This window comes from Streptomyces sp. H39-S7 (assembly GCF_027158205.1).
Classification (GTDB): domain Bacteria; phylum Actinomycetota; class Actinomycetes; order Streptomycetales; family Streptomycetaceae; genus Actinacidiphila.
Genome location: NZ_JAPVLU010000060.1, coordinates 1 through 44,874 on the forward strand (window position 1 = coordinate 1; position 44,874 = coordinate 44,874).

41 protein-coding genes and 3 pseudogenes are annotated in these 44,874 nt (G+C 68.7%); 20 read left to right on the forward strand and 24 right to left on the reverse strand.

The window, feature by feature from the left end; translation table 11 throughout:
• A pseudogene (locus O3X23_RS37475) lies at positions 1-181 on the reverse strand (Crp/Fnr family transcriptional regulator); the annotation flags it as partial.
• A gap of 403 nt (positions 182-584) precedes the next feature.
• Between O3X23_RS37475 and O3X23_RS37480 the strand changes: the two are divergent.
• Both O3X23_RS37480 and O3X23_RS37485 read left to right on the forward strand, forming a co-directional pair.
• Positions 585-1,796, forward strand: coding sequence for a family 2 encapsulin nanocompartment cargo protein terpene cyclase (locus O3X23_RS37480; protein ID WP_269277684.1), 1,212 nt, complete (start codon positions 585-587; stop codon positions 1,794-1,796).
• A gap of 85 nt (positions 1,797-1,881) precedes the next feature.
• Positions 1,882-2,745, forward strand: a complete 864-nt coding sequence (locus O3X23_RS37485; protein ID WP_269277686.1) for a geranyl diphosphate 2-C-methyltransferase — start codon at positions 1,882-1,884, stop codon at positions 2,743-2,745.
• Positions 2,746-2,794: 49 nt separating this feature from the next.
• Here O3X23_RS37485 and O3X23_RS37490 read toward each other — a convergent pair whose 3' ends face one another.
• The 3 genes from O3X23_RS37490 to O3X23_RS37500 form a co-directional block, all read right to left on the reverse strand.
• Positions 2,795-3,040, reverse strand: coding sequence for a hypothetical protein (locus tag O3X23_RS37490; protein WP_269277688.1), 246 nt, complete (start codon positions 3,038-3,040; stop codon positions 2,795-2,797).
• Positions 3,041-3,251: 211 nt separating this feature from the next.
• Positions 3,252-4,895: an amidohydrolase gene (locus tag O3X23_RS37495; RefSeq protein WP_269277690.1), complete on the reverse strand. Its 1,644-nt coding sequence runs from the start codon at positions 4,893-4,895 to the stop codon at positions 3,252-3,254.
• A 71-nt stretch (positions 4,896-4,966) separates the two neighbouring features.
• Complete coding sequence (locus O3X23_RS37500; RefSeq protein WP_269277692.1) at positions 4,967-6,463, reverse strand: APC family permease; 1,497 nt, start codon at positions 6,461-6,463, stop codon at positions 4,967-4,969.
• A 91-nt stretch (positions 6,464-6,554) separates the two neighbouring features.
• On the opposite strand from O3X23_RS37500, the gene O3X23_RS37505 reads away from it, so the two are divergent.
• Positions 6,555-7,277, forward strand: a complete 723-nt coding sequence (locus O3X23_RS37505; protein ID WP_269277695.1) for a TetR/AcrR family transcriptional regulator — start codon at positions 6,555-6,557, stop codon at positions 7,275-7,277.
• 109 nt (positions 7,278-7,386) lie between these two features.
• Positions 7,387-7,818 (forward strand): SRPBCC family protein, encoded by a 432-nt coding sequence (locus tag O3X23_RS37510; RefSeq protein WP_269277779.1) that lies wholly within the window; start codon positions 7,387-7,389, stop codon positions 7,816-7,818.
• A gap of 125 nt (positions 7,819-7,943) precedes the next feature.
• On the opposite strand, the gene O3X23_RS37515 is transcribed toward O3X23_RS37510, so the two are convergent.
• Positions 7,944-8,810 (reverse strand): SGNH/GDSL hydrolase family protein, encoded by an 867-nt coding sequence (locus tag O3X23_RS37515; protein WP_269277697.1) that lies wholly within the window; start codon positions 8,808-8,810, stop codon positions 7,944-7,946.
• A 154-nt stretch (positions 8,811-8,964) separates the two neighbouring features.
• Here O3X23_RS37515 and O3X23_RS37520 point away from each other — a divergent pair, with 154 nt between their 5' ends.
• Positions 8,965-10,206, forward strand: coding sequence for a PucR family transcriptional regulator (locus O3X23_RS37520; protein ID WP_269277699.1), 1,242 nt, complete (start codon positions 8,965-8,967; stop codon positions 10,204-10,206).
• Between the two features lie 16 nt (positions 10,207-10,222).
• On the opposite strand, the gene O3X23_RS37525 is transcribed toward O3X23_RS37520, so the two are convergent.
• From O3X23_RS37525 to O3X23_RS37560, 8 genes are all read right to left on the reverse strand, one after another.
• Positions 10,223-11,434, reverse strand: coding sequence for an MFS transporter (locus O3X23_RS37525; protein WP_269277702.1), 1,212 nt, complete (start codon positions 11,432-11,434; stop codon positions 10,223-10,225).
• 95 nt (positions 11,435-11,529) lie between these two features.
• A complete protein-coding gene (locus tag O3X23_RS37530) occupies positions 11,530-12,027 on the reverse strand; it encodes a GNAT family N-acetyltransferase (RefSeq protein WP_269277705.1) in 498 nt (165 codons plus the stop codon).
• Entirely contained in the window at positions 12,020-13,345 is a 1,326-nt protein-coding gene (locus tag O3X23_RS37535) for a DUF6271 family protein (RefSeq protein ID WP_269277781.1), read from the reverse strand. Before O3X23_RS37535 ends, O3X23_RS37530 begins: the two co-directional genes overlap by 8 nt.
• A gap of 23 nt (positions 13,346-13,368) precedes the next feature.
• Positions 13,369-14,400 (reverse strand): phytanoyl-CoA dioxygenase family protein, encoded by a 1,032-nt coding sequence (locus tag O3X23_RS37540; protein ID WP_269277708.1) that lies wholly within the window; start codon positions 14,398-14,400, stop codon positions 13,369-13,371.
• A 123-nt stretch (positions 14,401-14,523) separates the two neighbouring features.
• Positions 14,524-15,726: a type III PLP-dependent enzyme gene (locus O3X23_RS37545; RefSeq protein ID WP_269277784.1), complete on the reverse strand. Its 1,203-nt coding sequence runs from the start codon at positions 15,724-15,726 to the stop codon at positions 14,524-14,526.
• A 470-nt stretch (positions 15,727-16,196) separates the two neighbouring features.
• A complete protein-coding gene (locus O3X23_RS37550) occupies positions 16,197-17,207 on the reverse strand; it encodes an N-acetylglucosamine kinase (protein WP_269277711.1) in 1,011 nt (336 codons plus the stop codon).
• Positions 17,208-17,397: 190 nt separating this feature from the next.
• Complete coding sequence (locus O3X23_RS37555) at positions 17,398-18,240, reverse strand: endo alpha-1,4 polygalactosaminidase (protein WP_269277714.1); 843 nt, start codon at positions 18,238-18,240, stop codon at positions 17,398-17,400.
• Positions 18,241-18,316: 76 nt separating this feature from the next.
• Positions 18,317-19,180: a LysR family transcriptional regulator gene (locus tag O3X23_RS37560; RefSeq protein ID WP_269277718.1), complete on the reverse strand. Its 864-nt coding sequence runs from the start codon at positions 19,178-19,180 to the stop codon at positions 18,317-18,319.
• 93 nt (positions 19,181-19,273) lie between these two features.
• Here O3X23_RS37560 and O3X23_RS37565 point away from each other — a divergent pair, with 93 nt between their 5' ends.
• Entirely contained in the window at positions 19,274-20,011 is a 738-nt protein-coding gene (locus O3X23_RS37565) for an SDR family oxidoreductase (protein WP_269277721.1), read from the forward strand.
• Positions 20,012-20,123: 112 nt separating this feature from the next.
• On the forward strand, positions 20,124-20,534 hold the full coding sequence (locus O3X23_RS37570) for an ACT domain-containing protein (RefSeq protein ID WP_269277787.1): 411 nt from the start codon (positions 20,124-20,126) through the stop codon (positions 20,532-20,534).
• Between the two features lie 67 nt (positions 20,535-20,601).
• Here the strand turns inward: O3X23_RS37570 and O3X23_RS37575 are convergent, their stop codons facing one another.
• Entirely contained in the window at positions 20,602-21,654 is a 1,053-nt protein-coding gene (locus tag O3X23_RS37575; RefSeq protein WP_331283999.1) for an ATP-binding SpoIIE family protein phosphatase, read from the reverse strand.
• Between the two features lie 1,191 nt (positions 21,655-22,845).
• Here O3X23_RS37575 and O3X23_RS37580 point away from each other — a divergent pair.
• Positions 22,846-23,124, forward strand: a complete 279-nt coding sequence (locus O3X23_RS37580) for a GlsB/YeaQ/YmgE family stress response membrane protein (protein WP_269277727.1) — start codon at positions 22,846-22,848, stop codon at positions 23,122-23,124.
• 286 nt (positions 23,125-23,410) lie between these two features.
• On the opposite strand, the gene O3X23_RS37585 is transcribed toward O3X23_RS37580, so the two are convergent.
• The 3 genes from O3X23_RS37585 to O3X23_RS37595 all read right to left on the reverse strand — a co-directional run bounded on the left by O3X23_RS37585 (position 23,411) and on the right by O3X23_RS37595 (position 26,470).
• Complete coding sequence (locus tag O3X23_RS37585; RefSeq protein ID WP_269277730.1) at positions 23,411-24,445, reverse strand: hypothetical protein; 1,035 nt, start codon at positions 24,443-24,445, stop codon at positions 23,411-23,413.
• 76 nt (positions 24,446-24,521) lie between these two features.
• Positions 24,522-25,079 carry a DUF305 domain-containing protein gene (locus O3X23_RS37590; protein ID WP_269277734.1) on the reverse strand — a complete coding sequence of 186 codons (558 nt, stop codon included), beginning with the start codon at positions 25,077-25,079 and terminating at the stop codon, positions 24,522-24,524.
• A 20-nt stretch (positions 25,080-25,099) separates the two neighbouring features.
• Positions 25,100-26,470: a DUF1996 domain-containing protein gene (locus tag O3X23_RS37595; RefSeq protein ID WP_269277737.1), complete on the reverse strand. Its 1,371-nt coding sequence runs from the start codon at positions 26,468-26,470 to the stop codon at positions 25,100-25,102.
• 679 nt (positions 26,471-27,149) lie between these two features.
• Here O3X23_RS37595 and O3X23_RS37600 point away from each other — a divergent pair.
• Together O3X23_RS37600 and O3X23_RS37605 are read left to right on the forward strand one after the other, a co-directional pair.
• Positions 27,150-28,142 (forward strand): LacI family DNA-binding transcriptional regulator, encoded by a 993-nt coding sequence (locus O3X23_RS37600; protein ID WP_269277740.1) that lies wholly within the window; start codon positions 27,150-27,152, stop codon positions 28,140-28,142.
• 320 nt (positions 28,143-28,462) lie between these two features.
• Positions 28,463-29,017, forward strand: a complete 555-nt coding sequence (locus O3X23_RS37605; protein WP_269277744.1) for a hypothetical protein — start codon at positions 28,463-28,465, stop codon at positions 29,015-29,017.
• A 416-nt stretch (positions 29,018-29,433) separates the two neighbouring features.
• On the opposite strand, the gene O3X23_RS37610 is transcribed toward O3X23_RS37605, so the two are convergent.
• Positions 29,434-30,264, reverse strand: coding sequence for a glycoside hydrolase domain-containing protein (locus O3X23_RS37610; RefSeq protein WP_269277747.1), 831 nt, complete (start codon positions 30,262-30,264; stop codon positions 29,434-29,436).
• Positions 30,265-30,754: 490 nt separating this feature from the next.
• On the opposite strand from O3X23_RS37610, the pseudogene O3X23_RS37615 reads away from it, so the two are divergent.
• The 6 genes and pseudogenes from O3X23_RS37615 to O3X23_RS37645 all read left to right on the forward strand — a co-directional run.
• Positions 30,755-31,093, forward strand: a pseudogene (locus O3X23_RS37615) (phosphoglucomutase, alpha-D-glucose phosphate-specific); the annotation flags it as partial.
• Positions 31,094-31,280: 187 nt separating this feature from the next.
• A complete protein-coding gene (locus O3X23_RS37625; RefSeq protein WP_269277750.1) occupies positions 31,281-31,844 on the forward strand; it encodes a hypothetical protein in 564 nt (187 codons plus the stop codon).
• Positions 31,845-31,892: 48 nt separating this feature from the next.
• The gene (locus O3X23_RS37630; RefSeq protein ID WP_269277753.1) at positions 31,893-32,252 is read left to right on the forward strand and encodes an STAS domain-containing protein; all 360 of its coding nucleotides are present in this window, start codon (positions 31,893-31,895) and stop codon (positions 32,250-32,252) included.
• Positions 32,253-32,372: 120 nt separating this feature from the next.
• Positions 32,373-32,690: pseudogene (locus tag O3X23_RS37635) on the forward strand (STAS domain-containing protein); the annotation flags it as partial.
• Positions 32,691-32,795: 105 nt separating this feature from the next.
• Positions 32,796-33,176, forward strand: coding sequence for an STAS domain-containing protein (locus O3X23_RS37640; RefSeq protein ID WP_269277791.1), 381 nt, complete (start codon positions 32,796-32,798; stop codon positions 33,174-33,176).
• 88 nt (positions 33,177-33,264) lie between these two features.
• Positions 33,265-35,661, forward strand: coding sequence for a hypothetical protein (locus O3X23_RS37645; protein WP_269277755.1), 2,397 nt, complete (start codon positions 33,265-33,267; stop codon positions 35,659-35,661).
• Between the two features lie 24 nt (positions 35,662-35,685).
• On the opposite strand, the gene O3X23_RS37650 is transcribed toward O3X23_RS37645, so the two are convergent.
• Positions 35,686-36,015 (reverse strand): hypothetical protein, encoded by a 330-nt coding sequence (locus tag O3X23_RS37650; protein WP_269277758.1) that lies wholly within the window; start codon positions 36,013-36,015, stop codon positions 35,686-35,688.
• Positions 36,012-36,410: a hypothetical protein gene (locus O3X23_RS37655; RefSeq protein ID WP_269277761.1), complete on the reverse strand. Its 399-nt coding sequence runs from the start codon at positions 36,408-36,410 to the stop codon at positions 36,012-36,014. The genes O3X23_RS37650 and O3X23_RS37655 overlap by 4 nt, the downstream gene beginning before the upstream one ends.
• A gap of 87 nt (positions 36,411-36,497) precedes the next feature.
• Here O3X23_RS37655 and O3X23_RS37660 point away from each other — a divergent pair, with 87 nt between their 5' ends.
• Positions 36,498-36,641 carry a hypothetical protein gene (locus tag O3X23_RS37660; protein ID WP_443048097.1) on the forward strand — a complete coding sequence of 48 codons (144 nt, stop codon included), beginning with the start codon at positions 36,498-36,500 and terminating at the stop codon, positions 36,639-36,641.
• A gap of 518 nt (positions 36,642-37,159) precedes the next feature.
• Here O3X23_RS37660 and O3X23_RS37665 read toward each other — a convergent pair.
• Both O3X23_RS37665 and O3X23_RS37670 read right to left on the reverse strand, forming a co-directional pair.
• Positions 37,160-37,810, reverse strand: coding sequence for a DUF6185 family protein (locus tag O3X23_RS37665; RefSeq protein WP_443048098.1), 651 nt, complete (start codon positions 37,808-37,810; stop codon positions 37,160-37,162).
• The gene (locus tag O3X23_RS37670) at positions 37,765-39,834 is read right to left on the reverse strand and encodes a DUF6185 family protein (protein WP_331284000.1); all 2,070 of its coding nucleotides are present in this window, start codon (positions 39,832-39,834) and stop codon (positions 37,765-37,767) included. Before O3X23_RS37670 ends, O3X23_RS37665 begins: the two co-directional genes overlap by 46 nt.
• Positions 39,835-40,282: 448 nt before the next feature.
• On the opposite strand from O3X23_RS37670, the gene O3X23_RS37675 reads away from it, so the two are divergent.
• Positions 40,283-40,555: a transposase gene (locus O3X23_RS37675; RefSeq protein ID WP_443048099.1), complete on the forward strand. Its 273-nt coding sequence runs from the start codon at positions 40,283-40,285 to the stop codon at positions 40,553-40,555.
• Between the two features lie 996 nt (positions 40,556-41,551).
• Positions 41,552-42,025, forward strand: coding sequence for an ATP-binding protein (locus O3X23_RS37680; protein ID WP_269277768.1), 474 nt, complete (start codon positions 41,552-41,554; stop codon positions 42,023-42,025).
• 346 nt (positions 42,026-42,371) lie between these two features.
• Here the strand turns inward: O3X23_RS37680 and O3X23_RS37685 are convergent, their stop codons facing one another.
• On the reverse strand, positions 42,372-42,599 hold the full coding sequence (locus O3X23_RS37685; RefSeq protein ID WP_269277771.1) for a hypothetical protein: 228 nt from the start codon (positions 42,597-42,599) through the stop codon (positions 42,372-42,374).
• 151 nt (positions 42,600-42,750) lie between these two features.
• On the opposite strand from O3X23_RS37685, the gene O3X23_RS37690 reads away from it, so the two are divergent.
• Positions 42,751-44,010: a PP2C family protein-serine/threonine phosphatase gene (locus O3X23_RS37690; RefSeq protein WP_269277773.1), complete on the forward strand. Its 1,260-nt coding sequence runs from the start codon at positions 42,751-42,753 to the stop codon at positions 44,008-44,010.
• Positions 44,011-44,257: 247 nt separating this feature from the next.
• On the opposite strand, the gene O3X23_RS37695 is transcribed toward O3X23_RS37690, so the two are convergent.
• Complete coding sequence (locus tag O3X23_RS37695; RefSeq protein ID WP_269277777.1) at positions 44,258-44,560, reverse strand: hypothetical protein; 303 nt, start codon at positions 44,558-44,560, stop codon at positions 44,258-44,260.
• Between the last annotated feature and the right edge of the window lie 314 nt (positions 44,561-44,874).

A 44,874-nucleotide genomic window follows, 5' to 3' on the forward strand; every position in this document is an offset into this window, starting at 1 on the left:
TGCCGGCGCTGACCTCGACCCAGGGCAGCATGCGCAGCAGCCACCTCGAGGAGATCCCCGCCATCTGCGGTGCGGACTTGGTGGTGGTCGCCAGATTCCGGGCAGCAGCCGTATCAAGGCTTGTATGGGACGGGGTACCGGTCGGCACGGGCGCGGATTCCGGGCGTGCTTCGATGGACATGGCTGAATCCTTTGCCGTGGCGTTCGTGAAGGTCCGTGGATTGCTTTTCCCACACGCGTTTCGACGTCGGTCTCGCAACGGGTGAATAGGTGCGACGCGATCACGGGACCGTGAAATTACCCGGAAATTACCCGCGATCCCTGGCTTGATATGGCGTTCTCACCGCGGGCGGTGCAGTGCCGTGCGGGCGGCCCGCCGGTGCTGACTCCGGCCCAACGCCCCTGGTTGCAGGGGCGTTCGCCGGTTGAAGTATCGCCGATCCGCCTCGGTCGCGCTATCACTCGATCGAATGAGTATCAGGTGCGTCCCCCATGGCAATGCTTCTCTGCGGGCGCCGCGCCCGCAGGCTCCGCATCTCGATATGCGGGGGCCTGCCGTGACTGCGAGGGATTAGGGATTGTGGATGGGACGCGAGAACGGAATCGAACACCCGGCGAGTATCAGGCGGGAAAGCCACGCCACGCCGGCCACCGGCCGAGGTCAGCCGCTGACCGAGGCGCTGGAGCGAGTCCTCGCCGGCCCGGCCGGGCTGGGAAGCGCCGCCCTCCGCTTCACGACCCCGGCTTCGACCCCGACCCCGATCCACCCCCAGACCCCGATCCACCCCCAGACCCCGACTCACCCCCCGGGCCGGGCGACCCCGGCGCCCTCGCGCATCGAGGGCCTGCACTGCCCGCCGGCGGTACGCGACGACCGGGCGCTGGCCGACCTGATCAACGCGCAACTGGTGGCCTGGGGCGATGAGGTGGGGCTGTTCCGCTCCGCCGACCTGCGCGCGGGTCTGCTGTCGTTCGACCCGGGCCGTTCCGTCGTGCTGTGCCACCCCGACGCCCCCAGCACCGAACACCTGCTGACCGCCGCCAAACTCCTGACCGGTGAGAACGCGGTGGATGACTACTTCTGCGAACCCGAACTGGGCGGGCAGCCCGAGGGGCTCGGCGCCCGCCTCGCCGTGGCCCAGTCCGCGATCGATCCCACTCACATGCCCGCCCCCTACGACGCCCACTGGCGTGCGGCCCTGGCCGCGCACCCGGCGCTGCGCTCCATGCACGCGGCCATGGAGTCACTCACCCAACTCGCCACCCCCGCGCAGGCGCACCGGTTCCGCCACGAGGTCGCCAGCCTGTACCTGGGCTACGAGGCCGAAGCCGCCTGCGTCCAGGAGGAGCGCACCCCGCGCGTGTGGGAGTACCTGGTGCAGCGGCAGCTCAACTCCTTCCGCCCGTGCCTGGCGATCACGGATGCGATCGGCGGCTACGAACTGGCCGCCGAGCTGTTCGCGCTGCCGGCCGTGCAGCGGGCGACCGCGCTGGCCTCCACCGCGTCCACGGTCCTCAACGACCTGTACTCCCTGCGCAAGGAGCAGGCGTCCGGCCGTTTTCACTACAGCCTGCCCACCGTGATCGCGGAGGAGGAGGAGTGCGCGATCGACGACGCCTTCGCGAAGGCCATCGACGTGCACAACGACCTGGTGCGCGCCTTCGAGACGGAGGCCGCCGCGCTCTCCGCCCATCCGCTCACCGCCCGGTACGTGACCGGGCTGGCGAACTGGATGGGCGGCAATCACGAATGGCACGCCGGCCACGTCGGCGGCCGCTACGCCACCTCGCCCTGAGCGCACCCGTCCCCCCATGCCGTTCGCCCCGCCCCGCCCTGCAACGCCCCGCAACGACCTGACGACCGAAGGAGCAAGCCCGCACATGACCCTCGACCACATCACCGTCCCGACCCAGCTCAACACCAGTCCCTACCAGCGGTCCGTGGCCGAGTACTGGAACGCGGAGAAGAACCCGGTCAACCTGCGCCTGGGCGACGTGGACGGCATCTACCACCACCACTACGGCATCGGTGACGTCGACTGGTCGGTGCTCAACGCGCCGGAGGACACCCGCGAGAACCTGATCACCAGGGAGCTCCACCGACTGGAGTGCAACCAGACGGAGTTCCTCCTCGGGCAGTTCGGGGAGATCGCACCGGAGGACCGGCTGCTGGACGCCGGATCGGGCCGCGGCGGGGGCAGCATCGTGGCCAACCAGCGGTTCGGGTGCGTGGTCGACGGCGTGTCGATCTCCCAGTCCCAGGTCGACTTCGCCAACGACCAGGCCGTCAAGCGCGGTGTGGACGACAAGGTGCGCTTCCACCTGAGGAACATGCTGAGCACCGGCTTCGACACCGGTTCCTTCCGCGGGATCTGGAACAACGAGAGCACCATGTACGTCGATCTGGCGCAGTTGTTCGCCGAGCACTCCCGGCTGCTGGCCCGCGGCGGGCGGTACGTCACCATCACCGGCTGCTACAACGACACCTACGGGCTGCCCTCCCGGGCCGTGAGTCAGATCAACGCCCACTACATCTGCGACATCCACCCCCGCAGCACCTACTTCAAGGAGATGGCGGCCAACCGCCTCGTGCCGATCAGCGTCGTGGACCTGACCGCCGCGACGATCCCGTACTGGGAACTGCGGGCCAAGTCGTCCCTGGTCACCGGTATCGAGGACCCGTTCCTGACCGCTTACAAGGACGGCAGTTTCCAGTACCTGCTTATCGCCGCCGACCGCGTCTGAGCCCTCGGGCCGCCCCGGCCCCTTCGGAGGTCGGGGCGGCCCGTGCGCGTCACGGCTGGTCGAGGTCCGGGGTGACGCGCACGGTCGCGGGAGAGGTGGCGGGCACGGGGGAGGGCGGCGTGTCGGTGGTCGCGTGGGCGTGGGGGAGCAGGAGCACGGTTGCCGCGAGCACCGCCGCCGCGGTGCCGGCGATGATCCCCGAGCTCCTGTCCGCCTGTCGATTGCTCAACTCACTGCCCTCCACCTGGATCACGCGGGTCGCGCACGGGTCGCCGTCGTCGGTCGCTACGTGCACCTACGCACCCGGCTCGCGGCGCACTCACCACCACTCACTCTGTGACAAGCGCCAGGACAACCGCCGAGCCGTACGGGGTGGCGCGCCCGGTCCGCCGGCCGCGTACCGCCGAGCGATCCTCTGCGGTACGCGGCGCCCGGCGTGGCACGCTGGGGGACCCGGTGTTCCTCCGCCCCACGAGGAGATGCGTGCACGTGCGGCGACGGTTCGGTCAGCGCGCGTCGGCCGCCGCGTGGACGCGCTCGCCGCCGACGTAGGTCAGGGCCACGGTGGCGGAGCCGATGTCCTGCGGCGGGCCGTCGAAGGGGTCACGGTCCAGGACCACCAGGTCGGCCAGGGCGCCGACGCGGATGGTGCCCGTGTCGTCCAGATGGTTCACATGGGCCGAGCCCGCCGTGTACGCGGTCAGTGCGGTGCCCAGGTCGAGGCGCTGCTCGGGCAGGAAGGGCGGGCGGTCCTCGCCGTGCGCGGCACGGTTGACCGCGACATGGATTCCGAGCATCGGGTCGGGGCTGCTCACCGGCCAGTCGCTGCCCGCCGCGAGGGTGGCGCCGGCCCGCAGCAGGTCGCCGAACGGGTACTGCCAGGAAGCCAGTTCACCGCCGAGGAAGGGGATGGTCAATTCGTCCATCTGCGGTTCGTGGGTGGCCCACAGCGGCTGCAGGTTGGCGATCGCGCCCAGCCGGGCGAAGCGCGGGACGTCGTCGGGGTGGACCACCTGCAGGTGGGCGAGGTGGTGGCGGTTGTCGCGGGCGCCGTTGGCGGTGAGGGCGGCTTCGACGGCGTCCAGGGCCTCGCGCACCGCGCGGTCGCCCAGCGCGTGGAAGTGGACCTGGAAGCCCAGCGCGTCCAACTCCACGACGTGGTCGCGCAGCGCCGCCGGGTCGACGAAACTCAGACCGCTGTTGGCGGTCGCGCAGCCGCAGGAGTCCAGGTAGGGGGCAGTCATCGCGGCGGTGAAGTTCTCGGTGATGCCGTCCACCATGACCTTCACCGAGTCGGCCCTGAACCGCCCGGCGCGCAACCGCTCGCGGCGCTCGACCAGTTCGGCGATCTGCTCGGCGCCGCGTGCGCGGTCCCACCACAGCGCGCCGTTGACGCGGGCGGTCAGAGTGCCGTCGGAGGCGGCGGCCAGGTAGGCGTCGGAGGGGTCGGGCTGGCCGTTGAAGACGCCGAGGATGGCGTCCTGCCAGCTGGTGATGCCGAGGCTGTGCAGCACCTGCTGGGCGCGGAGCAGTCCGGCGAGGCGGTCGGCCGCGGTGGTCCTGGGGACGAGGCGCGCGACGAGCCCGGCCGCCCCTTCCTGCAGCATGCCGCCGGGGGCGCCGTCGGTCTCGCGCTCGATCCGGCCGTCGGTGGGGTCGGTGGTGGCGGCGGTGAGTCCGGCGAGCTCCAGGGCGCGGGTGTTGGCCCAGGCTCCGTGGTGGTCGCGGTTGAACAGCAGTACGGGCCGATCGGCGACGACGGCGTCGATCAGGTGCCGGGTCGGCACCCCGCCCTCGAAGCTCTCCAGGGACCAGCCGCTGCCGGTGATCCACTCCCGTTCCGGGTGGGCCGCCGCGTAGGAGGCGATCCGGCGCTGGTACTCGGCCAGGCTGGTGGTGCCGGTCAGGTCGCACTCGCCCAGCTCGACGCCGGCGTAGACGGCGTGGACGTGGGCGTCCTGGAAGCCGGGGATGAGCAGCCGGCCGGCGAGGTCCACGACCTCGGTGCCGGGGCCGATCAGTTCACGCACCTCGTCGTGGCCGACGGCGACGATGCGCTCGCCGCGGACGGCCACGCCGGTGGCGCGGCTGCGGGCCGGATCCGTGGTGAGGGCGGGGCCACCGGTGAAGACGAGGTCGGCGTGGGTCATGGGGTACTCCGTACGAAGAGGCGCTGGTGGGATGGGCGGACGGTTCCGGGGGGTGCGGACGGGCGGACTGTTCACAGGGTCGCGGACGGACGGCCCGTGGTGGGCGCGGCGGTCAGCAGGTCCGCCGCGCCGGCGTCGGTGGCGTGGCCGGCGGCGAAGTAGGGCGACCGGCGGCCCCACTTGGCCCACGCGGCGACCACCAGCCCGGACAGGATCATCAGCACCGGCATCAGCAGCAGGAACCAGCCGTTGTCGGCCCGCACCGCGAAATGATCGTCGGAGGTGGCGTAGCCCCAGCACATGTAGCCGGCGAGGGCGAACAGGACCAGCGCGCTGAGCACCGGCACCACGACCGCCCGCACCGCCTCCGCGAGCGGGCCGCGCAGCAGTCCGCGGAAGCGCACGGCGGCCGCGATCGCGGTCAGGCCGTAGGAGAGCGCGACGACGATGCCGATGGCACCGACGCAGGCGCTGATCAGTTCGCTGACCTTCGGGATGACCAGGGACAGCGCCGCGACCACGGCGGCGATCGCCCCGAGGAGCAGCGTTCCCGCCGCGGGCGTCCCGTACTTGGGGTGGATGCGGGTCCAGACCGGGCCGACGGTGCGGTCGCGGCCCATGGCGAACAGCCCCCGCACCGTGGGGATCACTCCGGCCTGCAGCGAGGCCACGGCCGAGAACGTCAGCGCGACCAGGGGCAGCGCCGCCAGCGGTTGGTGGGCCAGCTGGTTGCCGAAGTACGTCAGCCCCTGTGCGCCGTTGTCGGCGAGTTGGCCCTGCGAGAGGACCCGTTGGAAGGCCACGGCGCCGAGGAGGAACAGGCCGAGCATGGTGAACACCGTGATCAGACCGCTGCGGGAGGCGTCACGCGGATCGCGTACCTCCTCGCTGACGCTGAAGGCTGCGTCGAAGCCCCAGTAGCAGAAGACCGCCACCACCATGCCCTGCGCCAGCGCGGCGAGCGAGGGGATCGTGAAGGGGTTGAACCAGTCCAGGCTGAACGGCTGGGTGCCGGCGACGAGGCCGTAGCCGCAGAAGCCCAGCAGCACCAGGTACTCGAAGGCCAGCAGCCAGCGCTGCAGCCGGGCGGCGACGTCGACCCCGGTGACGGCGGCGAGCGTGGCGGCCACCAGCACCGTCAACCCCAGCAGCGTCGACTGCAGCGTGCTGTCGGGGTCGAGCGTCAGGCCGGCCAGGCGGTGCACTCCCGCCTGGCCGGCGAGCTGCATCAGGGCCGAACCGGTCACCGTCGTGGTGTAGGCGAGGAACACGACCGTGCCGACGACGTTCACCCAGCCGGAGAGGAACCCCAGCCAGGGGCTGACGGAGCGGCCGACCCAGACGTAGCTGTTGCCGCAGTTGGGTTCGACCCGGTTGAGCCGGGAGTAGGCGCCGGCGATGCCCAGGATCGGCAGGAACGCCAGCAGCATGATGATCGGCAGGTGCAGGCCGACGATCCCGGCCATCAGCCCCATACCGAGGCCGATGCTGCTGGTCGCCGCGGTGGTGGAAGCGGCGATGACCACGCCGTCCACCACGCCGAGCGACCGTTTCATGTCTGTTGCCATCGGGCCACCGCTTCGCCTCGGGACTGGGTTGGTGCGCCATGGAAGCGTGTGGGCTCTTAACAGGTCAATGGCGTTGACATAAGCTCCCGCCATGACCGACCGGCAGCTGTCCGGGGCCGCGCGACCGCGCCGCCGCCCCACCAAGCAGGGCACGGTGCTCTCCGAAGCACTGATCGTCGAGACCGCGCTGCGGCTGATCCGTCAGCACGGCTCGGCCGCGCTGACCGTACGGCGGCTGGGCGCGGCCCTGGGCGCGGACCCCAGCGCGCTCTACCGCTACTTCCGCAACACCGACGACCTGCTGCTCGCCGTCGCCGACGCACTCATCGGTCAGGCCTTCGTCGGCTGGGCCCCGCGCGGCGACTGGCGCGCCGACCTGCGAGAACTGGGCCTGCGCATGCACGCGGCCTATCTCGAGCACCCGCAGGCGGCGATGCTGGCGACCTACCGGGTCACCGGCCGGCCGCACGAGGCGTTCGCCATCGAGACGATCCTGGGCGTGCTGCGCGGCGGGGGTTTCCCGGACCCCGAGGCGGTCCGGATGTACCACATCTTCGTCGACACCAGCCTGGCCTACGCGGCCCTGGACGCCGCCAGCACCGCCCTTCCGCCGGAGGCGCGGGACGCGGAGCGGCAGGTCTGGCAGCGGACCTACGCCTCGCTCCCGAGCACCACCCACCCCCACATCGCCGCCACCACCCGCCTGCTGCAGGCCGAGATGAGGCGCAGCGCCTACACCCGGACCCTCGACCTGTTCCTGGACGCGGCGGCGGCCCGACTGGCGGCCCTGCGGCCAGTGGAACAGCCCGGCTGAGCAGCGGAATAGCCCGGCCCCCGCGGGGCACCCGCATCAGCGACCGGTCTTTCGGCACGGCCGGAGTGGGTGAGCCGTGCCGCGTCGCTACTCACGAAGTTGGTTCCTCATGGTCACCGTGGAGCGCACATTCACCGTCACGCAGCAGTTGGACGTGGTGGTGGAGTACCTCAAGGACTTCTCGCGGGCCGAGGCCTGGGATCCAGGCACCCGTTCCTGCGAGCGCCTGGACGACGGCCCCCTGGGCAACGGTTCGACCTGGCGCAACATCTCCGTCTTCAAGAACCGTGAGACGGAACTGACCTACCGCCTCGCCCGCCTGGAACCCGCCCGCCTCACCTTCGTCGGTGAGAACAAGACGGCGACGTCCACGGACGATCTGACCTTCCGGGCGGTATCGGAAGGCACCGCCGTCACCTACCACGCCCACATCGTGTTCCACGGGCTCGCCCGGCTCGCCGACCCCTTCCTCCGCAAGGAATTCGAACGGCTCGGCGACGAGGTCAGCCGCCGGATGCCCCAGGTCATCAACGCCCTCTGAGCCCCGCGGACCGCGCGGATCGCCCCGGGCCGGCCACCGGGTGGTTCGGCGGCGGCGGGTGTGCTGACGAGTGTGCCGCGACCGGAAGGGACCGGTGGCCGCGGCACCACCCGTTGATGCCGGGGTCAGCCGGCCGTTCGCACCGACTCCGCGAGGGCGGCGCCGAAGGTCGCCGATCCGGCGGCGTTCGGGTGGAGGGGCAGCGCGGAACTGGTGGGGACCAGGCCTTCGATGAAGCGCGTTCCGGCAGGGGCGCAGCTGTCGTGCCCGGCGCTGAGCGGGACGGTGTCGACGAACGTGGCGTCATGAGCGGCGGACTGGGTGCGCAGGGCGTCGCCGAGCTTGTTGACGGCACCTTGGACGTAGTTGGCGTCGCGGGCCCGGATCGGCTGCCGGGGGAAGCAGCCGTCCTGCTGGATGTAGGTGCCGTAACCGACGACGAACACCTTGGCGTGCGGCGCGCGGCGGTGGATCTCATCGAGGGCGGTGCCCAGGGACGGAGCCCAGCGGTCGATGTCCTCCGCGATCCGGTCGCGTCCGCCGGCGGTGAGGCGATCGGCGCAGCTCGTGCCGAGGGGTTCGGGCAGGAGGTTCACACAACTGATCGCCCGGGTGACCAGATCGGTGTCGTTGCCGCCGATGGTGAGGCTGACGATGTCGGTCCTGGCGGACAGGGCCTTGTACTGGGGCGGGACGAAGCCGAACTGCCTGCCGCTGAAGTCGGTGACCCTGGCGCCGGAACAGCTCACGTCGGTGAGCCGGGCGCCGAGGGCCCGCGCGGCGATGTGCGGGTAGTCGGACAGCGAGCGCAGGCAGGCGAGGTTGCCCGGGTCGGTCCGCGGCACCAGGGGAGCCGCGGCGAAGGAGTCGCCGAGGGCGACGTACTCCACGGGCTGCGCGGGCTGTGCCTGTGCCGGTCCCCCCGTTCCGGCGGCTATCAGGCCGGCGCAGCCGAAGGCGGAGGCGAGCAGGCTGCGGGAGAGCCGTTTCATGGGAGCTCCAATGCTGAGGGTGAGGAGGCGGTGTGCCCGCGCGACAACCGCACATCGACCTCCGTGTTACTGGTAGGTAAGCCGTGGCATCATGATCGCGCACGACGAATCACCGGAACATAGGAGCGGAACCAGACCTCAGCGGGGAGAAGTTGTGACGGATGACAAAAGCCCCAGCACCCCGCGCAGCGCCGAACTGGACGTACCCGGGTGGCTGACGGCGAACCTTCCCCGGCTCATCAAGGCAGTGGTCCACGAGCTGACGGCCCAGATCCCCGCCTACCAGACGCTGCCCCGCGAGGAACTCGGCGGAGACATCAGCCATGTCATCGGGCAGAACCTGCGCGCGTTCATTTCCGTGCTGCGCACCCGCACGATGCCCGACGAGGACGAGCTCCTGCACCTGCGGGTCTCGGCGGCCCGCCGCGCCGAGGAGGGCGTCCCCGTCGAGGTCGTCCTGACCGCCTACCACCTGGGAGCGCAGAAGGTCTGGGAACTGCTCGCCGCCGAGGCCGGCCCTGACGGCATCGCCCGCCTGCCGGAGCTGCCCACCCTGCTCCTGCGCTACCTGCAGCGGGTCGTGCCCGCCGTCGCCGCCGGATACCTGGAGGAACGCCAGACGATCCACGGCGAGGAGGACGCCGCCCGGCACACCCTGCTGTCCGCGCTGCTCAACGGGACCGACGCGAAGGAGACCGCCGACCGTCTCGGACTGCAACTACCCGCCGCCTATCTCGTCCTGGCCCTCTCGATGGGCGCCCACCCGGACGAGACGACCGCGGGCGTCGACCCCGCCATCGCCGGCCGCCGCAAGGCCCGCCGTCTCCAGACCGAACTGGAACGCCACACCCGCGCCCGGGTCCTCGCCGCCCTGACAGCCGGCGGCGGCATCGCCCTGATCCCCTGGCCCGTCGCACCGGACCAACTGGCCGAGTCCGACTGGCAGGCGCTCGACGCACTGGTGCCGGCCCTCGGCAGATCCGTCGGTGCCGACGTCACCGCCGGCGTCGTCTGCGCCGCGCCGCCGGGCATCGCGGAGGCGGCCTCGCTGGCCCGGGAAGTCCTCACCATCGCGCGCACCTTCGACCGCCCACCCGGCGCCTACCGCCTGGACGACCTCCTGCTCGAATACCAGCTCTCCCGCCCCAGCCACGCCCGCGACGGCCTCGCCGCCCTCCTCGACCCCCTCGCGGACAGCCCGGAGATCCTCAGGACCATCGACGCCTACCTGCGCCTGGGCAGCCGCCGCCCGGTAGCGGCCCAGCTGCACATCCACCCCAACACGGTCGACTACCGCCTCCAGAAGGCCACCACCCTCACCGGCCTGGACCCCACCCGCCCCGCGGACATCCCCCTGATCAAAGCCGCCCTGGCCGCCCGCCACCCCCACCCCTGACCGCCGGCGCGCGCGGTCAGGCCTGGGCCAGGGCGGGCCAGCGGATGCGGGTGGCGCACAGCGAGACCAGCGCTGCCGAGACGGCGATGGCGCCCATGCCCCACACCAGACTGCTGCCGCTCGCGATGAAGCCGATCACCGGCGGTCCGGCCAGCAGGCCGATCGTCCCCATCGCGGCGACCAGGGCCAACGCGTCCGGTCCCTGCCGGGCCGCGGCCACGTAGACGCACGGCGTGACGGCGGCGACGCCCAGGCCCACGCAGGCGAATCCCAGCAGCGCGGGGATCACACCGCCGGCCACCAGGGCGACGGCCAGGCCGGCCCCCGCCAGCGCGCTCCCGGCCACGACGATCCGTCCGTCACCCCAGCGGGCGCGCCAGCCGTCGGCGAAGATCCTGGCGAGCACCATCATTCCGGACACCACCGCGATCCCCAGCGGCGTCACCTCCGGTCCCGCTCCGGCGATGTCCTTGAGATAGAGGGAGGACCAGTCGTTCATCGCACCCTCGGTCACGGTGCCGAACACCATGGCGAGGCCCATCCAGATGGTCACCCGGGACGGCAGGACCAGTCGGCGCTTCGGCCGCTCCGCCTCCTCCGGTACGGCGTCCGCCTCCTCCGGCGTGGAGTCCGCCGTCTCCGGTGCGGCCTCCGGCTGCTGGTCCTGGGCCAGCAGCCCGGACTGCGTCAGTCCCACCGCGAGCAGCAACAGCACGGTGGCGGCGATGAAGTGCACCGCCAAGGACGAGGTGAACAGGTTCACGCCGACGGCGAGCAGCGCCGCGGAGAGCGAGCCCGCGCTGAACGTGGCGTGGAACCTGGCCATCACCGTCCGGCCGTACTCGACTTCGAGCGCGGCCCCCTGCGCGTTCATCGCGACGTTGAGGAAGCCGACCGCCACGCCGTCGAGGCAGATGACCAGCAAGGTGACCGGGTAGTTCGGCGCCACCGCCAGGACCAGCAGGATCAGGCCCAGGACGAGGGCGGACAGCAGCGCCAGCAGCCGGGAGCCCAGGCGCTTCATCGCCAGCGGAACCAGCGGGAAGGAGATGACCGCCCCCGCACCGCCCGCCATCAGCAGCAGGCCGACCTGCGCCTCGCTCAGGTCGAGGTGCGACTTGAGCGCGGGCAGCCGCGAGACCCAGGTGGCGTACTGGAACCCGAGAAAGAGGAACAGCGCCGCGATGGCCAACTGCGCTCTGCGGAAGGGGTCGTGGATGCGAAACATGGGTGAATCAGCCTACTTCGTCCGACGATGATGATCCGCGCGGCGGATCCGCTGGTACTTCTGTCCCCGCCCGGGGACGCTCTCCGGGGCCCGCTCTACAGCGCCTTGGACATGTAGACGGCCTCCGTGCCGTAGCTTTCGGGGAGGCCGACCTCCGCGTGGGCGGCGTAGCCGAGGCGACGCCAGAGGACATGGCTGCGCTGGACGGCCACCATGGAGATCCGGTCGAACCCCTGCGACCGCGCCTCCTGCTCGATCTGCCGCACGAACAGCGGCGACAGCCCCCTGGCGCGCAGTGTCTCGGTGATCACGAAATCGTGCGCGTGCAGATTTGCCGACTCGTGGTGGGACGCCTCGGTCAGCGCGAGGTCGGGGCACTGGCCCGGCGGGTAGGGAAGGGCCAGCAGATAGCCCCCGAACAGCCCCTCGTGCTCCAGGACGAAGCAGGTGGCCGGTGAGACGCGGCCCCTGGACCGCAGCACATCCCGTCCTTCGGACAGGCCGCTCTCGGCATAGGCGCGCGCTTCCAGCGCCACGACCTCGTCCCAGTCGGCGTCCGCCAACCGGCGGAGGCGGACGGTGTCGTCAGCCACGCCGCACCCCGCTTCCGATGGACGGGCCGATGGCCCTGCTCGCCGCCACCAGCGGACGCCACGCGTCGATCAGCAGCGCGAAGTGCTCCATGTCGACCTGGGCCCGGTCGAGCAGGCCCTGCCGCAGCGGCAGCAGATGATCGGCGAACTCGGCGTACCTGCCGCCGAGTTGCCGGTAGCAGCGGTCGATGACCTCCAGCCGCCGGATGTTCTCCGCGCGGTCCGCACCGGCGGACCGGCGGACGAACCCGGCGATCGTGTCGGCGCGCACCTGGTGCCGCGGGTCGAGCAGCGCAGGACCGGCTTCCTCCAGGTCGAAGTAGACGGGGTGGAGGTAGAGCATCGACAGCAGGAACTTCACGAACCGCACCTGGTAGGCGGTGAACCCGCTGCCGGTCCGCCGCTCCGCGGTGTAGAAGTTGACGATGTGGCGGTTGTGCACGACCGCGGGCAGCGGGGCGTGGCGGACGACGTGCAGGAGGAAGTAGTCGCTGCCGATGGTGTCGGTCGCGGGCGGCAGCGGGACGCGCTCGTACAGCTCGCGGTCGAAGCCGATGTTGCACATGTCCAGCCGCCAGATGTCCGGGACGTCCAGGACCGACCGGTCGACGCTGAACGGCTCGGTTCCGGCGCCGATGAACGACTCCTGGACCAGGCCCTGAACGTCCTCCTCGGGCCACTCGGGCGGAGCCCACAGGCTGACCACCTCGGCGTAGATCCCGGGGTCGGCCTCCTTGATCTCGCCGACGTCGACCGACAGTTCACCCACGAAGGAGCCGCCGGCCATCGACACCGGCTTCTGGCCGTGCACCGGGTCCAGCGCGTTCTCGGTGACGCCGTCGGCCGCGTCGGCACCGGACTTCCCGAGGGACAGCAGCTCGTGGTGGATCGGGAAGACCGGCTTGCCGTCCAGGGTCTGGTAGCCGCTGTCGGAGTCCCGGCGGTGGATCGACGCGCAGCCGAGTGCGGCGGCGAGCAGGAACGCCCGGTTGGTGCAGGCTCCGTAGGAGACGGCGTCCGGCAGCATCAGGTCCAGCAGCAGCTCGGGTTCGGCCTGGCCGGAGCGTCCGATCACCTCCCGCAGGAAGTCACGCTGCCGCTCCTCGTCGAGGTGGTGCACGACCACGTTCGGTACGGCCGGGAGCTCGTCGACGGCCTTGGCGTGGCCGGCGAACGTCGAGACGTCGGAGGAGTCGAGGATCAGCAGGTGGACCTCGACGTCGAACCGCCCGGCAGCGTAGGCGGCCTCCTCGCCGATGTCGGCGATGGTCGCGGTGCAGGCGCGGTTGGTGGGGAGGGTCAGGCAGATCCTGCGCAGGTCGGTACCACGGCTTCCATGACTCACTGTGCGGACTCCGCTCCGTGCCAGGAGGCGAGGCCCAGCAGCTTCTCCCCGAGCTCGTCGAGTTCGGCGGACTTGTACCGGAGCGACTCGTGCGTGACGGCGTCGCCGACCAGGGTTCCGTTCCAGTCCGGAGTGCTGAGGGTCTCCCAGGAACCGATCCGGGAGCGGCGTAGCTGCTCGCTCTCCTCCAGGGCGGGCATCATCGAGAGGTACTGGACCGCCCGGACGCCGTGCTCGGAGGTGTTGCGGGCGACGCCATGGGCCAGGGCGCCGTTCCAGATCAGCAGGTCGCCGGCTGACAGCTCCGGTCGCACCACCGGGTATTCGTCCCGGTCGACGGCGGGCCGGATCGGGTCGCGGTCGGCCGGCTGGCCGAGCTTCCACTCGTCGAACCGGCGGAACAGCTCGGGATTGCACTGGAAGCCGCCGTGGTCGGCCTGGGTGTCGTTGAGCGCGATGATGCCCTGGACGCGCTGCGGTATCACTCCGAGCGTGCTGTCGATGTCCCAGTGGAGTTCGATGTCGAAGCCCGTTTCGGTGGGCTCGATGAGGGCGCGGTCACGGTTCCTGACGTTGGGCGGGTTGAGGTTGAGACGGTCGAGGGAGACCCAGAGCTCCTCGCAGTCCCAGACGTCGGCGAACGCGTCGTAGACGCGCCGGGTCTGCCGGCTGTCCCACATCAGCTGGTGGTGGTACGCCTCGACGAATCCGTAGACGTGCAGGTGGCGGTCCAGCTCGTCACGGTAGGGCCGCTGCTCGTACCAGGTGTCCGGACGGCTCGGGTCGAGGTCCTGGAAGTCGAAGGCGAAGTCCAGCAGGCGCTGGGCGGACTCGGCGGGGATCGCCTGCTTGACCACGACATAGCCGTAGGTCTGCCAGAAGGCGAAGTCCGCTTCGGAGAGCACGCGCAGGGGCCGTTCCTTCCGGAGGTCCCTGAGCGGGGTCGGCGCGAGGTACGTCTCACCGTCCGCGCTGAAATACGGGCGGCGCGAGGCAGCTCGGTGAAGGTACTGATCGTGGGCCGGCATGTACGAACTCCAGAAACCAAGTGACGAGTGGGCAAGTGGGTCGGGGGGGTGTACGGCACGCCCGCTTTCGCGCCGGGCCGTTTCGCGCCGGTGGCCGCGAACCAGGGGGCGTGCGGGCGGGGATCACACCGGTCGGTTCACCTCGCCGGCCGTCCAACCGCACGGCAGCGGATCGAAGCCGTTGAACCCCTGGGTCATGTAACTGGTGGCGTAGGCGCCGCTGGAGAGGATCCACACCGGATCTCCGGAAGCGACCGCCCTGGGCACCGGCACCCGACTGTGTTCCTGGGCGAAGGCGTCGTCGCTGTCACAGCTGGGGCCCGCGACGGCGGCCGGAACGTACTCCCCGTCCGGGTGGGAGGGAAAGACCAGCCGGTACTGGAGCTCGTCCATCTCGTAGAGGCCGTTGAACTTCCCGCAGCTCAGGTAGAGCCAGTACTCGCGCTCGCCGTCGAGCTGCCGCCGCGACGACAGCCGCAGGACATGCGCCTTGATCGCGCCCTGGTCGGCGACCAGGTAGCGGCCCGGCTCCATGACGAAGTCCAACGCGGAACCGGATATCTCCCGCAGCCGCTGCAAGCCTTCGCGGATCACCACGAACATCTTGTCCAGCGGCGGGTCGAGCGGGTTGCCCCACCGGTCCAGATAGCCGAGGGCGGGCAGGCCGCCGCCGAGGTTGACGTGGTCCAACAGGATCCCGCTCGCCCGCAGGTCCACCAGCACGTCGCCGATGCGCTCGAAGGCCTCCTGCCAGGCGTCGGTCGTCATCTGCTGCGAGCCGACGTGCACGGACAGGCCGGCCGGTGACAGGCCCGCCGCCCGCGCGGCCTCCAGGACGAGCACCGCGTCGGCGGCCGAGCAGCCGAACTTCCGGCTGAGCCCCCAGAGCGCGCCCTCCCCGCTGGTGGCCAGCCGGCAGAACACCCGGGCACCGGGGGCGTGGGTCGCGATGGCGGTGACGTCCTCCAGGCTGTCCGTGGCGAAGTCCCGGACATCCAGGCGGTACGCCTCGGCGATGTTCCGGTCGGACTTGACGGTGTTGCCGTAGTGGATCCGGCCGGGCGGCACACCGGTCCTGATTGCCTGGGCGATCTCGTTGGGACTCGCCGCGTCGAAGCCGGCGCCCTGCGCCGCCAGCTGGGTCAACACCTCGTCGACGGGACAGGCCTTCATGGCGAACCGGATGTCGACACCGGGCAGTTCCTCGAGCAGGGACCGGTACCGCTCGCCGATCCCGGCGAGGTCGTAGATGATCCGGTCCTCGGACTCGGCTGCGAGGGCGGCGTGCAGCCCTGCGCTGAACGGGGCCGTCCCCGGGCTGCTCATCGCCGCACCCGGCCGACGCTCGACGCCACGGTCGTCCATGTCGGCGGTCCAGCACCTCGTTGTGCGCTCGGTCGTTCCTGACGCAACGCGGTCATGCGGTCCTTCCAGACTCGGGTCTTGGTGGCGGGGCGGATCGAGAGCACAGCGAAACCGGGGTCGACTGCCGACGGGCAGCTCGCTGCGGACGTTGATCACTACCTTCGCGGAGCCCATGGCGGTTGGTGGACGGCGGACCGCACCCCGGAAAAGATGGCTGCGCGCACGGACCCTGGACACAACATTGGACTAGACCAGATTGCGACGTCAACCCTTTCCGGTTGTCAACTCGCCTTCGCGGCACGCTATTTGCACGTAACCTGCGCGACGCGGCAATTATTTAACGCTGTGTGATGACTGCTGGTCAGTCGGTTAGGACGATGAGCGAAGAGGGACGCGGCCGGGCCGCATGCGGATCCTCCCGATCCTCCGGATCAGCTGGATCGGTGGGCGGCGGGGCCGGAGCGCAGTGTGCTGAAGGCGGCGGGGCTCAGCGGCGTCCCGGCCAGTTTCGCCGCGTGCAGGGCGGCTCCGAGCACCGGTGTGAACAGCGGGGTACGGAGGTCGTAGGTGCCGTCCGTGGCGCGCAGTTGAGCGGCGAAGGCGTCCAGGACGACGGTCGAGCCGAACACCCCGCCGGAGTAGGAGACGGGCACGGTCATCTCGGAGGTGAAGCCGAGCCGGAGGCGGGCGGCGGCGACCAGCAGGGCCAGTTCCCTCCCCGCGTCGGCCAGGATGGCGGCGGCTTGGGTGTCTCCCTGTTCCGCGGCCTGCGCGACTGTCCTGCTGAGGTCGGCGACGTCGCTGCGCCGGCCCTGCCGGCGGTTGAGGACGACGTCGATGACTTCGAGGTCGAAGGTCAGCCCGAGGCGGTCGCGCAGCAGCCCGGCGAGGGGGCCCTCGGGGAGCCGGCCGTCGCTCATCCGCGTGAAGGCGTTCAGGGCGCGCACCGCGATCCAGTAGGCGGATCCCTCATCGCTGAACATCTCGCTCCAGCCGCCGACGCGCACGCCACGCCCGTCGCGCTCGCCGTAGACCATGGAGCCCGTGCCGCTGATGACGTTGATGCCGTCGGCCGTGCCGAGTGAACCCGCCCAGCCGCAGATCATGTCGTTGTCGACGCGGTAACGGCTGCCGCCCAGGATGCGGGAGGGTGCGGCATCCAGCGCGGCCACGTCGCGGGGGGCCTCGCCGTATCCGGGCAGCCCGAGGAAGGTGTAGTCGATGTCTGCAGGGGTGATGCCGGCCTGTTCACACGTCGCGTCGATGCCCTTCTTGAGCACCCCTACGACGTGGTCGATGCCGCCCGGGCCGTTCTCGGCGAAGTAGTAGGCGCCATCCCCGATCGTCTCGGCGCGTACGGTGCCTGTGCTGTCGAGGAGGCAGAAGGCAGTCTTGGTGCCTCCTCCGTCCACACCCAGAAACATCGCACGCACAGGACTCATGCCGGGGCTCCCACGGGGGGCAGGTGAGCACGGCCCCGCCTCGGACGCCCGACGGCGTTCCTGGCGACTCAGTCCGGGCTCCTGACCAGGTCAGCTACCGGCTGGGCGTACCTCTCGCGCAGAGCTGTCGACTCTGGCGTTGCCAGGAAGTAAACCGATCAGTTCTGGCCGCGTCAATGCCTGCACGACGTCACAGGCCGGCGCAGGTCCCCCGCACGTACCCGTGCTCGCCCGCCGGAACCACGTCCCGGTCCCGGCGCACCACGCTGATCCGTGCGCCCGAGTCGGAGCACGCCTTCTCCAGGCCCTCCTGGGTGTACTCGATCACGATCACGTGATCACCGAACGCATCGGTGTAGTCGCCGCATTCGTCGTACTGGCCGCACTCCTCCACCACCGCGAAGTCCAGGCCGACGCTCTTGCGGGCCGGGGCCAGGTCCGCGGTGTTCTTCTGGCCGATGGCCAGGCCCTTCTCGTGGGCGTGGGCGGCGAGCAGCGCGAGGAACGCCTTCGCGTGGTCGGCGGTCAGCAGCCCTTTCGGGGCGCGCGAGTAACTGTCGTAGTTGTCGGGCTCGACCGCCTGGTACCCCTTGGCCGCACACCCGTCGATCCAGGCGTTCACCTTCTTCGCCACGCGCTGACGCTTGGCGTCGGTGCGCAGGTCGAGCAGCGCCTCGTTCCACTCCTTGTCCATGACGACCTGCCCCGCGCCGTCCCGGAGCAGCAGATCGCCGTCCCACTCCTTCTCCGCGCCCGGCTGGGCCTGGAACGCGTTGACGTAGCAGATGTTGTACACCCCCGCGGCAGGCGGTGCGGTGTGATCCCGGGCGACGACGGACACCCCCGCCGGCGGGGCGTAGGGCCCGCCGAGCTGGTAGTCGAAGCCCGCGTGGACGGGAGGCGGGGTCACTCCGGGCGGGGGGCCGACAGTGGTCGAGGGCGCCTCCTCGGGGGAGGAGTCACTGCTGCAGGCGGTCGCGCACAGGGCAGTGGCGGCGATGGCGGCGATCAGAGCGGCGAGGGGTGCACGCATACGAGTACGGCTCCATACAGGGGGAGGGCATGTCCCGCCTCGGACACGGTCGAAGGTCCTGGCGACTCGGTCCGGGTCACATCTGTGTGGCGGTGCGGATCAGTCCGGCGAGGGCGAGGGAGCGGCTGTGCGGGGGCCAGGCGATGTGGGTGACGACAGGCGGCGCGTCGGTCAGGGGGACGGCGGCGTGCTCGGTCCACAGCCAGGCGCGGGCGGATTCGGGGAAGACGGCCATGGTGCGTCCGAGGGCGATCAACTGGGCCAGCTGCGTCTGGTCGTGGATCTCGGGGCCCGGGCCGGGTGGGTACGTGCCGTGGTTGGCCCAGCGGGCGCGCGGAAGGTCGGGGACGTCGCTGATGTCAGCCATGGTCAAAGCCTTGCGCGAGGCGAGGGGGTGCGCGGCGGGCAGGATGGCGACCTGCCCCTCGGTGAACAGTTCCTCGCTGTCGAAGCCGGCAAGGGAGTTGAACGGCACGTGCATGAGCGCCACATCGGCGCGGCCATCGCGCAGTAGCTCCGGCTGCTCACACATGCCGCACGGCACCACCTCGATCTCGGCGGCATCGGGTTCGGCGGCGTAGGCGGCGAGCAGCTTCTGCAGCAGTTCGTGGGACGCGGCCGCCTTCACTGCCAGCACCAGGCGGTTGCGCGGGCCGCCCGATGTTTCGGCGCCACCGGCGCGACGGGTGCGGCGCGTGGCGGCGGCGGTCGCGTCGAGGGCCGCACGGCCCTCGTGCAGCAGCACCTCTCCGGCGCCGGTCAGGCAGACACCGCGGCGGTTGCGTTCCAGCAGGCAGACGCCGATGCGCCGTTCGAGCTGCTGGATCGCCCGGGACAGTGGTGGCTGGGCCATGCCGAGGCGCTCGGCGGCGCGGCCGAAGTGCAACTCCTCGGCGACGGCGACGAAATACCTCAACTCACGGGTCTCCAAGGTGTCCACGGCCACACCCTACCTCTGTGATACCTACCGAGTATCACAGGGCACCGTATCGGTGTTGGATGTACCGCTCGTCCGCGAGCGACGATCAACGACATGAGCACAGCAAAGATCGCGCTGGTGACCGGCGCGAACAAGGGAATCGGGTACGAGATCGCCACCGGGCTGGGCGCCCTGGGGTACCGCGTGGGCGTGGGAGCCCGCGACAAGGACCGGCGCGAGAGCGCCGTGGAGAAGCTGCGCGCCGCCGGGGTGGACGCGTTCGAGGTACCGCTGGACGTGACCGGCGACCAGAGCGTCATCGCTGCCGCGGAACTGATCGAGCGGCAGGCCGGGCACCTGGACGTCCTGGTCAACAACGCCGGCATCTCAGGAGAGATGGGCCCGGGGTGGATGCAGGACCCGACCGCGCTCGACCTCGACGTGGTCCGCACGGTCGTGGAGACCAATGTCATCGGTGTCATCCGGGTGACCAACGCGATGCTGCCGCTGTTGCGGCGCGCGACGTCGCCACGCATCGTCAACGTCTCCAGCGCCGTCGGCTCCCTGACCCGGCAGGCGGACCCGGGAATCGACATCGGCCCCGTCATGGCCGCCTACTCGCCGTCGAAGACGTTCCTCAACGCCGTCACCGTGCAGTACGCCCGGCAGCTCGCCGACACGAACATTCTGATCAACGCCGCCTGTCCGGGCCTGGTCGCGACCGACTTCACCGGCTTCCACGGGCCCCGCACTCCTGAGCAGGGCGCAGCCACAGCCATCCGGCTCGCCACGCTTCCCGACGGCGGCCCGACGGGTTCCTTCTTCGAGGACGACGGCGTCATCCCCTGGTGACCCCGAGCTGTTGTGGCCACCACGGCTGCGGAGCGGACCGAAGGCGGAGGAACCCCGGTTCCTCCGCCAGGTCGGCGCTGCCGTGATCGTGCTGGGCGCTAATGTGCTCGGCATGAGCGGGGAGAGGGATCTGCGGAAACTCTTGAGCGGGATGCGGCCGGAGCTCAATTCCGGGCGCTATGTGTTCACCTCCGTCGATGGCGCCTTGCCGCCTGGAGTGACGCCCGTGGTGACGGTCGCCGAGGAGGAAGGCCTGACGCTGGTGACTCGGCAGCAGGACGCCGATGCCGCAGGCCTCGCCTACGACTATGTGGCCGGGTGGATCACGCTGCGCATCCAGTCCGCGCTGGATGCGGTGGGTCTGACCGCTGCCGTCGCCCACGAACTCGCCACGGTGGGACTGAGTTGCAACGTCGTCGCCGGCTTCCACCACGACCACCTCTTCGTTCCTCACGAGCGCGCAGGCGAGGCGGTCGCCGTGCTGGAAGAGCTCGCACAGCGATCCGCGCGATGGACGCCGTGACGGCACCGCCATCCGCACATGGTGCTGCCGCGGGTGTGGTTAGGGCCGCGCCGGTGCGCCCAGGTGCTCACCACAACCCCCGGGCCACGACGACCGAGGCGTCGTCGTGGTACTTGCCGGCGTTGCGCAGGAGGTGACCTGCGATCACCGCTGGGGAGTGCCGGAAGACCTCCGGGTGAGCGTCGGGACTCCACCGCTCCGTCAGGCCGTCGGAGTGCATGACCAGCGTGCTGCCGGAGGGCAGGGGGTGGGTTGTGGTGCGCAGGGTGGGTATCTGGTGGCCGGCACGTCCCGGCGGCGACGGCAGGGTGCTCTTGGACGTGGGAGTCACGATCGCCGCGGCGGTGTCGCCCACCCCGCAGAACAGCACGCGCCCCGAGTCGGGTTCGATGCGTGCCACGGCCACCGCGGCGCCCCGGGTGCCGGACAGTGCTTGGTGAATCTCCTGCAGGACGTCTTCGGGGGATTGGCCGCCGCCGGTGCGGAAGGCCCGGATCGCGGCCTGGGTGGCCTTCTCCGCCAGGGGGCCGTGGCCGAGACCGTCACACAGCATGACGAGGACCGCCTGCCCCTCGGGGGCAGCGCTGCTCCGGCCCCAGCGCGCCGCCCAGCCGTCCCCGCACTCCTGCGCACCGCTGATGGGCCGCGTCACTCCTCCCACCACCGATTGCGGTAGATCACCGCTGGACCCGAGGGGGCGGAGCATGGCGTCCCGTGGCCAGAACCGTGCCAGCATCACCGTCCCGTAGCCGGGTGCGGAGGACACGTCGAAGGTGTCCGCGAGGCGGGCGACCATGCCCAGACCGATGCCCAGCGTGCCGGCGCTCGAGCGTCCGTCGCGCATCGCAGCGGCCACGTCCGCCATCCCCGGTCCGCTGTCCACGGCCAGGAATTCGATCCCGGCGTGCTGCGCGCTGCGCACGATGCGCAGCACGATCGCCCCGCCGATGGCGTGCTTGGCCAGGTTGGAGGCGGTTTCGGACATCGCCAGAGCTACCTCGCCGGCCCGATGCTCGCTCAACCCGATCCTGCGGGCCAGTCGGGAAGCAACCCCCCGGGCGCCGGTGAGGTCGTCACGGAACCATGCCACGTCCTCGCTCTCCAGCAGCTCAAAGCTCACAGCCCGCACCCGGCGGCGCAGGCCCGGACCGCGGCACGTCCGCTGCTGACAGGGCCGTCGTTCATGTCAAACCCTGCGGTGGAGAGGCGTACCCGAGGAGATCCCCCAGTACCACGGCGAGGTCCTGCTGCCTTGTGGTCGGCCGGGCGGCCGAGCTGACGGGTCATCTCCTGCCCGCAGCGGCAGTGGCGGCCCCGTGCCGCCGTGGCGATCGCCATAACAGCTCCTTTGCCGTGTCGTTCGGTTCAGCGGCTGGGCGCCGCGTACCCCCAGGACCGGGCCGCACACCCGCCCCCGTACTTCTCGCCCGCCCACGGCGCGCGCTGGATACAGGCCAAGATGCCTCCTGCGCCACGCCACGGAAATCTATCGCGCTTGAAGTAGACATTCGCTTCTGGGTGTGGGTAGTGTTCCTGTCGTAGCCCAGAAGGACAGCAGGGCCCGGCAGGGACGAACTGCCAGGCAGCAATATTCGCAAGTGCAGTGCGGTGCGGCGGTGGAGTTCCGAAGCCAGGGCGGTTGCAGGTCGGCGACGGGACTGACAGCCGGACCGGGTGGCCCGCGGTGATCAGGGGCCGCCGTGAGCAGGACCGTAGTGGCAGTACCCGCAAGTGCAGTCAGTGAGCAGTACCTCGGTGAAGGCGTCCGCTGCAGGCGCGCGCATCGGGAAGTTCGGCAGTGGGGTTCCAAGCCAGAGTAGACGCAGGACGGGCGACGGGGCTGGCTGCCGAAGAGCGGTGCTGTCGCAGGCCGCTGAGCAGTTCGTATCACCAGCAGTCGCAGTCCCCGCTTGGTAAGTGATTGATCCCAGAGGGAAGAACGGAGGAGCCGAGCGCCATCAGGATCGCCCGGGCCAAGAGACTCGGCCCGGGTACCGCAGGACATCGATAGTGAGGTGGTCTCCGGTCAAGCAATCGCGATCCCCGCACCCCCGACAGCAGTTCGGTCGGATCCGCGGAAACAGACCGTCGGCGCACGTTCAGGGCCGGCAGATGGTGTAGCAGTTCCTTCGGGGCCCTGGTGCTGTCAGCACCAGGGCCCCTCCACGCGTTCCCCCATGACGCGCGCTGACCGATGACGGTTCCGTCGTCCACGTGCGGGCGTCCGATCAGAGTGCGGACGTTTGAAAGTCTCCGCTCGGTGCAGACGATCGTTAACACCGGCTTTATTCACCGAGGTAGGAGAGGCGTCATGGGCATCATTGCTTGGATTCTGATTGGTCTGCTCGCGGGCTTCATTGCCAAGGCGCTGATGCCGGGCAAGGACCCGGGCGGCATCATCATCACGATGCTGATCGGTGTCGCGGGTGGTCTGCTGGGCGGCTGGCTCGGCAAGGTCATCTTCGGCGTCGACTCCATCGACGGCTTCTTCGACATCTCCACCTGGATCGCCGCCATCGTCGGCTCGGTCATCCTCCTCGCCCTGTACCGGCTGGTCGCCGGCAACAAGCGGCACCACAGCCACGCCTGAACGACCCAGTCCCACCCCGACGGAAACGGCTCCCCCTCATCGCGAGGGCGGAGCCGTTCCGCTGCCCGCACCCGCAGGGATCGATGGCCGGTAGCGGCTTGATCCGGTCCGGCGAACCCTGTTCTCACCGCGCCGGTCCGGCCTCTGGCCCCGTAGTGCGTGTGGCGCGGGCGTAGCGGGCGGCGAGGTCCTCGAATGCCGTGGTCAGTTGAGGCGGAAGGTACGCCAGTCCTCGCGGGTACCCCGGTCCGGTCCACTCGGGAAGCGAACCCTGCGCCGCAGCGCGCTATTGCAGGCTGACGCGGTGCGGGTGGGTCGGGTCGGCGGGGCAGGTGAAGATCCGCAGTGATCCCCAGCGACCCAGCGAGATCTGCGTGGGGATGTTGGCGTCGAGCTCGTCGACGACGGGCTGGTCCTCGACCGGCACCCAGCTGCGGCTGCCCCCGTCCCATTCCTTGCTGTCGATCGTGAGGAGCAGGTCCATGGGACGCCCGCAGGAGCAGTCGACGGGCATCGGATCGGTCAGATGCCACGAGGCGAATCCACCGACCTTCCAGCCTGGCGGAATCGAGAGGTCATGCTGGTACGTGGGACCCCCCACGCCGTCCTTGTCCTCGTCGTCCCCTTCGTTGGCTTCCTCCCACTCCTCGATACGCTCCTGGAGGTCCCGAGGCAGCAGGCCCTCGTACTCGTGCTCCAGTACCTGCTCGGGGTGGAGCACGCAGGGCTCGGGTACGTAGTCGCCCCTGCCGACGACCTTCGGTTCTGGCGCCTCGATGAGCGGGCCGGTAACCTCCGCGGCGTTGCGCCAGCGCAGGTGGAGGCCCGGGTGCTGCCCGTCGCCGTGCCGGTCGAAGGGGCACCAGAACACCTGGAGCAGGTCATTGTCGCCGGGGCCCTGAAGGCCGGGGACGTCCCGGGTGAACAGCTGGGTCACCGCGAGCAGCGGAATCGGGTCGGTGTCGGCGAGTTCGGGGGCGTGCCGGCCGCGGCGGAGGGATTTGAGCACCTCGCGCTCCTCGTCCGTCGGGCCCTCGGGCGTGCCGGAGTCGGAGGGACGGCTCCATGCTTCGGCGAGGATCCGCCGTCGCAGCCTGACGTCCCGCAGCAGTTCGCCCCTGCCGCGCGGATGGGGTTCCTGGCAGAAAGGCCACTCCTCGCCCGCGGGCCAGAGGAACGGCCCGCCGACCGAGCTCTGGTCGCGGGCAGGGGTGCCGGGCCGGGGGTGGAGGCGCGTGCCCATGCGGCGATGGGCGGACACCTCGGGAACCAGGGCCGGGGCCTTGACGTCGACGGGGCGTTCCGGCGTGGTGCGAGTCATCGCTCCCCTCCGTTGTTGTCACCGTCCGCCAGCATATCCGGGCAGGTCCCGCGGCCTTCGGGTGGCGCAGGCTTCGTCACCCGGGCATCACTGTGGTCTCGCCGCCGGACGTCGCAGGCTGGGCAGCTCGCAGCTTGTCCAGCCGGGAGGTCTGTTCGGCTGCGCTCTTCGCGATGGTTGCGGCCAGTGCCTTCGCCGTGTCGGCCTGGCCTTGGGTTTGCTCGCTGGCGCAGAGCATCCGCGACTGCGTGAAGTGGGCGCTCAACGCGTCGGTGAAGATCCGGTCGAACGCCCGGCCGTTCGCGGCGGCCGCCTTTTCGAGGGTGCCGAGGCTGACCATGCCCGGCATGTTGTGCCCCTCGTGGGGGTTGGTATCCGGGGTACCTGAAAGCCGCAGCGCTGCGCGAAGGCTGAGCAGGTCTTCGCGGAGTGTCGATCCGGTCTTCGCCGCAAGCGTGGCCAGGGTCGGGTCTGCTGTGCGGGAAGGAGCCAGATCGGTCATGAGCCGCGCACGCTCGGCCATGGGGATCATCAGCTGAATCCAGGCGGTGTCGGTGGCGTTGAAGGCCGGACTCGGCGACGCCCCGGCTGTCGGCTGCGTGGTGCAGCCGACAGCCAGGAGCGCCAGGGCCACGGCGCATGCCGACCATAGGGTCAGAACGCGCCGGCGGAGTTGCATTTCGCCTTCTGGGTGATGCAGTCCTTCACGCGGTGTCCGAGAGCGGCGTTGTCCCAGGCGTTGAAGAAGTCACCGTGGATGGACGATGCCATGCCTGAGGCCAGGCGGAAGCCTGCGGTGGTGCCGCTGGTCGGGTAACTGGTGACGAACGAGAGGTTGGGGATGGCGACGGGGTAGGCGCCGCTGCACTTGCCGTCGTAGGTGAACGCCACGTGCGACTTGTGGTCGGGACTGTCGAGGTTCTTGCCGTCCCAGCAGTCGGGGAAGACGAGCTGGTGGGTGAGGTGGGCTGTGGGCGCGCAGAGCGGCCAGTTGCCGTCGGCGCTGCGGCCGATCTCACCGCCCGCGCCGGCGCACCAGAACTGGCCGGGCGATCCCGCCGGGGTGGATGTCTGTGTCTTGGCGTTGCCTGCGATCATGCGGAATCCCTGCGGGAAGGGCACGGTCGCTGAGGGGTCGGTGAGCCGGGAGCCGTAGTAGACGATCATGCCCTCGGATTCGACGGCCGTGTTGTTCTCGTAGAGGGTGGGGATCCAGTACGCCGAGAGGTCGTTGGCGGGGGCGCAACTGGTCGGCGTGTTGGCCAGCAGCGACTGGGTGGTGGTGAACGCGTCGGTGCTCTTGTTACCGAAGAAGCTGTGCATGTGGGACGCGCCGGGAAGGCCCGGAAGGACGATGGGGTCGTCCGGCTTGGAGTGACTGTAGGTGCAGGTGGCGTTGAACTCCGGAACGCGGACCACACCGGCGGGCACCGTGGCAGGCGTCATCGCACGGTACTGCGCCAGCTGGGCGTTCCACTGGGCCTGGTCGATGGGAACCCATCCGGCCGCGGGGGCGTCTCCGGCGCCGGCGAAGGAGAACCAGTTGATGTTCACGAAGTCGCCGGGTGCCGTGCTGCGCAGCACAGCGAACACCGTCTGGGAACCGGTGGGGTGGGTGGTGACGTCGGTGGCCTGGGTCGCCCAGTTCTGCCAACCGCCGGTCGGGGAGATCGGTATGACGGCGAGCAGCGGTCCGGTCAGCCCGACGGTGCGCAACTCCACTGTGCCTGAGCCGACGGCGGAGGCGACCCGGGCCGAGACCGTCAGCCCGCCGGCCGCGCCCAGATCGACGTTGTCGAAGCGCATCCAGTCGCTGTTGGCGAGGTACGCGGCGTTCTGCCCACCTCCGGTGTCCGCGGTCGCCTCCAACGCCACACCCGACTGGGCTGCGTAGGACTCGGCCTGGACGGTGACCGTCGCGGCCTGCGCCTGCTGGGCCGCGACGGTCAAGCTCAGCGCCGCGGCCAGCACGATCGCCAGAGCGCTGGCCAGCAGTGTGTACAGATGGACGGGATATCTGCGCATCTCACTTCCTTACGGGCGTGGGGGGAAGGGCCCGATTGTTGCCGGGCACAGGGATGGGGGAGCCGGGCGGCGGGGTGTGCCCGCGGCGTGGTCCGGGTGTTCCGGGCCCCCGAGGGGCGGGGCGGAAGGGCCCAGGAGATAGGGAACGCCGGGTGGTTGGGCACCTGATCCTTGCCAGGAGAGATGACGGTCCGGCCGTCCAGCCCGTGGATGGTGCCCTTGCTGTTCCGTTCGACAGCCCGCGAAGAGCAGGACCTCCACTGCATGGGCAAGGGGCGGGGCGAGCGGTGCAAGCGAGCGCTGAGGCCATGGGGGTCAAACCCGGGTTGAGGCGACGCGGTAGCGCTTGCATGGCCGACTCCTCATGTGGGGGAGGCGAGGGAGCGCTCCCTCATGGTGAGAATGGAGCGGCGGATGGGGACTGTCAATAGAGCTGTCACCATGAGAGAAACAGGGATGTAACACATACCTGGGCCCAGGGAGCGGTCCCTCGTGATCCACGGGGCACGCCCCCAGTCACCGAGGTGGCGCCGTGGGAGATCGACTCCCAAGCAGGCCCAAGTCGCCCCGGCCTGCGGATACGCTGCGTACATCGCCATGACGCAGAGCCGGAGGTCGCCCCGATGAGAAATCCCGCCCCGCGCACGAACCCGGGCAGCGGAACGGGGGACGGACGGGTATGAAACGCCCTACTCTCGACGTGGTCGCAGCCCGAGCGGGCGTGTCCAAATCGAGCGTCTCCCGTGTCATCAACGGTGAGATGACGGTCGCCCCGCAGATCCGGGACGTGGTCATGCGCGCCGTGCACGAGCTGGGCTACGTCCCCAACGGGGCGGCACGCAATCTGGTCACCCGCCGCACCGACACCCTCGCCGTAGTGGTCTCCGACCCGCCGCAAGGAGTCGTCTCCGACGACCCCCTCTTCTCCGCTGTGGTCCGCGCCGTCAGCAGAGAGCTCGAGACGGCGGGCAAACGGCTCGTGCTCATGCTCGCGGAATCGGACCAGAGCCGGACCAGAGTGGTGCAGTACATCGCCGGCGGCCACGTGGACGGCGTGCTTCTTGTGGCCCTGCACGGTACGGATCCCCTGCCGACCGCACTGGCCCGGCAGGGTCTGCCGGTCGTGTCCTTCAACCGCACCTCCGCACCGGACGTCCCGTACGTGGCGCTGGACAACGCCGGCGGAGCGGCACTGGCCGTGCGTCACCTTCTCGAACGCGGCCGTCGCCGGATCGCCACCATCACCGGGCCGCTCGAACTGTACGAGGCGCGTGAACGTCTCGATAGCTACCGTCGGACGCTGCGTGACACCGGCCGGCGCTCCATCGTGGCACTAGGCGACTTCACCAGAGCCTCCGGCGCCGAAGCCATGCGGCAGCTGCTGGAGGACGATCCCGACCTCGACGCAGTGTTCGCAGCCAATGACCTGATGGCCATCGGAGCCCTGCGCACCCTCCGTCAAGCGGGCCGACGTGTCCCCGAAGACGTGGCGGTCGTCGGCTTCGACGACATAGAAGCCGCGTCCTACACCACTCCCGCGCTCACCTCGGTGCGCAGCCCGATGGCCGACCAGGCCACCGCCGCCGTTCACCTGCTCCTCGGCCTGATCGACGGCGGCCCCACCGGGCCGGTGATCATGCCGAATGAACTCGTGGTGCGCGAATCGACCTGATCTCCCGACAGCACGGCTCACCCCGCGCCGTTCGATATCCGGTTGGTTTCGGGATCGTCGCCCCAGGGGGTGTTGTCAACCTGTCAGGGTTTCGATTTCACATTGCGGACGGAAGCGTTCGGAAATTCGAGATATTAAATCGTGTTCTGCGCAGACATACATCCAGATTCCTTGGCCGAAATGATGATCGCAGTGCACTGGAGAAAGCGGTTGCCTGGGCAGTTCCATGGACTGCACCGCCTATGCCGTGCAAGGCGACAGGGCCGCCAATCCGGCGTGGACCGGAGCTCGCTCCCACCGCGACACCCACCGGAGCCCTCGTGCCCTTTCGCCTCCCGCCCCGCCGCACGATCGCCCTGTCCTTGGCAACCAATCTGCTCATCCCGCTCGCCACAGGACTCGCCGGCTGCTCCCTGACCAGCTCCTCGGGCAAGAACTGCGACGGCTCCGAGCCGCGGCTGAAGGAGCTGGCCGCCCTCACGATCCTCGACAGCCGCCCACCCCACACCACGGTGCCCAAGAATTACGGCAGCGTCACCACCGATTGCAATGACGGCAGCGGCGGCGACGCTTGGCTCAGCGCCTACCGGGTGTATTCCTTCCCCGGGTCAAAGGCCGACCTGTTCGCCTACTACCGACAGGTCGCGGCAGCGAACCACTGGACTGAGCAGCAGGACACCAACTCCATGAGCGTGCCCCCCGAGGTCGAAGGCATCTGCTTCACCAAAGGCGGAGACGGTGATGCGATCCTGCTGACGGTCGACTTCCGGACCGAGTCCCTCTGGCCCGCCCCTGTCGACTTCGGGGCTGGAACCGGTTACAAGATATCCGCCGAGTCCGCGATCGACGGAGCGAAGACCGACTGCTGGAAATAGGCCCCCAGGTCCGGCCCAGGCATGGGCAGCCTGCCCGCGGGCTGTCGGTGGACTGCCGCGCTGGCGCGCTCACGCGACAGCTGACACCCGGGCGCAGCAGGCGCTCATCTCACCCCGCCTGGTCTCGTCATTGATCACCGCCACGCAGCGAGGCGCAGGTCCGGGTCCCAGGCGGTCAGCGCGTTCCGGCGCGGGGAAAAGCGCCTCGGTGTGGAGGAATGCTGAAAGCCTCCGCACACCCTTCTGGTGAAAGAGGAGTGGGGCGGTCGCCGCGTCCGCTGCTGGGCTTCGACCACCCCAACGCCATCACCAGCCGGGCCGATGGGGGCCGCCTCCTACCGGCGGGCACGATGCACCGGCGAGGCCATCGACCGGCACGGAGCAATGCGTTCGAGAGCGCCCCTTGGGCGGTGGGGTCAGCCGATGATGGCGACCGGGGCGTCCCAGGCGTTGCGGTCGACGGTGAGGGTGTAGCCGCCGCGGGTCTCTTTGCTGTTGGCCTGGTACTGGTGGGCCCGGCTGTGGTCGGTGTACAGCTTCGGGTTCCAGGGCCAGTCCTTGGTGGTGGTCTCCTGGCCGTTCCACAGGGCGTACCAGAGGTTGCCCGGCAGGTCTGTACGGTCCTGGGCGGTGGCGATGGCCTTGGCGCTGGAGGTGCTGAAGCCGTAGAGGCCGCCGCGGTAGGTCTTGGTGCGGAGGGTCTTGCTGAAGGCCCGTACGTAGGTGAGGGTGGCGTCGTTGCAGGCCTTGTCGGCGGTGTTGTACGACTCCATGTTGAGGTAGACGGGGCTGCCGGCCTTCATGCCGAGGGCTGCGGCTTTGGCGATCGCGTCGTTGGCGTTGCTGACCCCGACAGCGGTGGCGGTCGCTGCGGTGAACCGTTCCTTGTTGCCGCTGGTCTGGCAGGGCGGCTGAGCGCCGACGTAGAGGGGGATGACCCGCCAGCCGGCGGTGTCGACCGACTTGACCCAGGACTTGGTCAGGTTGGGCTGGGCGCACCCGCGGTTCTTTCCGCCGATGTAGACCGCGACACCGCTGTAGTAGTTGTCCTTCTTCCATGCGTTCATCGCGGTGAGGGAGGGGGCGGTGCAGGCGTCGAACGCCCGGCCTGTGTAGGTCTTCTGGGCCGGCCACGTCGTGGCCGCCATCGAGGTCTGCGCCACGACCCCGGCACCGGCTACGACGACGACGCTTGTCGTCGCCAGGGCGATGTAGCGGCCTTTTTTCGACAACCGGTGCTTCGGCATTCCCCGCCCCAAAAACATTCAGGCTCCGGGTCTCCGGAGCCTGGTCATCATATGCGGAGGCGGTTCGACCACAGTGGCCGGCCAGGTCCTCCGACACCGCTCCCAGGGCAGTGCTATCCGCCCTGCCCCCGTACGCGAGCCGCCGGGTGCCCTCGCAACAGCCGGCCTTCGTCCCGTCCGTCTCGGAGCCGACCTCTGTCTCGAATCCGGAGCCCGAGTCGAACTCCGATCCGACCTCGCAGCCGTGCTCGATCGCCGGTGCGCGGGGGCGTGCGCGAATGCCATCTCGTAGTCGGCGCCCAGCGCGTCGAACAGCACGCTGGCGGGCGGCTGTTGGTGGTCGTGCGTCTCGCGGTCCCTTCGCTCGTCGGCCCGCGTCGTCACAGCCGTCGACGCGGGCCACAATGGCGGCCCGGTGCGCGTCCCGGCGGGCCGGACAGGGGAGAATGAAGGATTACACAGCGGTCGACCCTTGCGGAGGAGCGGGGAGATGCAGGACGAGCGAGCGGGGCAGGCCGCCGGGCCCGAGGACCTTATCGATGTTTCCCGCCTGGTCACGGCGTACGACGCACTGCACCCCGACCCGGCCGAGCTGGGCCAACGAGTGGCGTTCGGCACCTCGGGACACTGCGGCTTGTCCCTCGTGGCGGCGTTCAACGAGGAACACATCGCCGCCACCAGCCAAGCCATCTGCGAGTACCCCGCCGCGCAGGGCACCGATGGGCCGCCCTTCCTCGGCGCAAAGGCGCTGCTCGCCGAGTCGTCCCCGCGCCAGGTCACCGCCGACACCCTGGCCGGAGACCCAGTCACCACGGTCCTCACCGAGGCACCCGACAATGGCGCCCCCCTCGGTGGCATCAAGGTTGCCACCACCGCCAATGCCTGCTTCGCGGCCCGGCCTTCGGGCACCGAGGACTTCTGCAAGATCTACGGGGAGTATTTCCTCGGGCAGGATCATGTGCGGCAGGTCCAGGAGGAGGCCAGGTCCGTGGTACTGGCGGGGCTGGGCGCCTGACGTGGACGAGGCAGTGATGACGGCGCTCGTCGCCGCAGGGGCCGCGATCGGCGGCGGAGCGTTGACGGGGGTGTTCACCTTTGCCGCCGCCAAGCGCCAGGCCGCGGCCGCGTGGGCGGCGGGGGAGCGGCAGGCTGCCGCCGCCTGGGAGGCCGGACGGCAACAGGCAGCCGCCGCCTGGGATGCGGGCCGACTCCAGGCTGCGGCCCAACTCGACGTGGCCCGCCGGACGCTCACCGAACAGACGCTCGCGAACCAGCGGGCGGTGCGGCGGGCGGCGTACGTGACGTTTCTGAGCCGGACCGACAGCGCCCAACTGGCCCTGACGTCATGGCAGAGCGCCATCGGCACGGCGGAGGAGTCGCCACGGCGGCGGGAGTACGACGCCGCGTTGGGCGCGGTGGGGGAAGCGCTCAATGTCGTACATCTGGAAGGGCCGGATCCCGTGACGGCGGCGGCGGAGACGCTGCGGAGTTCCCTCGCCGTCACTGCGTCCGGGACCCAATACCGCGTGGCACAGGTGGCGTTTCTGGGCGCGGCTCGCATGGCGCTCATGCCTGTGTAGTGCGTGCCGGGCCGATAGGATCCGGAGTGCAGGACAGGAGGAGGTCTGGTGCAGTTAAAGGTGTCGTACGAGGACCAGCGTGACGACATCACCGTCGTGCGTGTCGACGGCGAGAGCCAGGGGGACGTGCTCCTGTTCGATTCTGCACCGGAGTTGAGGCACATGCTGGTGCAGTTGGCCGAGGAGGGGCGGCTGCTCACGGTGGTCGACCTCAGCGAGGTGACCGACATCGACGCCAGCGGCTTGGGTGTGCTGGTCGGCGGCCTGAAGCGGGTGCAGCACTTCAAAGGGGGGTCGCTCTCGTTGGTCGTCACCAGCGAGCGAGTGCGCGCCGTTTTGGCCAGGACCGGACTGACCAGGGTCTTTCGTCTCCACGACACGGTGCCGAGCGCGGTCGCACATGCATGAGGGTGAGGCTCTCCGCCGTACCGCCCCCGAGTGGGACCCCCTAGCCCTCGGAGGTCACCCACCCGCCGGGCCAATCAGATCCGCAGAGCAAGGGGTGAGGGGGGCCCGGTGCAGCTGAAGGTGTCGTACGACGAGCAGCGCGACGACATCACTGTCGTGCGGGTCGAAAGCGACGGCCAGGGTGCCGTGCTCGACGACCGTTTCGCACGGGAACTGCGCAAGGCACTGGTAAAGGCGATCGAAGGCGGGCGGCTGATTCTGGTCGTCGACCTGAGCGCGATCGACGTCGCCGACGACATGGGCCTGGCCGTTCTGCTCGGAGGCCTTAGGCGCGTGCACTTCGCAGGCGGGACCTTCGCGTTGGTCGTCACCAGTGAGCGGATGCAAGCCATGCTGTCCAAGGCCGGTCTGCACGTGGACTTCCGCATCCATGACACCGTGCCGAGCGCGGTCGTGACGCTTGCCGCCGACTACGTGGAGGAAAACCTCGAGCAGCGACGTGTGGAACTGGCCCGTGGGTGGCGCGCAGTCGAGCAGGTCATCATCGAATCGGGCGACCACACGTACGAACACCTCACGGAGGACATTACCCTGGTGAGAGTCGGGGGCAACGAGTTGGACGAATACACGGGGCCGCCCCTGCGCGAGCTGCTGGTTGACCTGGTGAACCGCGGAAGGTTCTACATGGTCGTGGACTTGACTACCATCAACTACATCAACTCCACCGGGTTGGGAGTGCTCGTCGGTTCCCTGAGGCGGAACCGCGCCCACGACGGCGGGTTGGCGCTGGTCGTGCCGAAGGAGAGTGTACTGAAAGTCCTCCGGATAACCGGGTTGATCAAGAGGTTCCCGATATTCGACACCGTGGACCCAGCCGTCGAGCACCTCGGCCGAAACGGGCCGAAGACGCATGTCGGACAGTGAGGTCCGACACCGCACCGCCGCCCAATGGGGGCCCATGCGGCTGGGAGTTCATCCCGCGCCGGGCCCGGACGGGACTGTCGACCTGCCGTTGACGGAGTATCTCCCGCGACCGCATGACGAGACCCTGCGGCAGCGGCTGGCCGGCACGGCGGCCACGAACGACGCGGGGTTCGTCCTGTTGGTGGGCCGTTCCGCGAGCGGCAAGACCCGTGCGGTCTATGAGGCGGTGACGACCGTCCTGCCCGACTGGCCCGTGGTGCACCCGGCGGACGCGGACGAACTGGCCGCGTGGGTCCAGGCGTCGCATATCGGCCCGCGCACTGTGCTGTGGCTCGACGAGGCCCAGCGTTATCTGAACGGCGCACCGGGCGAGCGGGCCGCCAAGGCTCTGGGTCGGCTGCTCGACCAGGTCACGCCACTCTCCGTGGTGGGCACCATGTGGCCCGAACACCTGAGGCGACTGACGGAGAGCCGAGGGGACAGCGGGGATGAGAGCCCACACACCCGCGCGTTGCTGACGGGGCGCCACGCGATGATCACGGTGCCGGACACGCTGTCCGGTGATTCCTCGGCCGTCACCGTGGCAGCTGCCCGTGACCCGCGTCTGGCCGCCGCCGTACGTGCCGCCGGGTCCGGCCACCGTGTCCTGCAGCACCTCACCGGAGGACCGGAGTTGGTCCGCCGCTGGGAGATGGGCCCCGACCAATGGTTCACCGCGCCCGAGCACGCCGTGCTGACGGCAGCCGTCGAAGCGCGCAGGCTCGGCCACGCGAGCGCCGTACCGGCCCGTCTGCTGATGGAAGCCGCGGCGGGGTTCATGGACTCCACCGCCCGGGCGACCGCGGGCAAGGAGTGGTTCCCAGCGGCCATCAGCGCGCTGACCACCACGGCAGGCGGTCCGGTGCCACTGATCGCGGAACGGTACGCGCGGGACGTCGGCGACCCCGACAGCTACCGCCCGGACGACTATCTCGAGCAGCACATACGCCGGGTCAGAGCACATCGGGCACCACCGGCCGGGTTCTGGACCGGGGCGGCCTATGCCAGGACCGCCGATGACCTCTACGCCCTCGGAGGCGCAGCCGAGCAACGGCGCCGCTACGGCTGCGCTGCCGAGCTGTACAAGAACGCCGTGGAAAAGGGCCACAGCTGGGCCCGGGCCTCCTTGACCGTGCTGCGGGAGATCACCGACGGGCGGTCCGCCGCGGAGGAGACGGCTGCCACGGACCCCCTCGCCTGGGCGGCCCTCGCCGTGTCGCGGGAGCGCGACGGAGACGACTCTGCTGCCTACGACGCTTACCGTCGCGCGGCCGAGACAGGCGATGTGTGGGCCTGGTCGGCCATGGCCCGGATCCGTGAGGAGGAGGGGGAGCCTGCCGCCGCAGATGCCGTCGCTGCCCTGGCCGCGGCGGCGGGGCATGCGCTGGCCTGGCGGACCCTCGGCCGGATGCGCTCGTCGCACGGCCCGGCGGCAGCCAAGGCGTTCGACCAGGTGGTGAGTGTCGGCGATGGATGGGGGCACATGGGCCTCGCGCAGGTCGCCGAACGAGCCGGCGACCTCGCCGAGGCGGTGGAGCATGCCAGCCGGGCGGTCGACGCGGGCGTCACCGCGGCTTGGGCGCGTCTGGTGCGGCTGCACTGGTCGCTCGGTGACCATGCGTCAGCTGTGGCGGCGGCCACCGGCGGCGCGGACGTGGGAAACCCGGAGGGTTGGTCGCTGTTGGCACAACTGCGCAAAGAGGCGGAGGACTTGTCGGGGGCGGCTGCCGCTCATCGCGAGGCGGCCGCCCTGGGCGTTGGCGCGGCCTGGCGCGAACTGGCCCTGCTCGCCGATTCGGACGGCGACAGCGTCGCCGCGGAGGCGGCCGCCGCGCAGTTGGCCCGCACCGGTGACGCGGAGGCCTGGACCGCGCTGGCCGAGGCCCGCGCAGAGCGCGGCTACGCTGCGGGCGCCGCCCGCGCCGCGGCGGAGGCGGCCCGCGCTGGTGATGTGGAGGCCTGGATCAGGCTGGCGCGCGGCAGGGAGGGAGCCGGGAATGCCGAGGGAGCGGAGCTCGCCGCCGATCTGGCCGCCGAACGAGGCTCTCCCGCGGCATGGGCTGCGCTGTCCCGGATGCGGGAGCGGGTGGGGGACCGGGACGGATCTCGTCGAGCGGTTCTCCGGGCCGACGCTCTTGGCGCCTTCGACGCCTGGACCGCATTGGGCCGCGTGCGTGAGGAATTGGGGCACACGGCCTCCGCAGAACGCGCCTACATCCGTGGCTGCAAGGCCGGTGACACGGATGCGTACGCCATGCTTGGCGCCCTGTACCTGGAACAGGGACGGTTGCAGGAGGCTTGCGACGCTTACCGGTCGGCAGTGGACGCGGGACTCCCCGATGCCTGGGGAGAGTTGCTATCGGCCTTGGCGGTCCAAGCGCCCCGCGCGACTTCGGCGCAGACGGTGAATCGGCTGCGCACGAGGGGACTGCCGGCGGATGGGTAAGCGTCCAGCCCAGCCGGAGCTGCATCAGCGCCCAGCCGAACCACCACCGAGGTTGGCGCCGCGTACAGCCCGTCGTGGCCACGAACACAATGGTCCGAGCACCTGTCGATCTCCATAACCGCGTCGACCTCCACTGGCGAGGTGCAGACGCGCGACGCGGCGTGCGGTGTCCTCGGACGACTTGAGCGCCATCACGCACATCATGCGGGCCATGTGGCGGTCGTTGTCGTTGATGAGGTTCATCCGGCCGCCGGTTGCACCGATGACGGGGCGGTGGACATATTCGACGATGCCGATGAGGTCTTCCAGGTCCCTGGGCTTCCGCACGATGCGGTCCAGGTCGCAGAAGATCACGCCGTCGATGACGCCGCTGGCGAGGTCGGCCAGGAGCTGTCGGAACTGGGGACGATGACGATCCAATCGATCGTGCCGTCTTCCCGGACGACCTTGCGCTTCTTGAACGCGGAGGTGTCATTCTCCTTGTAGAACTTCGCGAACTGTCCCCATCGCAGGTGGCGGCGCGTGTCGTCTGTGTCCTCGCTCTGGCGGTCGACGCCGGCCTCCAGGCCGAAGCGGTCGGAGGAGATACGGAGGTAGGCGCCCGGGCGCTCGGGCACGTACGCGGACAACTGGTCGTACAGGTTGAGGGTGACGCCGCCCTTGCAGGCCTGCGGGCTATCTCGAAGTCGTCCCAGAGGGACACGGTGGACATAGAGGTTCGGCTCCGGGTGCTCGTGGCATTCCGACACCGGGCACCTTCCGTCGAACACAGGGGCTTGGCCGCGCCGTGATCCAGCGCTAAGGTTCGCGGCCGACTTGTGTGGATACTGGCTGGCATGCGCATCGACTTTGATCCTGCGGTCGTAGACCGGACCGCGTTCTACAAGCTCCTGACCTCGGTGGTGGTGTTTCGGCCCATTGCCTGGGAGTCGACCGTTGCCGCGGACAGGACGGACAATCTCGCGCCTGCGAAGGTCTGAAGAAAGCAGTGTCGGTCACGGGGACGTTAGTCCAGGCACGGTGACGCAGCAACTCATAAGGTTCCCGTTTATGGTTTGCGTCGCAGTGCCGGATGCTCCTCGGATCCAACTCAGTGCCAGTGGCGGTTGATGGGCTGCGCGGATGCGCGCGCTACGCTCACTGACGGAGAACCAAGCCTGCCGGCGTCGGAACCAAGCCGAGTCTATGCTCAAGTTACAGCCCTCTCGGTTTCTCAGTAACGACAATCGCCGAGCTTTGGCGAGGTACTTGTAGTCATCTGCCTCGAAATTCCGAGTCGTTGGTGACGTCACAGGCTGGCCCTGGAACTTACGCGGATGGCTTGAAGTGCGCGCGCCAATTGATGAGAGAGGCAGCCCCCGCGCCGTTCGGCACGAAAATTGGATCCAGTCGTTTCTGGCCGTTCATAGGCCTCATTCTTTCGCTTGGAGATGACATGCTTGTGACGTCCGGCCGAGTGGACCGAGGTCGTACGGTAAGGACTCTGCCCTCGGTGGAATTACTTGTTCCCGGTCGGGGATACCGGGTTTACGTCAGAGGGTGCCAGCCCCCCTCTAACTTGCAACCAAAGACCGACGAGGGCGGCTATCTGGGCGACGACGAATGCCAGTCCTGTCTGCGCGGCGCCCAAACGGTACACAGAAAAGAGAGGGTTCCACAGGCTCCCCCAGAAGGGTCGCTGATTTTTCAAGGCGAAGGCATCAAGTAAAATCCCTGTCAGCATGAGTTCGGCGATAAGGAGGACAGTCACTCCCCATCTGTAGTTTGGCGGTTGTTGGTCAAGCACGAAACAGAGACCATTGTTTACACCCATGCCTGCGGTCAATGCTAGGGATACAGTTAGTGCCTTGATCGGTCCTAATTTTCCTGGTAGTTCGCGCCAGAAGAAGCCTAGTAGAAATCCGCTGGCCGCCCATGGAAGAACAACAAACAATGCATTATATGTCATCCAAAGAGGTCCGAAGTTCGTCGCGAACTGGCTGGTCCACCATGATCCATAATAGTACGTCTTGAGCACGTAGCAGATAACCGGGAGACCCAGGATTGTTGCTATTACGGTCCCTTGTAGTCCGTTGCCCCAAGGGGTTTTGGCAGGTCCCAGGCTCATGGAAACATCGACAGGTGATATTCCGCGGGGAAGCCTGCCCAGTGCTCTAGCGGCGGGGCGTGGATTAAGCCGGAAGCGGCGGGGCGGATTGAGGTTGCTGCGCGTGCTGGCGGCCACTCTGAGAGCTCCTGCAAGAGCGACTGTATGGATTCCCATCTCTTTCTGTAGTCTTCCGCCTTGATTTCCGGGGCGGTCTTGTAGGCAGCTTCCAATTTCTTTCCTTCTTGTTCGACGACATGATAGTCGCGTGCCGCAATGTGGAGTTCATCCGTCAATGATGCGTTGCTTGCGGCCAGTATCTCGGAAAGGGTCGCGTTCCTGACAGCGGACCCAAATCCTTCCAGGCGGCGTTCGAGTATCACTCGCCCTCGGTTCAGACGCATGATCAGCAGCAATATCGCCATCGTGATCAGAGGTGTCAGTGCAGAAGGAACGCCGGCGTAGTAATCAGGCCAGTTCTCAAGGGCTATTCCACCAATAAAAGTGACTAGTACTCGCATAGGGAGATTCACGCGGCGCGTATACGGCATAGCAACGAGGACTGGAATAGCCGCGAGCACAACTGCCAGCCACCAAAACGTGGTGAAACTGTCGTAGAGGTACGAAGGATAGTTGATCACATCGAAGGTAATGTCAATCGACTTATCATCGAGGATCCATTGCTGGTCTCGCCGCGTGGTGATCGTCGAACGCAGGAACATTCCAAGGACGATGATCGAGAGTGAAAATCCCAGCCCTGTGACTATAATCAGGTGACGTAAATGCACGTCGCGGGACCGAGCGAATTGCCACGCACTCACACCCATTCCGCCTAAGCCGCAAAGTAGAAGAGTGGTTATGATCCCGTCGACAGCAGCGGCACCCTTTGTTGATATGGGATCAATGGGAAAATAGACCCACGCGGCTACAAGGAGAGCCCCGGCGGGTAGAATTGAAACCCACCGATGCGAAAAATGTCTTAATATGCCGAGGAAAAAGATTCCATATGACACGAGTGCCCACGCCCCAGCTACAAAGCGCTGATATAGGGATTGGAGGAAAGGGTCATCAAAATATCCTTTTTCGTTCAAGAACCAAAAGGACCCGAAGTCGGCAAAATTGACGAATGCGAGGGAGGCTTGTAAGCCAACGGCCCATGTCAAACACGCTGTCTCGCGCGGATATATCCTATTTCGTCGCTCCCGAATGTGTGCGATCAGGTAGGGAAGAGTTAAGATCAGGAAACAGCCAACCTTTGCCGCAGCAATATAGAGCTCCTGGGGATACTCTCCCCATTTGGAAATCGTACGAATACGCCAGGGCGCCGAGATGGCTAGGCTAAACGGGTGCTGAGGTTTAAGGTGGAGATCCTGCCAGATATACAATGCGTCGTCAGACAAGGTGTCAGGGGCGGACGACGAACTTACCAGATCGTCGCCGGAGTCGCGGCTCAACGTAACTTTCCAGGTCGCTAATTCGAGAGCAGGTGGCGGCACTAGCGTAAGGGAGTAGCCCGATTCGGCTAGCCTGAGCGACCACGCACCAATCGTGTAAATTTGCTGATTTCTTATCCAAACATGCACACTGTCGCTTACTGACGTTTCCTTCCGGCTCCCTATAACTGTGGGGAGAGAGTCGCGCTCCTCTCCATCGCGTACAATAGTTCCTTCTCCCGAGGCCAGTAGGCATCGCATTGCGCGCCGATAAGCGGACGACCTCGGGGAGTAGAATACGCCAGCTCGAAACTTCCAAGAGTATGGGATTTCGATCTCGGTCTCGATTTGAAGTAATGCGACGTCGTAGTGATGTTCCAGGAGGGTTAGCCGCGTCGAGACGGTCGAAGCTTTGAACGCCGCAGGGTCACACGAAGAGGCGTCTTCGGCACGCCCCGTTCCGGCCCCGCATAGAGAGAAGACGGCGACCACAAGTAGCACCACAGTGAGGCGTAACGGAAAACGCCGCCCCACCCCTGCGCCGTGACAGAGCGCAAGCCACTTCTGGCCGCTGCACCTGCGCGTCATTTGCCGACTGCTCAGCGTTTCCCCCCGGATACGACGAACTCCACACCCTTGGCTGCCGCACAGCATACTCGTCGAATCGTTCACGCGAGTAGCGATTGGCGCGCCCGGCCGAGCAAGTCCTTCTCCCGTTCCCAGCTCCAGTGACCGCTGGTGCTACGGAGTTGCAAGGAGGGTTATGACTCGCATGTGACGGTGACGGAGGATGGCCTATGCGACGAGGTTATGGTGGCTAAGAAGGGTGAGGCGTGATCGTCCGTGCCGACGACCCCCTATTACGACGTGGTAGTTACTGACAACAAGGCACGTGACACAGCAGTGAACCGAGCTCACCGCGGAAGCGTTCAAGTCCAGTGAGACTGTCGTGATGCTATGAGGTTTATGGATCAGGTTCTCGGTGTTTGGCCGGGTCGTTGATCCACGCTTGCTGGGGTGGTCGGGGGCGGCGAAGGGCTATCGGGCGAAGACCCACGTGGGTGGAACTACGAGCGAGAGCCAGATGATCACGACGGCCGGGATGCGCCGCTACGTCGCCGGCCGTGACTGGCTCACCGTCTTCCAACTGCCGCCCTACGCACCCGACCTCAACCCGGTCGAAGGCATCTGGTCCGTCCTGCGACGCACCACCACAGCCAACCGAGCCTTCGCCGATCCCGACAACCTGATCACTGCCGTCCGACGCGGCCTTGCGCCAGCTCCAGTACCGCCCCGACGTCCTCGACGGTTGCCTCACCGGCACCGCTCTCCGACAACAGCCACCATGACGACACCACGCTTTGAAGGTCAGTAACCATCACCCTCTGGAAAGTCCGCTCGCGGAACGCTTGCCTCTCCGCGGTCAGACCCCCACCCTGCGAATACCTCATATACCCGGCATACCGGGACGATCACCGATCGTCAGCCCCTACGACAACCCGCCTTCAAGGTCAGTAACCACGGTGCACGCGCCGAACGAACCACGGTCACGCATAAGGCCGTTGGCACTGAGCTGAGGACCGTCGGCTTGGTGCGGAGCGCGGCCGACGCGGTGAGTGCTCGGTCCTTTCCGCAGACCTTCGGCCACTTGCCCGCGATGAGACGGGGGGCCGTTCTGGTCACCATCGACCGGCCTTGGTACCGACGACTGCTCTGTTCAACATCTGTTGCGCCATCCGTTGCATCATCTGGTTGCGACTTCTGTTGCATCATCCGTTGCGCCCCCTCTGGCGGGAAGGCAAGGTCGCTGCAGGTCAGGACCGGCTTTTGGCACTACGGAGGCGCTGACTTCCCCTCGGCTGTGCCCCTGTTCTCTGTGTGCTGGTGTTGATGTTGATAGGTGGGATGGATGGTGGCGGGCGGTCGGGTCACCGGCCGTGGCGCTGCGCTGGCTGGTGGGCGCGGACGTCGGCCCAATGGCCGCCGCGTGGGAGGGGCGGCCCGCAACAAGCGTCACCGGCCTACTTCGCCCGGCAGCCGATCCGGGGCGGGCCCACGGCACTGGTCCTGACTGGCTGGAGAACATGGGCAGCGGCCAGGCCGACCAGGACTTTGGAATCATGAGCGCTCCGACGCCCCGGGCAGCGGGCAGCCGTCGTCGAACGCGACTCTGCCGGGCCTGTCCTCATCCCGGAGGGACCGATGTGGTCTTGCCGGAGTCGAGAACCCTCTGAAGCGTTGTTGTCGAGCCCGTTGCACCGAAGGCGGTCAGAGATCGCGAGTGGGGCGGTAGGTGGACTGTGGGACGTTCAGTGGGGTAGCCGGGGGAGAAGCCGGTGCATCGCGGGGTGCTGTTCGAGGTCAGGGATTGATGAGGGTCCACCTGACCGAGGCAGATGTCCCCGCCTGCGGACCGGCGGTCGAGGAGATGGTCGGTTTGGCTTTGGTGTACCGGGCCGGGAACTACGGCGGCGAGCCCGGCAGCCTGGGTGCCGCCCGGCAGCTGGCCGATGAATTCCTTGACTGCCTTGCGGCGGACTTCGCCACGACCGTCAGCGAGCGTTTCCGCTTCGACGTGATGCTCGTGGTCACGGAGCTGCTGACCAACGCCGAACGCTACGCGTGCGGACCGTCCCTGCTGGAGCTTGCGGGAAGTACTCGCAGTGTGGTGGTGACGGTATGGGACTCCAGCACCGCCCTGCCGGTCGTGTTCCCGCCCGATCCTTCGCGGGTCGGCGGTCACGGCCTGGAGATCGTGAACCGGTTGTGTGAGCAGGTGACGGCGGAGCGGGTGCCGGTGGGCAAGCGCGTGCGGGCCGTCCTGCGCGTTCATGACACCACGTAACAGCCGCCGGGGCAGCGCTGACCGCTTCCGCGGGCGATGGGTGGCGGTGCTGAACTCAGCCTCCCGATCAGGCGGAGCACGGGGAGCTGACGGGTGCGGGTGCGGGTCGCCGGACTGGCACGGATGACCACCCACACGTGGAGCGCGGGAAGGTGGCCGGTGATCAGGTGTTCGGTGACGGTTCAGGACGGGAACCTCACGCAGCTGCACACACCGGTCGCTCCCGGCTGCTGTGCCCGCAGGAACACCCGTGCCACCGCTGCGGCAGGAGGGGGCCGACCGGGGCCTGGTCGCACTCGCCCTCATCGGACCAGGGACCTGGCCCGCAGGCCTCGCGCTGCGGAGGTCAGCGTCTTTCACGCAGCGCTCGCTCAGGCTCCTCCGCCCGCAGGCTAAGGCCCTGGTGAAGGCGGCTGCGCAGCAGGAGCAGGGCGGCCAGGTCGGCGACCTTTACGAGGTCGTCGAGCAGGCACTGGATGCGGGGGCTGTCCGCGGCACGGACGGCGTCCACGATGCCCTCGACGAGCTCACAGACACCAGCAGATGGTGTCCGGGGGTTCGGGTCAACGTGCATACCTACACCTATCCAGAGGGCCGGGCGATCGGTATCGCTCGACCGGGTGGGAACCGCTCCTGCAGTGGGGTAGTTTGCCTCTTCGTATCTGCCCGGAGTTTCGCGCAACCGGTATGCACTGGACTGGCACGACATCGGGAAGAGAGCTCCCATGCGGGACAGCGGAATCGACGGACTGGGTGAGGCGCTGGCCGCGGCGGAGGCCGCCCCGCCGGTGGAGTCCGTCGACGTCATCGCCGCGGCGCTGCGAAGACAGCTCGGGGCCCGGTCGGTGTCGTTCCTGATCACCGACTTCACCGGCGGCTCCGTCGTGCGCCTGGGAGCCGCCGACGACATCGACCTGGACCGCCCAGCTGACCCGATCGGCGTGTCGGGCACCGTGTACGAGCAGGTGATCCGCACCCAGCAACCGCACGTAGAGCGAAGCGGGGCCGGTGCTTGGACGCGGGTGATCGCGCCGGTGACCAACCGCGGGGACGCCATCGGGCTCCTCGAGCTCTACCTGCCCCAGCACCCCGGACCCAACACCCTGCAACAGATCAGCCGCAGCGCCCACGCCCTGGCATACATCGTCATCGCGAACCGGCCCTTCACCGACCTCTACCAGTGGGGTCGCCGTACCGCCCCGCTGAGTCTGGCCGCCGAGATCCAGCACCGGTTGCTGCCCGCGTCCTTGGCCTGCGAAGCCGCCCAGTTCGCGGTGGCCGGCGCCCTGGAGCCGGCCGAGTTCGTCGGCGGCGACACCTTCGACTACGTCATAGACCGCGACCACGTCCAACTGTCCGTCACCGACGCCATGGGCCACGACGTGGACGCCGCCCTGCTGGCCACCCTCCTGGTCGGCGCCCTGCGCCGCGCCCGCAGGCAAGGCGCCGACCTCACCGAACAAGCCCGCCAAGCCGACCAGGCCGTGACCCAGCACAGCGCCGGCCGCTACGTCACCGGCCAACTCCTGCGCATCAACCTGCACGACGGCCGAACCGAATTCATCAACGCCGGCCACCCCTGGCCGCTGCGCCTGCGTGGGGGAAAGGTCGAGCAGCTCGTGCCGAGCATCGACATGCCCTTCGGCTTCACAGCTCCCCACACCTATACCGTCCAGCACCTGGACCTGCGGGCCGGGGACCGGCTCATCATGCTCACCGACGGAATGCTGGAACGCAGCGCCGAGAACCTTGACCTGCCGGCGCTCATCGCCAGCACTCAGGACCTGCACCCGCGCGAATCTGCCCGCGTCCTGATCGAGCACGTCGTCCACGCCCAGGACGGCCAACTGCAGGACGACGCCACCGTGATGTGCCTGGACTGGTACGGCATCCAGGACACTCGACGCCATGCCGACCACGGTGCCGACGTCACCGAAGCCTCCCCCAGCACCAACACCGAGGCTTACATCTCTCCCACGAACTAGCAGCGAACCGCATCATGCTGAACATGCCCCGCCCAGGGCGGGCAGGAGTTCGCACAGCCCGTTCGCGTGTGACCAGACAGCAGGGACGGGCCCAGCCCTTGGTCTTCGGCATATTTGCCCGGCCACCGGCCTCATCATCTGTTGCAGAGAGTGACATATGAGGGTAGCGCCGGGCAGCTGGGCGGCGGCGCCGAGGGGTCGCGCCGCCGCCATCACCTGCCGGATCTTGCTGGGCCCGAGAGCGGTCCTAGACCCGTTCTGCCGTCCGCTGCTGCGTCAGTTCGGCGCCGGGCGGGCGCAGGAACAGGCACAGGGTGTGGGCGGGCTCGGCCGTCCCTCGGATCCAGCGGGTATCGACGACGGTGCAGGCGGGGCCGTCCCCCAGCCAGTCCGCGGCCGCCTGGAACAGGGCTGTGGGGTCCTGGCCCGCGAGGATCAGCGTTCCATCGTCCTCCACGGTGACCCACAGGTCGACGTGCGAGTTCACGAACGCCCCCGCGCGCTCACGCAGCTCTTCCACCAGCGTCGCAGTACCGGGATCAGTCGTCATCGTTCTACCTTCCGCGCACATGTATCAGTGACTGTTCGTGTGCCCCGCTTACCTTCCGTCACTCCCTGGAGTTCCTCAGGATCGCGTGAACGCCCAAGCCCGCCCAGGCGCCGAGAGCCGTCCCACCCCCGGCATCGGGATGGGACGGCTCTCGGAAGGTCGGCCGAAGGTGTTACGCAGCCAGGGCCGTGCGGGGCGCCGGGCGGTCGCCCGGTGCGGAGCGGCGGGCCTGGGCGAAGCGGCTGCGGCGGCCGCGGGTGGCGGAGGTGCTGCGCTTGGCACGCTCCACGACCGGGGCGGCGATGACGCACGGG

Coding starts and splice junctions, on each gene's coding strand:
- O3X23_RS37515 (WP_269277697.1), bottom strand. CDS start 8,810: ATGAAACGGCTCTCCCGCAGCCTGCTCGCCTCCGCCTTCGGCTGCGCC.
- O3X23_RS37570 (WP_269277787.1), top strand. CDS start 20,124: ATGAGCGGGGAGAGGGATCTGCGGAAACTCTTGAGCGGGATGCGGCCG.
- O3X23_RS37500 (WP_269277692.1), bottom strand. CDS start 6,463: ATGGCAACAGACATGAAACGGTCGCTCGGCGTGGTGGACGGCGTGGTC.
- O3X23_RS37610 (WP_269277747.1), bottom strand. CDS start 30,264: ATGCCGAAGCACCGGTTGTCGAAAAAAGGCCGCTACATCGCCCTGGCG.
- O3X23_RS37540 (WP_269277708.1), bottom strand. CDS start 14,400: ATGCCGGCCCACGATCAGTACCTTCACCGAGCTGCCTCGCGCCGCCCG.
- O3X23_RS37595 (WP_269277737.1), bottom strand. CDS start 26,470: ATGCGCAGATATCCCGTCCATCTGTACACACTGCTGGCCAGCGCTCTG.
- O3X23_RS37585 (WP_269277730.1), bottom strand. CDS start 24,445: ATGACTCGCACCACGCCGGAACGCCCCGTCGACGTCAAGGCCCCGGCC.
- O3X23_RS37580 (WP_269277727.1), top strand. CDS start 22,846: ATGGGCATCATTGCTTGGATTCTGATTGGTCTGCTCGCGGGCTTCATT.
- O3X23_RS37555 (WP_269277714.1), bottom strand. CDS start 18,240: ATGCGTGCACCCCTCGCCGCTCTGATCGCCGCCATCGCCGCCACTGCC.
- O3X23_RS37670 (WP_331284000.1), bottom strand. CDS start 39,834: ATGCTGTGCGGCAGCCAAGGGTGTGGAGTTCGTCGTATCCGGGGGGAA.
- O3X23_RS37545 (WP_269277784.1), bottom strand. CDS start 15,726: ATGAGCAGCCCGGGGACGGCCCCGTTCAGCGCAGGGCTGCACGCCGCC.
- O3X23_RS37695 (WP_269277777.1), bottom strand. CDS start 44,560: ATGACGACTGATCCCGGTACTGCGACGCTGGTGGAAGAGCTGCGTGAG.
- O3X23_RS37600 (WP_269277740.1), top strand. CDS start 27,150: ATGAAACGCCCTACTCTCGACGTGGTCGCAGCCCGAGCGGGCGTGTCC.
- O3X23_RS37480 (WP_269277684.1), top strand. CDS start 585: ATGGGACGCGAGAACGGAATCGAACACCCGGCGAGTATCAGGCGGGAA.
- O3X23_RS37660 (WP_443048097.1), top strand. CDS start 36,498: ATGCGCATCGACTTTGATCCTGCGGTCGTAGACCGGACCGCGTTCTAC.
- O3X23_RS37510 (WP_269277779.1), top strand. CDS start 7,387: ATGGTCACCGTGGAGCGCACATTCACCGTCACGCAGCAGTTGGACGTG.
- O3X23_RS37685 (WP_269277771.1), bottom strand. CDS start 42,599: ATGCACGTTGACCCGAACCCCCGGACACCATCTGCTGGTGTCTGTGAG.
- O3X23_RS37680 (WP_269277768.1), top strand. CDS start 41,552: ATGAGGGTCCACCTGACCGAGGCAGATGTCCCCGCCTGCGGACCGGCG.
- O3X23_RS37485 (WP_269277686.1), top strand. CDS start 1,882: ATGACCCTCGACCACATCACCGTCCCGACCCAGCTCAACACCAGTCCC.
- O3X23_RS37505 (WP_269277695.1), top strand. CDS start 6,555: ATGACCGACCGGCAGCTGTCCGGGGCCGCGCGACCGCGCCGCCGCCCC.
- O3X23_RS37495 (WP_269277690.1), bottom strand. CDS start 4,895: ATGACCCACGCCGACCTCGTCTTCACCGGTGGCCCCGCCCTCACCACG.
- O3X23_RS37565 (WP_269277721.1), top strand. CDS start 19,274: ATGAGCACAGCAAAGATCGCGCTGGTGACCGGCGCGAACAAGGGAATC.
- O3X23_RS37690 (WP_269277773.1), top strand. CDS start 42,751: ATGCGGGACAGCGGAATCGACGGACTGGGTGAGGCGCTGGCCGCGGCG.
- O3X23_RS37550 (WP_269277711.1), bottom strand. CDS start 17,207: ATGAGTCCTGTGCGTGCGATGTTTCTGGGTGTGGACGGAGGAGGCACC.
- O3X23_RS37525 (WP_269277702.1), bottom strand. CDS start 11,434: ATGTTTCGCATCCACGACCCCTTCCGCAGAGCGCAGTTGGCCATCGCG.
- O3X23_RS37675 (WP_443048099.1), top strand. CDS start 40,283: ATGCGCCGCTACGTCGCCGGCCGTGACTGGCTCACCGTCTTCCAACTG.